Origin of the sequence: Sinorhizobium americanum, assembly GCF_001651855.1 — a bacterium.
Taxonomy (GTDB): Bacteria; Pseudomonadota; Alphaproteobacteria; order Rhizobiales; family Rhizobiaceae; genus Sinorhizobium; species Sinorhizobium americanum.
The window spans coordinates 1-57,671 of the sequence record NZ_LNQC01000068.1; the positions used below are offsets into that span (position 1 = coordinate 1).

General features: G+C 60.0%; 52 protein-coding genes and 3 pseudogenes (1 of these 55 running past the window's edge). 20 read left to right on the forward strand and 35 right to left on the reverse strand.

Annotation, left to right across the window (positions count from 1 at the left end; genetic code table 11):
* The 3 genes and pseudogenes from ATC00_RS20150 to ATC00_RS20160 all read left to right on the forward strand — a co-directional run.
* Positions 1-193 (forward strand): annotated as a pseudogene (locus ATC00_RS20150) (sugar ABC transporter permease); the annotation flags it as partial.
* Positions 190-1,005, forward strand: coding sequence for a carbohydrate ABC transporter permease (locus tag ATC00_RS20155; protein WP_064254110.1), 816 nt, complete (start codon positions 190-192; stop codon positions 1,003-1,005). The pseudogene ATC00_RS20150 and the gene ATC00_RS20155, both read left to right, overlap by 4 nt.
* A gap of 618 nt (positions 1,006-1,623) precedes the next feature.
* Positions 1,624-4,989 (forward strand): AAA family ATPase, encoded by a 3,366-nt coding sequence (locus tag ATC00_RS20160; protein ID WP_064254111.1) that lies wholly within the window; start codon positions 1,624-1,626, stop codon positions 4,987-4,989.
* Between the two features lie 587 nt (positions 4,990-5,576).
* On the opposite strand, the gene ATC00_RS20165 is transcribed toward ATC00_RS20160, so the two are convergent.
* The 9 genes from ATC00_RS20165 to ATC00_RS20205 all read right to left on the reverse strand — a co-directional run bounded on the left by ATC00_RS20165 (position 5,577) and on the right by ATC00_RS20205 (position 17,258).
* Positions 5,577-6,581, reverse strand: a complete 1,005-nt coding sequence (locus ATC00_RS20165; protein WP_064254112.1) for a glycoside hydrolase family 3 N-terminal domain-containing protein — start codon at positions 6,579-6,581, stop codon at positions 5,577-5,579.
* Complete coding sequence (locus ATC00_RS20170) at positions 6,581-8,263, reverse strand: GMC family oxidoreductase (protein WP_234782369.1); 1,683 nt, start codon at positions 8,261-8,263, stop codon at positions 6,581-6,583. The genes ATC00_RS20165 and ATC00_RS20170 overlap by 1 nt, the downstream gene beginning before the upstream one ends.
* Positions 8,260-9,759 carry a GMC family oxidoreductase gene (locus tag ATC00_RS20175; protein WP_064254113.1) on the reverse strand — a complete coding sequence of 500 codons (1,500 nt, stop codon included), beginning with the start codon at positions 9,757-9,759 and terminating at the stop codon, positions 8,260-8,262. The genes ATC00_RS20170 and ATC00_RS20175 overlap by 4 nt, the downstream gene beginning before the upstream one ends.
* A gap of 11 nt (positions 9,760-9,770) precedes the next feature.
* Complete coding sequence (locus tag ATC00_RS20180; RefSeq protein WP_064254114.1) at positions 9,771-10,871, reverse strand: ABC transporter ATP-binding protein; 1,101 nt, start codon at positions 10,869-10,871, stop codon at positions 9,771-9,773.
* Between the two features lie 4 nt (positions 10,872-10,875).
* A complete protein-coding gene (locus tag ATC00_RS20185; RefSeq protein ID WP_082912452.1) occupies positions 10,876-11,781 on the reverse strand; it encodes a carbohydrate ABC transporter permease in 906 nt (301 codons plus the stop codon).
* On the reverse strand, positions 11,774-12,667 hold the full coding sequence (locus tag ATC00_RS20190) for a carbohydrate ABC transporter permease (RefSeq protein ID WP_064254115.1): 894 nt from the start codon (positions 12,665-12,667) through the stop codon (positions 11,774-11,776). The genes ATC00_RS20185 and ATC00_RS20190 overlap by 8 nt, the downstream gene beginning before the upstream one ends.
* A gap of 62 nt (positions 12,668-12,729) precedes the next feature.
* Positions 12,730-13,977 (reverse strand): ABC transporter substrate-binding protein, encoded by a 1,248-nt coding sequence (locus ATC00_RS20195; RefSeq protein ID WP_064254116.1) that lies wholly within the window; start codon positions 13,975-13,977, stop codon positions 12,730-12,732.
* 63 nt (positions 13,978-14,040) lie between these two features.
* Positions 14,041-15,354, reverse strand: a complete 1,314-nt coding sequence (gene hisD / locus ATC00_RS20200) for a histidinol dehydrogenase (protein ID WP_064254117.1) — start codon at positions 15,352-15,354, stop codon at positions 14,041-14,043.
* Positions 15,355-15,455: 101 nt separating this feature from the next.
* Positions 15,456-17,258, reverse strand: a complete 1,803-nt coding sequence (locus tag ATC00_RS20205; RefSeq protein ID WP_064254118.1) for a thiamine pyrophosphate-binding protein — start codon at positions 17,256-17,258, stop codon at positions 15,456-15,458.
* A 371-nt stretch (positions 17,259-17,629) separates the two neighbouring features.
* Between ATC00_RS20205 and ATC00_RS20210 the strand changes: the two genes are divergently transcribed.
* Positions 17,630-18,319: a hypothetical protein gene (locus ATC00_RS20210; protein ID WP_064254158.1), complete on the forward strand. Its 690-nt coding sequence runs from the start codon at positions 17,630-17,632 to the stop codon at positions 18,317-18,319.
* Between the two features lie 30 nt (positions 18,320-18,349).
* Here the strand turns inward: ATC00_RS20210 and ATC00_RS20215 are convergent, their stop codons facing one another.
* Positions 18,350-19,210 carry a helix-turn-helix domain-containing protein gene (locus ATC00_RS20215; protein ID WP_234782370.1) on the reverse strand — a complete coding sequence of 287 codons (861 nt, stop codon included), beginning with the start codon at positions 19,208-19,210 and terminating at the stop codon, positions 18,350-18,352.
* A 97-nt stretch (positions 19,211-19,307) separates the two neighbouring features.
* Between ATC00_RS20215 and ATC00_RS20220 the strand changes: the two genes are divergently transcribed.
* From ATC00_RS20220 to hisN, 4 genes are all read left to right on the forward strand, one after another.
* Positions 19,308-20,324: a Gfo/Idh/MocA family protein gene (locus tag ATC00_RS20220; protein WP_082912453.1), complete on the forward strand. Its 1,017-nt coding sequence runs from the start codon at positions 19,308-19,310 to the stop codon at positions 20,322-20,324.
* An 87-nt stretch (positions 20,325-20,411) separates the two neighbouring features.
* Entirely contained in the window at positions 20,412-21,293 is an 882-nt protein-coding gene (locus ATC00_RS20225) for a sugar phosphate isomerase/epimerase family protein (RefSeq protein ID WP_064254160.1), read from the forward strand.
* Between the two features lie 143 nt (positions 21,294-21,436).
* Entirely contained in the window at positions 21,437-21,616 is a 180-nt protein-coding gene (locus tag ATC00_RS20230; RefSeq protein WP_234782371.1) for a hypothetical protein, read from the forward strand.
* 151 nt (positions 21,617-21,767) lie between these two features.
* On the forward strand, positions 21,768-22,550 hold the full coding sequence (gene hisN, locus ATC00_RS20235; RefSeq protein ID WP_064254120.1) for a histidinol-phosphatase: 783 nt from the start codon (positions 21,768-21,770) through the stop codon (positions 22,548-22,550).
* A gap of 156 nt (positions 22,551-22,706) precedes the next feature.
* On the opposite strand, the gene ATC00_RS20240 is transcribed toward hisN, so the two are convergent.
* Positions 22,707-23,939 carry an MFS transporter gene (locus ATC00_RS20240; protein ID WP_064254121.1) on the reverse strand — a complete coding sequence of 411 codons (1,233 nt, stop codon included), beginning with the start codon at positions 23,937-23,939 and terminating at the stop codon, positions 22,707-22,709.
* A gap of 720 nt (positions 23,940-24,659) precedes the next feature.
* On the opposite strand from ATC00_RS20240, the gene ATC00_RS20250 reads away from it, so the two are divergent.
* From ATC00_RS20250 to otnC, 3 genes are all read left to right on the forward strand, one after another.
* Positions 24,660-25,256: a tyrosine-type recombinase/integrase gene (locus ATC00_RS20250; protein WP_064254123.1), complete on the forward strand. Its 597-nt coding sequence runs from the start codon at positions 24,660-24,662 to the stop codon at positions 25,254-25,256.
* 151 nt (positions 25,257-25,407) lie between these two features.
* Positions 25,408-25,776, forward strand: coding sequence for a nucleotide-binding domain containing protein (locus tag ATC00_RS20255; RefSeq protein WP_064254124.1), 369 nt, complete (start codon positions 25,408-25,410; stop codon positions 25,774-25,776).
* Complete coding sequence (gene otnC, locus ATC00_RS20260; protein WP_064254125.1) at positions 25,776-26,417, forward strand: 3-oxo-tetronate 4-phosphate decarboxylase; 642 nt, start codon at positions 25,776-25,778, stop codon at positions 26,415-26,417. The genes ATC00_RS20255 and otnC overlap by 1 nt, the downstream gene beginning before the upstream one ends.
* A 148-nt stretch (positions 26,418-26,565) precedes the next feature.
* Here the strand turns inward: otnC and ATC00_RS20265 are convergent, their stop codons facing one another.
* From ATC00_RS20265 to ATC00_RS20295, 8 genes and pseudogenes are all read right to left on the reverse strand, one after another.
* Entirely contained in the window at positions 26,566-27,150 is a 585-nt protein-coding gene (locus tag ATC00_RS20265) for an adenylate kinase (protein ID WP_082912454.1), read from the reverse strand.
* Between the two features lie 2 nt (positions 27,151-27,152).
* Positions 27,153-27,281, reverse strand: a pseudogene (locus tag ATC00_RS31350) (aldehyde dehydrogenase family protein); the annotation flags it as partial.
* A 23-nt stretch (positions 27,282-27,304) separates the two neighbouring features.
* A complete protein-coding gene (locus ATC00_RS20270) occupies positions 27,305-27,748 on the reverse strand; it encodes an acyl-CoA thioesterase (RefSeq protein ID WP_064254126.1) in 444 nt (147 codons plus the stop codon).
* On the reverse strand, positions 27,748-28,908 hold the full coding sequence (locus tag ATC00_RS20275) for an iron-containing alcohol dehydrogenase (protein WP_064254127.1): 1,161 nt from the start codon (positions 28,906-28,908) through the stop codon (positions 27,748-27,750). The genes ATC00_RS20270 and ATC00_RS20275 overlap by 1 nt, the downstream gene beginning before the upstream one ends.
* Before the next feature lie 25 nt (positions 28,909-28,933).
* Complete coding sequence (locus ATC00_RS20280; protein WP_064254128.1) at positions 28,934-30,460, reverse strand: class I adenylate-forming enzyme family protein; 1,527 nt, start codon at positions 30,458-30,460, stop codon at positions 28,934-28,936.
* Positions 30,461-30,481: 21 nt separating this feature from the next.
* Positions 30,482-31,237 carry an SDR family NAD(P)-dependent oxidoreductase gene (locus ATC00_RS20285; protein ID WP_064254129.1) on the reverse strand — a complete coding sequence of 252 codons (756 nt, stop codon included), beginning with the start codon at positions 31,235-31,237 and terminating at the stop codon, positions 30,482-30,484.
* Between the two features lie 79 nt (positions 31,238-31,316).
* Positions 31,317-32,084: an enoyl-CoA hydratase-related protein gene (locus ATC00_RS20290; RefSeq protein ID WP_064254130.1), complete on the reverse strand. Its 768-nt coding sequence runs from the start codon at positions 32,082-32,084 to the stop codon at positions 31,317-31,319.
* 75 nt (positions 32,085-32,159) lie between these two features.
* A complete protein-coding gene (locus tag ATC00_RS20295) occupies positions 32,160-33,368 on the reverse strand; it encodes an ABC transporter substrate-binding protein (protein WP_037390715.1) in 1,209 nt (402 codons plus the stop codon).
* A 187-nt stretch (positions 33,369-33,555) separates the two neighbouring features.
* Between ATC00_RS20295 and ATC00_RS20300 the strand changes: the two genes are divergently transcribed.
* From ATC00_RS20300 to ATC00_RS20315, 4 genes are read left to right on the forward strand one after another with little or no spacing between them, the layout of a single operon-like run.
* Positions 33,556-34,395, forward strand: a complete 840-nt coding sequence (locus ATC00_RS20300; RefSeq protein WP_412458401.1) for an ABC transporter ATP-binding protein — start codon at positions 33,556-33,558, stop codon at positions 34,393-34,395.
* Complete coding sequence (locus ATC00_RS20305; RefSeq protein ID WP_064254131.1) at positions 34,388-35,095, forward strand: ABC transporter ATP-binding protein; 708 nt, start codon at positions 34,388-34,390, stop codon at positions 35,093-35,095. The genes ATC00_RS20300 and ATC00_RS20305 overlap by 8 nt, the downstream gene beginning before the upstream one ends.
* A gap of 34 nt (positions 35,096-35,129) precedes the next feature.
* A complete protein-coding gene (locus ATC00_RS20310) occupies positions 35,130-36,017 on the forward strand; it encodes a branched-chain amino acid ABC transporter permease (protein ID WP_064254132.1) in 888 nt (295 codons plus the stop codon).
* The gene (locus ATC00_RS20315) at positions 36,017-36,991 is read left to right on the forward strand and encodes a branched-chain amino acid ABC transporter permease (RefSeq protein WP_412458404.1); all 975 of its coding nucleotides are present in this window, start codon (positions 36,017-36,019) and stop codon (positions 36,989-36,991) included. Before ATC00_RS20310 ends, ATC00_RS20315 begins: the two co-directional genes overlap by 1 nt.
* 65 nt (positions 36,992-37,056) lie before the next feature.
* Here ATC00_RS20315 and ATC00_RS20320 read toward each other — a convergent pair whose 3' ends face one another.
* On the reverse strand, positions 37,057-37,857 hold the full coding sequence (locus tag ATC00_RS20320) for an SRPBCC family protein (RefSeq protein WP_064254134.1): 801 nt from the start codon (positions 37,855-37,857) through the stop codon (positions 37,057-37,059).
* A 194-nt stretch (positions 37,858-38,051) separates the two neighbouring features.
* Between ATC00_RS20320 and ATC00_RS20325 the strand changes: the two genes are divergently transcribed.
* Genes ATC00_RS20325 through ATC00_RS20340 form a run of 4 tightly spaced genes read left to right on the forward strand, consistent with a single transcriptional unit; the run spans position 38,052 to position 42,565 of the window.
* Entirely contained in the window at positions 38,052-38,939 is an 888-nt protein-coding gene (locus ATC00_RS20325) for an FAD binding domain-containing protein (RefSeq protein ID WP_064254163.1), read from the forward strand.
* Positions 38,932-39,417, forward strand: a complete 486-nt coding sequence (locus tag ATC00_RS20330) for a (2Fe-2S)-binding protein (protein ID WP_064254135.1) — start codon at positions 38,932-38,934, stop codon at positions 39,415-39,417. Before ATC00_RS20325 ends, ATC00_RS20330 begins: the two co-directional genes overlap by 8 nt.
* On the forward strand, positions 39,414-40,175 hold the full coding sequence (locus ATC00_RS20335; protein WP_064254136.1) for an N-acyl homoserine lactonase family protein: 762 nt from the start codon (positions 39,414-39,416) through the stop codon (positions 40,173-40,175). The genes ATC00_RS20330 and ATC00_RS20335 overlap by 4 nt, the downstream gene beginning before the upstream one ends.
* Positions 40,172-42,565, forward strand: coding sequence for a xanthine dehydrogenase family protein molybdopterin-binding subunit (locus ATC00_RS20340; RefSeq protein WP_064254137.1), 2,394 nt, complete (start codon positions 40,172-40,174; stop codon positions 42,563-42,565). The genes ATC00_RS20335 and ATC00_RS20340 overlap by 4 nt, the downstream gene beginning before the upstream one ends.
* Here the strand turns inward: ATC00_RS20340 and ATC00_RS20345 are convergent.
* The gene (locus tag ATC00_RS20345) at positions 42,555-43,445 is read right to left on the reverse strand and encodes a winged helix-turn-helix transcriptional regulator (RefSeq protein ID WP_161951933.1); all 891 of its coding nucleotides are present in this window, start codon (positions 43,443-43,445) and stop codon (positions 42,555-42,557) included. The genes ATC00_RS20340 and ATC00_RS20345 overlap by 11 nt on opposite strands.
* 640 nt (positions 43,446-44,085) lie before the next feature.
* On the opposite strand from ATC00_RS20345, the gene ATC00_RS33205 reads away from it, so the two are divergent.
* On the forward strand, positions 44,086-44,352 hold the full coding sequence (locus ATC00_RS33205) for a hypothetical protein (RefSeq protein WP_174556972.1): 267 nt from the start codon (positions 44,086-44,088) through the stop codon (positions 44,350-44,352).
* 206 nt (positions 44,353-44,558) lie between these two features.
* On the opposite strand, the gene ATC00_RS31360 is transcribed toward ATC00_RS33205, so the two are convergent.
* The 14 genes and pseudogenes from ATC00_RS31360 to ATC00_RS34100 all read right to left on the reverse strand — a co-directional run.
* Complete coding sequence (locus ATC00_RS31360) at positions 44,559-44,852, reverse strand: DUF982 domain-containing protein (RefSeq protein WP_072642928.1); 294 nt, start codon at positions 44,850-44,852, stop codon at positions 44,559-44,561.
* Between the two features lie 1,088 nt (positions 44,853-45,940).
* Positions 45,941-46,732, reverse strand: a complete 792-nt coding sequence (locus ATC00_RS20355; protein WP_037381142.1) for an SDR family NAD(P)-dependent oxidoreductase — start codon at positions 46,730-46,732, stop codon at positions 45,941-45,943.
* Between the two features lie 156 nt (positions 46,733-46,888).
* Complete coding sequence (locus ATC00_RS20360; protein ID WP_037381140.1) at positions 46,889-47,608, reverse strand: ABC transporter ATP-binding protein; 720 nt, start codon at positions 47,606-47,608, stop codon at positions 46,889-46,891.
* Positions 47,609-47,650: 42 nt separating this feature from the next.
* A complete protein-coding gene (locus tag ATC00_RS20365; protein WP_037381137.1) occupies positions 47,651-48,724 on the reverse strand; it encodes a branched-chain amino acid ABC transporter permease in 1,074 nt (357 codons plus the stop codon).
* Entirely contained in the window at positions 48,724-49,638 is a 915-nt protein-coding gene (locus tag ATC00_RS20370; protein ID WP_037381135.1) for a branched-chain amino acid ABC transporter permease, read from the reverse strand. The genes ATC00_RS20365 and ATC00_RS20370 overlap by 1 nt, the downstream gene beginning before the upstream one ends.
* 7 nt (positions 49,639-49,645) lie before the next feature.
* Positions 49,646-50,401, reverse strand: a complete 756-nt coding sequence (locus tag ATC00_RS20375; protein WP_037381132.1) for an ABC transporter ATP-binding protein — start codon at positions 50,399-50,401, stop codon at positions 49,646-49,648.
* 262 nt (positions 50,402-50,663) lie between these two features.
* Entirely contained in the window at positions 50,664-51,860 is a 1,197-nt protein-coding gene (locus tag ATC00_RS20380) for an ABC transporter substrate-binding protein (RefSeq protein ID WP_037381129.1), read from the reverse strand.
* Between the two features lie 693 nt (positions 51,861-52,553).
* A complete protein-coding gene (locus ATC00_RS20385) occupies positions 52,554-53,435 on the reverse strand; it encodes a sugar phosphate isomerase/epimerase family protein (RefSeq protein WP_082912455.1) in 882 nt (293 codons plus the stop codon).
* Positions 53,436-53,586: 151 nt separating this feature from the next.
* Positions 53,587-53,856, reverse strand: a complete 270-nt coding sequence (locus ATC00_RS33855; protein ID WP_064254140.1) for a GMC oxidoreductase — start codon at positions 53,854-53,856, stop codon at positions 53,587-53,589.
* Entirely contained in the window at positions 53,846-54,142 is a 297-nt protein-coding gene (locus ATC00_RS34095; protein ID WP_072642929.1) for a GMC oxidoreductase, read from the reverse strand. The genes ATC00_RS33855 and ATC00_RS34095 overlap by 11 nt, the downstream gene beginning before the upstream one ends.
* Positions 54,143-54,220: 78 nt before the next feature.
* Positions 54,221-54,793, reverse strand: a complete 573-nt coding sequence (locus tag ATC00_RS20395) for a GMC family oxidoreductase N-terminal domain-containing protein (RefSeq protein WP_268801739.1) — start codon at positions 54,791-54,793, stop codon at positions 54,221-54,223.
* Positions 54,794-54,841: 48 nt separating this feature from the next.
* Positions 54,842-55,981 carry a mandelate racemase/muconate lactonizing enzyme family protein gene (locus tag ATC00_RS20400; RefSeq protein ID WP_234782377.1) on the reverse strand — a complete coding sequence of 380 codons (1,140 nt, stop codon included), beginning with the start codon at positions 55,979-55,981 and terminating at the stop codon, positions 54,842-54,844.
* 68 nt (positions 55,982-56,049) lie between these two features.
* A complete protein-coding gene (locus tag ATC00_RS20405; RefSeq protein WP_064254143.1) occupies positions 56,050-57,525 on the reverse strand; it encodes an NAD-dependent succinate-semialdehyde dehydrogenase in 1,476 nt (491 codons plus the stop codon).
* A 53-nt stretch (positions 57,526-57,578) separates the two neighbouring features.
* Positions 57,579-57,671 (reverse strand): annotated as a pseudogene (locus ATC00_RS34100) (GMC family oxidoreductase N-terminal domain-containing protein) (its annotated part continues 42 nt past the right edge of the window); the annotation flags it as partial.

The window sequence follows — 57,671 nt, forward strand, 5'->3', positions numbered from 1 at the left end:
CGTCTACATTCTCACTTTCGGCGGGCCGGGTTTTGCGACGACATCTGCCGGCTTTTCAATCTACCGGCGGGCGATCGAGCAATTCGACGTCGGCCGTGCGGCGGCCGAGACGATCGTCTACGGCCTCGTCATAGGTCTGGCGACACTCCCGGTCGTTCGCCTGCATCAGCATTTCGAAAGGCGGGAATCATGAGGCTCGGCGTTCCACATCTCTGGCTGGCCGTGGCGGCGGCGCCGATAGTCGGCTTCTTCGCCCTCCCCATCCTTTATCTCGCCGCCGTTTCCCTCAAGACCAAGGACGATGTGCTGAGCGGCAATTTCTGGCCGACAGTGCGGACGTTCGCGAACTGGCCCGGCGCTTTCGAAGCGGCCGGCATTGCGGGTTTCATATTCAATTCCGTCGCGGTTTCCGTGCTTGGCGGCCTCCTCACCATCGCATTGGCGTTACCCTCGTCCTATGCGGTGTTGCGGCTCAAGATTGGCGGCAGGTGGCTGGCGGACGTGACGCTTTCGAGCTACATGGCGCCGCCCATCGTCGCCTTGATCCCTCTGTTCTTCCTGCTGAAGGCAACCGGGCTTCTCAACACGCGCGCCGGTCTCGTCCTCGTTTACGGCTTCGCCAACGTGCCCGTCGCATTCTGGCTTCTGACGCCCTTCCTGCGCCGGATGCCGATCGAGATCGAGCAGGCGGCCGCGATGGACGGTGCGGGACCGCTTCGCACGCTTCTTCAGATCGTCGCCCCAATCATCGCACCCGGTGTCGTGGCCACACTGATCATCGTAACCGTGCTGTCCTATAACGAATTCCTCTTCGCCTCCGCCTTCACCTTTTCCGACGCCACGCGAACGCTGCCAGTCGGCATCTCGCTCTTCCAGGGAGACAGGCTGGTTAATTTCGGCCAGATGGCAGCCGCCTCCCTCGCCGGCATCGCCCCGATCTACCTGATCGCGCTTTTCATGCAGCGCTATCTGATCAGCGGGCTCGCACATGGTGGGGTGAAATAGGGGAGAGGCCAAACGCGAGGGCTCGACTACAGCCGGCACCGCCCCGCATATTTCGTATTGGCCACGTCGGCCCTTTAGGCTTGAGAGTTGGGGAAGCTCGCACCACCACGTCGTCACTTCGGGAGTGCAGATCTTCATGCCGGTGTAGATGCATCGCGGGTCTCGTGGGTTGTGCATCCGCGGGAGAAACATTCTCCCGTTCAAGTTGCCCAGGTTTCGCTGCCAACGACCGCGGAACGTCACGCTCCTTCTAGCTCCTACATCAGCCGGTCGAGCTCGGCAGAACGATGCGGCAGCCAGGATTCTCGTAATATAAGTTCCCAATGTAACTGAAACGGCCGCAGTCTTATAATAAAGTAGCTATCAACACGGATCAGGCGGCAGGTGTGGACGCGTTTTCCGATGCTTTCCTCCCGCTTCGGTAATCTCGCTTCACGCGGGCAAATCGCGCACCCGGACGAGCCTTCAGGAAAGGCGGTGGTGGTCGACCGCTTATTGCTCGTGGGACTGAATTGACGAGGACTGATCAGGGCCACAGGTGTAAGCTTTTTATATTCGAGGCTCGTGGGAAAGCGCATCAGAACAAGCCAAATTCGACCATGTCAGAGGATGCTAGTCATGCCCGACATCGGAGACTGGCTCGCCAGCATCAGGCTTGAGCGGTATCGCCAAACCTTCTTGAAGAACGGCATCGATCTCGATGTCGTCGACGATCTCACCGATGCCGACCTCAAGGAGCTCGGGCTGTCCCTTGGTGACCGCAAGCGTTTTCTCAGGGCGGCCGCGACCCTGCCTCAGCCGCCGCCCTTACGCGTTGGGACCAAGCCGCCCGCGTCACCGATCCACACAGAAGCGGAACGGCGACAGCTTACGGTGATGTTCTGCGATCTCGTTGAATCGACAGCACTCTCCGCCCGCCTAGATCCAGAAGACCTACGGCAGTCGATCGTAGCGTACCGTGCCTGCGCCACCGAGATCGTCGGCCGGTACGACGGCTTTGTCGCCAAGTACATGGGCGACGGCGTCCTCGTGTACTTCGGCTATCCGCAGGCTCACGAGGAAGATGCCGAGCGGGCCGTCAGGGCCGGTCTCGCGGTCGTCGAGGCGGTCGACCGGCTGGACGCGGCAGGCGAACATCTGGCTGTTCGGATCGGAATCGCCACCGGCCTGGTGGTGGTGGGCGACATCATCGGCACCGGCGAGGCCGAGGAATGCAGCGTCGTAGGGGAAACTCCGAACCTGGCCGCCCGGCTACAGGCGCTGACCGGGCCCGGCACAGTAGTCATTGCCGAAGCGACCCGCGCATTGCTGCGTGGGCAGTTCAAGCTCGAAAGCATCGGGCTGCGGTCGATCAAGGGGTTTTCCGGGGCGGCTGAAGCGTTTCGGGTGCTCGGCGAAGTGCGCAGCGATGACCGCTTCGAGGTCGGTCACGCGACCGTGCTGCCGTTGGTCGGGCGCGACCAGGAACTCGCGCTGTTGGTCGATCGTTGGAATTTGGCCAAGACCGCCGAAGGCCAGGTCGTCCTGCTCGAAGGTGAGGCTGGGATCGGCAAGTCGCGCCTCGCCCTCGCCCTTCGCGAGCGTCTCTTTCGACAACCACACAGGTTGCGCCGCTACTTCGCCTCGCCCTACTACGTCAACAGCGCGCTTCGTCCGGTGATCGCCCAACTCGAACAGGAGGCGGGATTTGAACGCGAGGATTCAGCGGTCGAGAAGCTCGCCAAACTTGAGGCGCTGGTCGCAGAACAGGTCGGTGAGGTGACCGAAGCGCTCCCATTGTTGGCCGAGCTCCTCGGAATTCCAGGCACCAGCCGCTGTCCGATAATGGATCTTGCGCCCAAACAGCGTAAGAATCGAACCTTCGACGTGCTCATCGCCCAGCTTGCCATACTGGCTGCGAAGCAGCCGGTGCTCCTGGTGCTTGAGGACGCTCACTGGCTGGACGCGAGTAGCCTTGAGCTGTTCGACTTGTTCGTGGATCACATCCGGCAGCTCCCGGTGCTGCTGGTCATTACCCACAGGCCCGAATTCGTCCCACCTTGGCGCAACTACCCGCACGTGACAAAGGTGGTCCTGAAACGTCTCGACCGGGTGCACGCTCAATCGCTGATCGAAGGGCTGACCGGTGGAAAGGCTCTGCCTGCCGGAGTGCTCGATTACATCCTGACCAACACCGACGGCGTACCGCTGTACCTTGAGGAGTTGACCAAGACCATGCTCGAGTCTGGTCTCTTGGGAGTGGCCGGCAATCGGTTTGGATTGGCTGCACATATGCCGCCGCTGGCGGTCCCGGTGACGCTATACGACTCCCTGATGGCTCGCCTCGACCGCCTCGGCAAGGCCAAGGCGGTGGCCCAGATCGGTGCCTGCATTGGGCGTGAGTTCTCGTATGAGCTAATTGCAGCGTTAGCAGTGCTCGATGAGCATGAGTTGCAGAGGAGGCTTGATCAACTGGTTGCTACCGAGCTGGTCTTTCGGCGCGGAAGTCCCCCTAACGTTATCTACAGCTTCAAGCACGCGCTTGTCCGAGATACCGCATATCAGTCGCTGCTCAAGAGCCGCCGCCGGGAACTGCATCGCCGTATTGTCCAGGTCTTCGAAGAACTCGCCCCACATGTCGTGTCCGCTCAGCCGGAGCTCCTGGCCCATCATCTGACGGAGGCAGGAGAGCTTCCGCAAGCCGTCGTGTTCTGGCACCGGGCCGGCGAGCACGCAAACGAGCGGGCGGCGAATGCCGAGGCCGCCGGCCATTTGACCAAGGCACTCGACCTGCTCGCCCAGGTGCCGGAGAATCCGGAGCGCCTCGAGCTTGAGCTGACGTTGTTGATCACCATGGGACGAGTGCTTACCGCCGCGAAGGGCTATGGCCATCCGGAGGTCGAGCGCGTCTACAACCGTGCTCTCAGCCTGGCGGAGCGGATCGAGGAAACGCCCAGGCTGTTCCCGGTGCTCCTCGGTCTCACCATTCATCATGCGGTGCGTTCCGAGCTTTCCGCGGCGCGGGACCTTGGCGAACGGCTTCTGAGGTTGGCGCAGCAGATCTCGGATCCTGTGCTCGTAGTGGAAGCGTCCTATGCTCTGGGCATTACCTGCTCCTGGCGCGGCGAATTCGCCTCGGCATGGAAGCACTTCGAGCACGGGATCAGCCGGTACGACATCGCCCAGCACCGGGCCCATCTCGCGCTCTATGGACAGGATGGAGGACCGATCTGCCTGTGCCGTGGCGGCATGGCGCTGTGGTATCTCGGCCACGATGACCGGGCGCTGGAGCTGATGGACGAGGCGCTCGCCATGACCGCGAGGCTCGGACATCTGTTCAGCCGTGCCTATGTACTGACATGGGCGGCGATTTTGCACGTGCATCGACGCGACATCGCCAAGGCGCAAGAGGCGGCGGAGCTGGCTTTGAAGTTCGCGGCCGAGCACGAATTTCCATTTTGGCACACACAAGGGGTCTTTCTGCAGGGGTGGGTGCTGGCCGAAGAGGGCCACGTCGGGGAAGGCATCGAGCGGTTGCGAGAGGGGTTGGCTGGGATGCAGGCGATCGGTTCGGGAATGACGGCGCCTTGGGCGATGGGCCTGCTCGCGGAGGCGCATGGAAAGGACGATCGTTTTGCCGAGGGCAGCACCTTGATCGACCAGGCGCTCACCATTGTCGCGCGCACCGGCAACCGCTGGTGCGAGGCGGAGCTGCATCGGCTCAAGGGCGAACTCATATACTCGAGCTCAGAGTGCGACCCCGCCGAAATCGAGGCGTGCTTCCGCCGTGCGCTGAATGTCGCCCGCATGCAGGAAGCCAAGATGTGGGAACTGCGCTCGGCGGTGAGTCTGGCGCGGCTTTGGCGAACACAGGGTGATGGAGCACAGGCTTGCGAGCTGCTCGAGCCCGTTCTCGGCTGTTTCTCGGACGGCCATGGAACGCTCGATCTTCAGGACGCTCAAGCAGTCGTTGAGAGCTGCGGAGGTGGTAAATTGAGCACCTGATTGCTCCGCTGAAAACGTTTTGACGTAACACCCGACTGGCGCGATGGTTCTGAATTCGACAGGGGTATTGCGCGGGATTCAGGGACGACTTGGTATCCGCGGCGAACCAGACCTGAGCCGAGGAGCGTCTAACTTCGGTTTCCCACCCTGATGAGACCTACACGAACGCGCAGAGTCGACCCACTGCGGTCCTTCAGCATCATCCGGACTTGGGCGGCTTTGGCCTCAATAGCTGACCATCGTGAGCGGCTCGACAACTATCTCCTATCCCGTGTGATCGCAGAGAGATTGGTCGACCATGGCATAATGCGAACTTCTCGTGGAGTGGCCTGTGCAACACTGGTGGGACCCAATCACACCACCATGGACAGCTCGTTGCCAATGTCTTGGGTCCGTGCGCTCGCGTCGATCGGCTAACAAAGCCGCATAGGCGCTTGCGGCAGTTGGCGGCACCGCGCGGCAGTTGGCGGCACCGCGCTGCCGCAGGCGGCGTTGGCTGCAATCAACTGCGTTTTAACTCACGAATGTTCAGTTGGGCCTTTACGCAACCGCTGGAAAAGCCCCGCGGGCAATCCGATACCGTTCGTTCAACGTCCAGCGGCGTTTTCCCTCACGCGGCGCGCCGCATCTGCTAACCGCTCGGCAGAAAGACGCCCAGCCCGCACTGCGTCGGCGATGCCGTCGGACAAGGCGTGAAAGTGTGGCCCTCCTCCGACGAGCAGGAGGTCGACCCCCGCATTGAGGGAGGCTATAGCGGTGTCCAGAAGCGATGCGCCGCGCATAGTGGCAGGAGAGTCAAGGTCGTCGCTGACAACGAGGCCCTTGAAGCCGAAGTGCCCGCGCAGCAGCGCGATCACAGTCGCTGACGTGCTGGCAGCATTTTGTGCGTCGAACGCGGCGACGGGCGCGGGGCCTGTCATCACCGCTTTCGTCCCAGCCTCGATCGCAGCCCTGAACGGCAGGGCACTTCCGAGAATGCGGTCGAGTGTCGTTCCTAGCGAAACATCGACCAGCGCGGGGTCAGCTTCAAGATCGTTGAAGCCCGGAAAGTGCTTCGTCACTGCAGAGATCCCCGCCTTCTGGACGCCCTTGACGTATGCCGCGGCAAGCCTCGCGACGGTTTGCGCATCCGAGCCCATCGTCCGGTTGTGCAGCCATGGATTTCGGCCGTCGACGACGTCTGCGATCGGCCCCAGGAACATGGTGACGCCGAGTTCGCGAGCGGCTGCCGCGACTTGTTGGCAACGTTCGGCGAGCACGTTTTCAGACAACGCCTCCGCGTCTTGCAAGTCGGGGAGCGCACAGACAAGTCCTTCCAGCCTCTGGATGCCGCCCAACTCTTGGTCGACGGCGACTATGAGCTCGGGACATCCAGCCCGAAGCCTGTCGACAGCGGTTCGAAAGATATCCGGGGTCTCCGTGGCCAGTCTTTCTTTTGACATCTGTCGAGCCACGTACTCGGCCCGTGTTTCCCCGATCAGAACGGAACGGCCGCCCTTTTCCAAAAACGGTTCCATGACGTCCGCAAAATCCAGATTGTCGAACGCCGGCAGGAGTATTGCCCTCGCGTCCTGATCTAGTGTGAGGGTCATCAGCCGTGATCCTTTGAATGTCTCTGCGCAGTTTCGGAGCGCAGGAAATCGGCCGCCCGCTCGCCGATCATGATGCACACGGCGTTAGGGTTGCCCGAGATCAGCGTTGGCATGACCGAGGCATCAGCGACCCGCAGTCCGTCGATCCCTCTCACCCGAAGCTGCGGATCGACCACCGCCATTTCGTCCTGCCCCATGCGGCACGTCCCCGAAGGGTGCAAGGCGGCGTGGGCGTCCTTGAGACAAAATGCCTTGATATCCTCGCGCGTCTTGAGAGACGGCGACGGCGTGTGCCGGGCGGCGACGTATCGGGCGATTGCCGGCTGCGCCATGATGTCGAGCGCGGTCATTGTTCCGTCGGTGATGGCGTCGAGATCGTACGGGTTCGAGAAGTAACGCGGCGCTACGCGCGGATTTGCCGTCGGGTCAGCGCTGGCAAGCGTCACCTCACCTCTGGAGCGGGGTCGGATCTGCCCCAGATTGACCGTGCATCCGTTACCTCCGGGCACGGCATCGACCCCCTCCTCGATGCCCGCGCCAACGACCATGAAATATTGGATGTCAGGCGTCGTCTCGGCCTTGTCGCCCCACCAGAACGCGCCCCCTTCAATCAGGTTCGATGATGCCGGGCCATTACGGAAGAGAGCGTAGTTCAGCCCGGCCGCCGCTTTCCAGAGAGGCTTTTTATACTTGTCATAGCTGTGGGGTCCATTGAGCTGGTAGACTATCGAGATTTCGATATGATCCTGGAGGTTCTGGCCCACGCCAGGCAGGTCCGCCTGGAGGTCTATCCCCTGGCGTCTGATCTGGTCTTCGGGACCTATCCCGGACAGCATCAGGAGCTTAGGCGTGCCAATCGCGCCGGCGGAGAGGACGACTTCCTGCTCGGCCCTGTAAACCACGGTGCGTTTCCCCTTCACGCATTCGACCCCGACTGCGCGTCCCTTCTCAACTATCACGCGCGCAACCGTGGTCCCGGTCTCGATACGTAGATTGCTCCGTTTGCGGGCTGGGTTGAGATAGGCAACCGCGGCAGAGCTGCGGCGCCCGTTGCGGGCCGTTATCTGATACAGGCCGCAACCTGCCGGATTTCCTGAGTTGAAGTCGGGGTTGTAAGGAAGACCCGCCTGCTGGCAGGCCTGCAACCAGGCGCGGGTCAGGGGATGAATATAGTCGATATCCGAAACTCCAAGTGGCCCCCCGACACCATGGACTCCGTTGCAAAAGCGATTGTTGTCCTCGGCGCGCATGAAGAACGGCAGGACGTCGGCATAGCCCCAGCCTTCGGCACCCAGGTTGACCCACTGCTCATAGTCGGACGGCACGCCACGAATGTAGATCATCGCGTTGACGGAGCTGCCGCCGCCAAGCACCCTCGCCTGCACCATGGTCGGCTTTTCATCACGTGCCTGATCGGCCATCGGTTCCCAGGGAATGCGCTTCAACAAGTCACCCTGCGCCGTTTTGTAGTAGGCGCCGGGAATGTGAATGTAGGGATTGTGGTCGCGCGGCCCCTCCTCGATGAGCAATACGCTAACAGCGGGGTCCTCCGAGAGACGCGAGGCCACGACACACCCGGTCGAGCCTCCGCCGACGACGATGTAATCGTACGTGTTGACCTCGTCCGGCTGCCGCGAGCGAATTCCGAAAACCGGCGACCCAATGTCCCAGCGCGCCATCATCGCCCCCTTGCGATCGAATTGCCTGCCTTGATAGCGAGCGCAGCGACCGTCAGTGCCGGATTGACGGCGGCCGACGTCGGTAAGACGGACGCGTCCGTGACGTACAGGTTCTCCACGTCATGGCTGCGGCAATTAAGATTGACAACCGACGCTTGCGGGTCAGTTCCCATTCGGGCGGTACCGCATTGGTGAGAGGTCGTCTTCCGTCCGAACGTGCGCGTCAGGACTATCGGAAAGCCTGCCCTACGCATGACGTCGCGGGTTCTTTTGATCAGTGCTTCGTGGGCACGCATATTTGAGCGCACCCAATGCATCACGATCCTGCCGTCCTTCACCATTACTCGGCTGTCTGGATTGGGCAGGTCCTCGCTTGTGAGGAACCATCCATAGGCATAACGCGCCATGAGCCTTGCCATCCAGGCGGGCACCAACGACGTTTGCGCCTTGAGGATGTTGCCGGTGATATGGCCGAGCAGTTGAACATTGCCCAGCGGAAAGCCCGTGTCCGGGTCCTTGTTGTAGAAATCGTTGAAGGCCAGCGTCTTCTGATAGACGGCGGTGTTGGGTGAGCTTGGATCGATCGCCAGCATTGCCGTCGTGTTGTGATTCATGAAGTTGCGGCCAAGCTGGTCTGAGCTATTGGCAAGGCCCCGAGGATGCGCGCCATTGCCGGATCTCAGCAGTAGCGCGGCCGACTGAACCGCACCGGCAGCTACCGCAAAAATTTCGGCGGCGATCCGCTGTTCCACACCATCCTTGATGAATACGGCGGCCGTCACTTTCGTGCCAACCGGATCCGTTTCCAGCCGCACCACATTTGCGCCCGTAATTACGCTCACATTCGGGTGCGCCAGGGCACTGGCAAGCGGTCCGACCTCAGCGTCGATCTTACCGCGTCCGGTATTCGGGAACGCGTCCCACCCTGTTCTCGCCCGTCGAAGCCACTCCTCGATATCTATCGCCAGCGGCAGGCTTGCCGGGTGGACGCCGGCCTTGCGCAACCTTGCGCGCACCGCGGCAATGGCCGGTTCGTCGGGAACGGCGGGGAAGCGGTACGGGTGCGATCGGGGCGGCTCCGTCGGATCCTGTTCGGCCGCGCCACGCACGCCATAGATTTCCTCTGCCCGCTCATACCAGGGCTCCATATCGGCATAGCCTAACGGCCAGCCAGGCGAACGGCCTTCCATGTGGGGACGGGGCTCGAAGTCCTCGGCCCTGTAGCGGTACATCACCGCCCCGAAGAACTTGGAATTGCCACCGACATAGTAGTAGTTGCCCGGCAGGAACGTCTCTCCATCAGTACCCACCCATTCTTCGGTCGACCTGTAAAAGCCCTTCTGGAAAATCGCCACGTCGTCCCGAGCCTCGGGCGTGTCCTTCAGGTACTCCCCGCGTTCGAGAATGACGATGCGCTTTCCAGAGGTTGCAAGACTATAGGCGAGAGAGCTGCCCCCGACCCCCGACCCGATGATGACAATGTCCGCTGTCTGGTCCATGAGACATCCTGTCAATTGATCAGCTCTTCGCTGTCCTGATCGAAGAGGACGACTTTCGAAGTGTCGACGGCGAGCGTTGCCGAGCTGCGCGCATTGACCTGTTTGGGCGGCAATCGGGCCGTGACTTCCACGCCGCCAAGCTGAAACACGGCAAGCGTATCGGGGCCAGTGGGCTCCACCACGTCAACGTCCACCGAGATTGCACCTTGCGCCTGCCCATTTCCGACGCTGAATAATTCGGGGCGGATGCCAATGAGAACCTTGCGGTTCGCATATGTGGATGCGGCCTGGCTGGACAGACCTATGCCCGGGATCCGCGCGGCCGGCCGGTTAGCAACGTCGACGATTGCGGTCGCGGTCGTGCCTTCGACTTCGATCCTGCCGGGAATGATGTTCATGGACGGCGAGCCGACGAATTTTGCGACGTAGACGTTGCCCGGGCGGTCATAGACTGTCTGGGGGTCGTCTAGCTGCTGGACCACACCGCCCTTCATCACGGCAACGCGCGTCGCCAGCGTCATCGCTTCGATCTGGTCGTGCGTGACGTAGACGATCGTCGTGCCGAGCCGCGCGTGCAAGCGCTTTATCTCCGTGCGCATGTCGACCCTGAGCTTCGCGTCGAGGTTCGACAAAGGCTCATCAAACAGGAAGAGCTTGGGTTGGCGCACGATGGCGCGTCCCATCGCAACACGCTGGCGCTGACCGCCCGACAGTTGCGAGGGTTTGCGATCCAAGAGATGCGTGATCTGCAGAAGATCCGCGGCTGATCGAGCGGCCTTGTCGCGCTGAGCTGGCGGCACCCCGCGGATCTTCATGCCGAATTCGATATTCTGTCGAACCGTCATCGTCGGGTAGAGAGCGTAGGATTGAAAGACCATCGCGATGTCGCGATCTTTCGGCGACAGCTCGTTAACAACCTTTCCGGCAATCCGGACCTCGCCGTCCGAGATGTTTTCCAGCCCGGCAATCATGCTTAGAAGGGTAGACTTTCCACACCCAGAAGGACCAAGGAGGACGAGGAAATCGCCAGTACCAATGGAGATACTCACCTCCTTGAGGACTTCGAGATTGCCGTAAGTCTTGCGAACGCGATCGATTTCAAGAGTGGACATTGGATCAGCCTTTCACAGCACCGGCCGTCAGTCCGCGGACGAAATAGCGTCCTGCGACGATGTAGACCAAAAGAGTGGGAATAGCGGCGATCATGGCGGCGGCCATGTCGACGTTGTACTGTTTGCGCCCGGTGGTCACGTTGACGATGTTGTTGAGCGCGACCGTTATCGGGCTGTTGCCGCCGGAGGTGAACGAGACACCAAACAGGAAGTCGTTCCAGATCTGCGTGAACTGCCAGATACAGGAGACAACGATGATCGGAATCGACGTGGGCAGGATGACGCTCCAGAAGATTCTGAAGAAGCCTGCTCCATCCACCATGGCCGCTTTGGTAAGCTCGTCGGGCAACGAGACGAAATAGTTGCGGAAGAACAGCGTCGTGAAGCAGATGCCGTAGGCGACATGGACGAATACGAGGCCAGGAATGCTGCCGGCGAGGCCGAGCAGGCCGAGCGTTCGCGCCATCGGGATCAGGATCGCCTGATATGGCAGGAAGCATCCGAAGAGCAGCAAGCCGAATACAAAGTTCGCGCCCGGAAATCGCCACTTCGTCAGAATGTAGCCGTTGATGGCGCCGATACCAGTCGAAAGGACGACGGCCGGAATGACCATGAGCAGCGAGTTCACGAAATAGGGTCTCAGGCCGGTGCACTCGGTACCGATACAGGCCTGCGACCAGGCGGAACGCCAGGCATCGAGGGTGACGGTCTGCGGCAGTCCTATGAAGGAGCCGCCATAGATTTCATCGAGCGGCTTGAGCGATGTCACGACCATCACCCACAGAGGCATCAGATAGAGCACTGCCATAACAGCGAGTGGGCCATAGATGAACAGCCGCCCTATACGGATCCGATTTTGCCGCGAGATGGATTCCACCGTTGGCTTTTGTTGCGAGAGGGCGTTAGCCATTGTTGCGCTCCCGAAGTTCGGAGTAGAGGTAGGGGATGATGATTGCCGCGACGGTCATGAGCATCATGATCGCGCTCGCCGCGCCTACCCCCATCTGGTTCCTGCGGAACGTGGCTGAGAACATGAAGGTTGAGGGAAGCTCAGTCGCCGAGCCGGGGCCACCGTTCGTGAGCGCCAGCACCAGGTCGAAGCTCTTGATCGCTATGTAGCTCAGAAGGACGATCACGCTCAGCATCGCTGGCCGCAGCATCGGGATGATGATCTGCCGATATATAAGCGGGAGACTGGCACCTTCGATCTGCGCCGCCTTGATGACCGAGTTGTCGATCCCTCTGAGGCCGGCCAGGAAAATCGCCATGGCAAAACCCGAGGATTGCCAGACGCCAGCAATCACGACCGTGTAGATCGCCATCTTGGGGTCGGTGATCCAGTCGAACGTGAAGCTCGTCCAGCCGAGTTCGTTGACAACCTTCTGGATGCCGAGGCCGGGATTCATGATCCACTTCCATGCCGTCCCAGTGACGATGAACGACAGGGCCATCGGATACAGGTAGACCGCCCTCAAGAATCCTTCCGCCCGGATGTTCTGGTCGAGCAGAATTGCCATGAGCAGGCCAATGCCCGTCGAGAGCATCAGGAACAGAGCGGAGAAGATAAAGAGGTTCGCGACGGCGGTGTGCCAGCGAGGCGTCGCCCACAGCCGAATAAATTGCTCAAGACCCGCGAAGTCGTAGACCGGTACGAACTTCGATGAGGTGAACGAGATCACGCCTGTCCAAAGGATGAACAGGTAGACCGTGACGATGACGATCAGCAGGCTGGGAGCGACGACAATGCGTGGAAGCCAGCCTGCCAATCGTGATGAAAAACTCTTAGCGGCGTTCATGAGCTAGCTCCGATGACCGGATCCATTGAGATGGGCCGGGTGCCAGGCACCCGGCCGCTGTGTCAGCGGGCGTTGTCGATGCCTTCGACAAGCATCTTCACTGCGTCTTCCGAAGACATCTTGCCGACAAAGAACTGGGCAGCCACATCGCCAAAGACCGATGCGAATTCCGGCTTGGCGGCAAAGCCGTGCGTCATCGCGCCCAGCATGCTGCCCGCCTTGATGGCCTCGGCACGTTCGTTGAAGCCGAGCTTTGCACACTCGTCGAAGTCGTCCACGGAAACGTCCGTTCGAGCCGGGATGGAACCCTTGATCAGGTTGAAGCCCTTCTGAACCTTGGGATCCATAATCGTTTCGGCGAGAGCCACCTGGGCTTTCTGGACAGTCTCGTCCTTCACGGTGAACATGCCGAAGCTGTCGATGACGTACTGGAACGAGGTCACCTTGGCTGGCGTGGCGAAGCAGTAGAAGTCTGCGTTCGGCTTCAGGCCCTTGGCGAGGAACTCGCCTTTTGCCCAGTCTCCCATGAACTGCATCGCGGCTTCGCCGTTGATGACCATGCCGGTCGCGACTGCCCAGTCTCGGCCGACGAAGTTGTCGTCGACGAGGCCACGGACCTCGCGCAGCGTGTCGAAGACCTTGGTCATTTCCGGACTGTTCAGCGCCGCCGGATCGAGGTCGATTGCTGCCTTCTTGTAGAATTCGGGGCCGTTCAAGTCCGACAGCAGCGCATCGAAGATGATGCCGATCTGCCAGGGCTCGTCGCCCATCGCGACCGGCGTGACGCCTTTCTCCTTGAGCTTCTTACCGGCAGCGATCAGTTCCTCCCATGTCTTGGGGGGCGCGATGCCGGCCTCGTCGAAGATCTTCTTGTTTGCCCACACCCAGTTCTGACGGTGCATGTTGATCGGTGCCGCGATGAACGCGTCGCCGGAGGTTACGAAAGTAAGCAATTGCGGGGGAAGCGCCTCTCGCCATCCGCCTTCCTTGGCAAGGTCGTTCAGATCACGAACGACGCCCTGTTCGGCCCACTGGGGACCTTCCCAGCCCAGGAATTGCATCGCGCCCGGTGGGTCGCCCGAAGTCAGACGCGACCTCAGAGCCTGCTGCGCGTTAGCGCCGCTCATGCCGCCGACGGCGGAATCCTTCCACTGGAAGCCCTTCGTTTCCAGGTCCTTGCGGATGACGTTCAAGGCGTCGACTTCGCTTTGGGAAACCCAGTGGTGGAGAACCTCGATCGTGCCTTCCGCACGCGCGGCCGCCGGCACCAGCATGGTGGCGGCGACAAGACTTGCAAGAAACTTCGACATCTATGTATTCCTCTCTGGTTGCGGTTGATCGCAGGCCCTTGGCGGGCTCTTTGCGCGAAGTTGTTAGCTGGGGTCCGCCGGCATGGCATAGCCGACGTTCTTGCGGCCGTAGCGACGAACGCGGATGTTCGACTGCTCTGCGTGGCCGGCAAATCCTTCCATGAGGCAAAGTCGCGAGCCGTATTGCCCGATCAGAGCGGATGCCTCGTCCGTCTCGATGCGTTGGTAGGTGCAGGTCTTGAGGAACTTGCCGACCCAGAGACCGCCCGTGTAGCGGGCAGCCCTGTTCGTCGGCAGCGTATGATTGGTGCCGATGACCTTGTCGCCGAAGGAGACGTTCGTGCGGGCGCCCAGGAACAGCGCGCCGTAGTTCCTCATGCTGTTAAGGAAGTAGTCGGGATCGCGCGTCAGGATCTGGACGTGCTCGGAAGCAAGCCGGTCACCTTCGGCGACCATCTCGTCGATCGTGTCACACAGGATGATTTCCCCGAAGTCCTCCCATGCCTTTGCGGCAATCGCCGCCGTCGGCAGGATCTTCAGGAGGCGATCGATCTCGGTCAGGGTGTCACGTGCGAGTTTTTCCGAGTTCGTGATGAGAACCGCGGGCGAGTTTACGCCGTGCTCGGCCTGTCCCAGAAGATCCGTCGCCACCAGTTCGCCATCGGCACTGTCGTCAGCGATGACAAGTGTTTCGGTCGGGCCGGCGAAGAGATCGATGCCGACTTTCCCGAAGAGCAAGCGCTTCGCCTCGGCAACATAGGCGTTGCCGGGACCCGCAAGCATGTCGACCGGTGCAATCGTTTCCGTCCCGTAGGCCATCGCCGCGATCGCCTGAACACCACCAAGGCAATAGATCTCGTCGGCGCCTGCAAGTGCCTGGGCAGCGACGATCTTCTCGGAAATCCAGCCCTGGAAAGGCGGTGCGCAGGTGATGACACGTTCGCAGCCGGCAACGCGGGCGGTCAGGACCGTCATATGCGCCGAGGCCAGCAGCGGATACTTGCCGCCCGGCACATAGCAGCCGACATTCTGGATCGGGACGTTGCGATGACCCAGAATCACTCCAGGAAGCGTCTCGACTTCGAGGTCGGTCAGCGTTGCCTTCTGAGCTTCGGCAAACTTTCGGACTTGGTCCTGGGCGAAGTCGAGGTCTTCGCGCTCGCGCCTCGTGAGGGAGTTGATGGATCGGTCGATTTCTTCCTTCGAAAGACGATAGGATTCTCGATCGAGCTTATCGAACTGGATCGACAGTTCGCGTACTGCCTTGTCACCACCGTTTTTGACCTTTGCGAGAAGCCCCTCGACTGCTTTGGTCACCGCGCTGTCGGTACCGCCTTCTTCTATAGAGGCCTGCGCTGATTTGATGTGCCGTATCATGACAAAGACTCTTCGTTTGCGGTCGCCGCAAGCGCCGCACTCTCAAACGTGATGGATGGTGAGTGGCGAGGGCGGCCTACCGCCACCCCCGCGAGATCTGCTTAGAGATGCTGTTCGCGGGCACGCATCTCAGCGTAAGCAGCCTGTTCCTTCTCGTAGTAGGCCGGCGACGGGAAGTCCCACCAGCCGGTTGCGAACGGGCCTGCCGCATCGCGAGATACGATGACTTCAACCAGGGCCGGACCGCCGCATTCCAGCGCCGCCTTCAGGCTGCTTTCGAGGTCCTCGTCCTTCTCCACCTTCCAGGCCTCCAGGCCGAAGGCGCGCGCCGCGGCCGCAATGTCGGCCGAGTAGGGCTGACCATTGCCGGCGTGACGGTTGAACTCCGATGCAATGTGACGCCCCATGAACTTGCGCTGGCCGCCGCGGATCGACATGTAGCCCTGGTTGTTCAGCACGAGGAACACCACGTTGATGCCGTTCATTGCCGCCGTGCCCATTTCCGGCAGGGACATCATGAAGTCGCCGTCGCCGACGATCGCCACGACCTGACGGTCGGGGCAAGCGAGCTTCGCGCCAAGTGCGGCCGGGACTGCCCAGCCCATCGGGGAATAGGAACCCGAAGTGAGGTGAGTGCGCGGTTCATAGACCGGGAAGCTCTGCTTGACGGACCCTTGCGTGTTGCCGGACCCGACAACGACGATGCCATTGCGGTCCAGAACCCTGCGAAGGGCCATGAGCGGACGTTGGGAGGTGAAGGGCGTTTCGCGGCTGTTTTCACGCGGCTCAACTTGGGCGCGCCAGTCGTCCTTGGCCTTTTGAACGTCGGCAAGGAACGTCTCGCGACGCGACAGCATCTTCGTCGAGTCTGCGTCGGAGATCATGGCCAGCATCGCTTCCAAAGCGACTTTGGCATCGGAAACGATACCGACTTCGGTCTCATAGTTCTTGCCGATTTCGCGCGGATCAAGGTCGATGTGGATCAGTTTGGCCGACGGTATCGAGAAGGACACGCCCCTGGCGTAGGATGAGGCGGACCAGTCGGTGAAACGGCAACCGACCGAGACGACTACGTCAGCGGAAGCGGTGATGGTGTTGCCGCAGGTCGTGCCGGTCTGCCCGACGGCTCCGATGAACAATGCGTGATCTTCCGAGATCGCGCCTTTGCCGTTCCAGGTGATCGATACCGCCGCGCCGAGCTTTTCGGCAAGGCGCGTCAGTTCGGCCGAAGCATTGGCGGTGATCGCCCCGCCGCCTGCGACGATGACCGGACGCTCGGCGTTCAGCAGAACCTTGATGGCCGCCTCAATTGCCTTCGGGTCCGGATAGGCCACGCCGATCGGCAGGCGCTTTTCCAGCGGGTGAATTGCGACGTCCGCCGCCTCGACCTGCACATCCATCGGCACCTCGACATGGACGGGACCGGGACGGCCCGTCATCATCGCGCTGAAGGCACGATGCATGATGCTCGGCAGGACCTGAACCGAGTTCGCTTGCCAGGCGCGCTTCGTCACCTGCTCGGTAATGCGCGGGAACGCATTGTCCTGCTGACGCTCCAGTTCCTGCATGGTGCCATGACCATGCATGTAGGTCTGCGGCGAGCCGGAAACATAGAAAAGCGAAGTGGAGTCACAATAGGCCGTTGCCAGACCGATGATCGTGTTCGCCGCACCCGGACCCACCGAGGTCGAACAGGCCATCGGGCGTCCCGACGCCCGGAAATAGCCATCCGCCATATGCACGGCGCTTTGCTCGTGCATGACCTGGATAAAAGGAAGCTGCGAACCTTCTTCAAGAAATGCGTCGAAGAGCGACCAGATGCCGTGGCCCGGAACACCGGCGACATACTCCACTCCGTATTCCTTTAGTGCCTTCGCGACGACTTGACCGCCCGTGAGCTTCATCTGATCAACCCTCCTCGGTAGTGTTCTTGCCAGCGAGCCTTCGGATGCCGGCTCTTTCGATCATGGGATGAACAGTCCGCGTTTCGTGCAAACCTTACAAGTTCGCAGGGCACGATTAGCTGACGCAGACTGACGCAAGACCTGCTGAGCTTTGCATCGCCCTTTTGGGACCTTCCGCTCGAGAGGCTGGCTCTTCGCGCGGCTCTGTTCCCAGACGATCTCCATGCCGCTTGGTGGCCGCCTCAAGAGGATTCGCAACTAGACGCACGCTGCGCGTATACTTGCGCGGTAAATCAGAATCCCGCGCAATAGGCATTTCGCTCTTGTCGTGGCTTCCTGTGAAGAAAATAGTCTTGCAGGAGGAGTTCGCCGTGGAGAACAAAATTAGAGATCTCGCGTTTGCCGACGAGTTCATTTACGCGAAGCTCGTCGATAACGTGGTTGACCACGAGGTCGAGGATGCAATCGTCGTCAACCTGAGCCCGCGGCCGCTTGTAACCGGGGATGAGCATCCGGCGATCGTTCCCGCCTGGAAATCCACCTGGCTGCGCGGCGGGCGCATCAAGAGCGCCGAACGGGTCGCGCTGGTGAAGGTGCAGCGTGCGACCAATCTTGGAGGAGCCATGTTCCGGGGCTGGGATTGGCTCGGCAACCGGATACGCAGTTTCCCGAGGGACACGCCCCTCTTTATCTCGAAGCAAGACGAGGTCGGCACGGTTACGACTGACCCCCGCGTTTTCACGAACGAGCGCTCGGAACACGAGGCGCCGCAGGCCTTCACGCTGAAGCTAAATCTCTGGTGGGCACCCGGCGACACGGACTGCTTCATTCATCACGAGCATCCGTTTTTGGAGACGCACACTCAGATCCATGGTTCGGGCAGGATGCAGAAGTTCAGAGAACGCGACCCATCCACCTTATACGAAGACGTGGTGATGCCCGTCGGCTATTCGCATGATCCATTCTGCAGGGTGACCGGAAAGAACCAGTGGACCTACCCTTGGCACCGGTACTATGCGGACACCGACTCCGTCTGGTTGGCTGTGGAATTGCATCCCTGACGAATACGAGCCGGCCATTTCAGTCGGGCTTCACCCCATCTGGATCATGTCAGACCCATCACCCAGATATTGCAAGGCTTCGCGGGGTATCGACGGATCGTTCCGGTCCATCACGGTCAGGTTGTTGAGGTGCTCACGTTTCAAAAGGCCTGGCCCGCGGTAGTGGAGAGCTACTTTGGTGGAGTATGGCTGTCTGAACATGTTTGCGGCGATGCCGCTGGCTATGCCGAACATGAACTTCTTCGCATTACGCTTTACCTGAGCATAAACTCCAAAGGTCAATTCGTTGCGTTGGATTCCCTCAAAGTCGGCCGTGAAGATGCGGTCAGCCACGGGAAAACAGAAGCCGTAGTACTTGAAAACATATTCAGTTTTCTTTGGGTCATCGAAGCTCGGGAACCGTTCGACATAATAGTGCTGAAGGAACTCCTTGTTGCGGTAGATGCAAAAGGCGGAACGCAGCACGAAACCTTTGTAGATGGAGGAGAATTGATACCTGTCATAGACACCGAGGATATCGTCATCCAGAGAATTGTTCTCTACGATCATGTTTGACACGAAGCGCGAGAACTCCGGTAGCTGGCGAGCGGTAGACATGGCGTGGAAGAAATTTCCGTCGACAAGTGTGCGAAACTCGTCTGGATCCGAAAACAGGATTGGAACGCTGAGTCCGAAATAGTTTGCGATCATCCTTAGATTGGATGCAGATGGCACGTGAGCGCCCGAAAGATACTTGTTGAACTGCTGCCGGTTGACATTGATCTTTCGACAGACCGCCGCAATCGAACCGTGGCCCTCGCACAGGGTTCTAAGATTGGCCGCCAGAGCAGCGGCATTTCCCCCGAAATGATCCAATCTCGCAGCCTTTCGAACTGAAGCAATGAGAAGCATATACTACTTCTTTTCGCGAAGGACATCAACTGGGTGCGAAGTTGCTCCACGCGAGGTCCTACCGCACTGTGCTCGAAAGCCGATCCGCGAGGCACCCATGGAATTGCGACAGAGCGCCGTCGAAGGTTGGGCCGTTATGGGCACCGGAACAATCGCGACCGAGCAGATGGTTACGGCTATCCGTGCGATCGGGCATTCGCCGCTTTGGGTGGTGAGCAAAAGCAAGACCGATGCTCTGCATTTCGCAAATGACCTGGGCATTCCGCAGGCCACTACGGATATGGAGCGGGTCTGGTCCGACCCGGCCGTCAAGTTCGTCTACATCAGCGCCACTCTCAAGCGCCGGCAGTATTACGTCCTCGCAGCCGCGGATGCAGGAAAACACATTCTTTGCGATGGACCGCTATCGGAAGACAGCAAAACCGCAAGACGACTGATTCAGAACTGCTCAGACAATGGAGTCGTGCTCGCCGTCAACCAGCCCCTTCGTGCCTCCGCGATTCACCAGACTATGCGCCGCCTCATTCTTGATGGGGAAATTGGTACGATCCAGTCGGTCTCGATCCTGCGCGGTGGCCCCTTTCAACCTCCTCCAAATCGGAGGGGGGAGATATCCCGTGATGGTGGCAGCGTATTTCTTGACATTTGCGCCGAGGACATCGATCTCGCGCGCTTTCTCACCGGTGGCGAGCCCATCGAGGCGATTGCCTTTGCCAAGGAATCGAACGGCTCGCCTTACCATCTGGCATATACGATCCGCATGGAGGATGGCAGCTTTCTCCAGGCGCATGAGAGTTTTGGCACAGCCGACATGGAAAGCATGGTGGTGGCGGCTGGCACTGATGGCGTGCTGATTGCCAGCGGAACCTTGAGCTCGCGCGGTTCCGGCGTCCTGGTGCGCAGGCTCGCGGGCCGGAACGAACTCGTTCCAGTGCGTGACCGCGATCTGCATACCGCCACCCTGGAGGAATTCGTGGCAGCGGCAAGACACCAAGGGTCCCCACTAGCGACTGGCATGGACAGTTGCGCAGCGCTCGTCGCTACCGAAGCGGTGGCTTCAGCGGCCAAAAGAAGCCGGGCGACGGTGATCCGGCCATTTGACGAGAGCGCCTGAACACATCGCGCTTATCGGATGCTCGTATTCCGCCGCACCTACGAAGCTGTCGGCGAGCTGAAACGTGAAATAGAAAAGGCTAGGATCATGACCAAAAAGCACCAGCTCCTGCTGCACTCTCTCGTCGCGAAACATTCTACGCTCGCGATCGATCTGGACATCGCCGAAGAGGTCGGTTTCGACGGCATAGAAGCATCCGCAGCCAAGCTGAGGGCATTTCTGGGGTCTGGCTTTTCCGAAGCCGAGCTGGCGGCGCTGCTGCGGGATGTGAACGTACCGGGTATGGGCTTCCTGGTCGATATAGAGCGGCAGGGCGAGGCGAGGAAACAGCTCATGCGAGAAGCGGAGGAGCTCTTTCGTCTCGCTTCCGTAGCCGGTGCCAAAGGCGTCCAGGTGCTGACTGGTCCCGTCGACGTGGAGGCAGTGCAGCGCCATCGGGAAGGCCTTCCAACGAACCTTTACAGCGGATTGCTCGGTCGAACCATTGAGGAGCAAATCGCCCTTACCGCAACGAACCTTGCGGAGATCGCTGACCTCGCTGCCAATGATGGGCTTCTCATATACCTCGAAGCGCTTTCCTGGACGCCCCTGAACACGATTGAAAAGCAACTGATGATAATCGATCGCGCCGGGCGCGATAACGTCCGGATGGTGATCGATTTCTGGCATTGCTATACGTCTGGAAACACCCCCGACGATATCGCACGGCTCCCCAAGAACATCATTTACGGCGTCCATGTGTGCGACTCGTTGGCATTTTCCAGCGGAGTTCCCGATGAAGTGGTCTTGAGGGACGTGCCTACAGGCGCAGGTGTGATCGACCTGAAGCTGTGGGCCGATGCAATCAAGGCGACTGGCTACGAGGGGTGGTGGAGTTGCGAGCTGTTCTGCAGGAAACAACAACAGCAGAACAGCTACGATGTCGCCCGCGAACTGCACGCGCTGATGTCGACCCTGGTCGCTGGCTGATCTCCATTTGCAATGGTTGCAGTCACCATGCGCAAGAGACGCAGGCATTTGCGTCACTTTGCTTCAGGTATTTTAGGGATGAGAAATCCACCTGCGAGCCGCTGTGACTTATCCTGCTTGCATATTTGGCGACGGAGGCGACCTTGACATTTTACAGAATTAGCGTTCGAGGCACTCCGATTGCTGTCGCCATCCTGACTGCGCTCTGCCTCTGGTGGGGCGGCCCTCTCATCGGCAACTTCTCCGCCCAGGTTGCTTCCCTCTACGAGCTTCAGGCCACCCTGAAGAGAGATGCGGTGATCACCATCTTTCGAGGCAATTAGCTAATGCGCTCGCCACCTGCTGTACGTTACCAACATCGCAAAAGGTGGCAGGCGGCGGTGGTTCTCCCCATCGCCGCCACTTTTTCCGGCCTGCCATTTAGAAGCAGCCAGGTGCGGTCTTACACATAAACGGACCAGTTTGGACAAGGCCATGGACACGTTCCCTCCCGTTACATTTCTCCATCGCTTGGCGGACGCGGCTTCCATGGAGACGTTGCCTCGATTCCGCACCACTCTCGAAGTCGAAGAAAAGTTCAAGCCTGGCTATCGTTTTGATCCCGTGACCTTGGCGGACAAGGAAGCCGAAAGAGTCCTGCGTGAACTGATTTCGTCTGAGTATCCGGAGCACGCAATCCTCGGTGAAGAGTTCGGCGAGACCGGGACTGGACCATGGAAGTGGGTCATTGACCCGGTCGATGGCACGAGGCCTTTCATATGCGGCATTCCTGTATGGGGTACGTTGATCGGTCTGACACTGGAAGGTCGCAGTGTGATGGGGATGATGAGCCAACCCTTCACGCAGGAGCGCTTCTGGGCGGATCAGGAAGCGGCTTGGGCGAAAAACGTGTCGGGCACCCACCGCATGAGGACCAGATCGACCACGGATCTGCCGCACGCAATCCTGCATACGAACTCTCCCGAACGATATGGGGAATTCCCGGAAGTCCGCTTCGAACGCTTGCGGGACACCGTTCAGATGACGCGCTATGGGGGCGAATGCTATGCATTCGCCATGCTCGCAGCCGGACAGATCGATCTTTGTCTGGAATTGTCCCTGCAGCCATACGACATCGTCGCTCTGATTCCGATCATCGAGCGAGCGGGCGGTGTTGTGACCGGATTAACCGGGCAGCGCCCGGAAGCTGGTGGCCACGTTTTGGCATCTGCCAATGAAGCGCTGCACGAGCGTGCACTAAGAACGCTGACCTCTTAAAGATTTCGGGGGATGCGAGAACTCCGTCGGCGATCGCACAGACGTGACAACTTAATCGGCTGGCGCAATCTCCGATGACGAGCCGCCCCGCGACCCTGTTCGCGCACACGTCGGGCTATCGCTCACATCTTTCCGAACGCCTCTTGTTTTCCGGAATCACGCGAAGCTTTCGCTGGTTTGAGTTTGCTTGTGGAACTGCGACAAGCGGCGTTTCAAGTAAAGGGTGCCGAGTGAAATCAACGCAAACGCAAGCGTCACCAGGCCCAAGCTGACTGTGAGACTCGAAACCTGCGCGACGAAACCCAACAGCGCTGGTCCAAGTAGCAGTCCGCTATATCCCATCGTGGTCACAATCGACATTGCTCTTCCGGCTGCATGAGAACCAATTCGTCCCGCCGACGCGAAGACCGCAGGTATCATGTTCGCGACGCCGAAACCGGACAACGCAAGAACCGCCATACTGATTTCAACGCTGTTTCCAATCAACATCGTTGAAAGGGACAATGCGCAAATGAGTCCGCCGAATCTCAGCACGTTCACGTGCCCAATTCGTTTCGTCACGCCGTCGCCAAGCAGACGGCCGATTGCCATGGCTGCGGCGAAGATGGCGAAAGCGTAGGCCCCCACACTTTCCGAAGAACCGAGTGTGTCAACCATGTAAACGGCCGACCAATCCATGATCCCGCCCTCGGCCAGGAAAGCCAGAAAGGCAATAACGCCGAACAAGAGGACGAGCATTGTCTGTGACCTGTTCAACGTAGCTTGGCTATCAGTAGCGACAGGATCGGTGGTGCGTGCTTGTTGTTTGGCGTCGTTACGAGCGACAAATCGTGTCGACAAAGCTGAAAGAAGCACGAGAATTCCGGCGCCTCCCAGACATTCTCGCAACCCACCACCGTAGGAAGCAAGAAATCCGACCAACGAAGCCCCAACGATGTTCCCGATGCTAAACAGGGCATGAAAGGACGACATTAAGTGCCTTTCCGTTGCTCGCTCGATATCCGATGCCTCGATGTTCATCGATACGTCGAGCGTTCCAAAGGCGGCGCCCGCCAGAAGCACAAGCGCTCCGACCATGACCAGGCCATCAACGAATGGAATCATGAGGATTGCGAGGCTGAACACCAAGCTCCCCCCCAGGCTCAAGACGTAGCTCCCGCTAAAGCGATCACTAATACGCCCGACATTCACCATCAGAACGATCGCCCCGAGGGCGAAACACAACAGCAAAGTCCCAAGCTGCCCTTTGTCCAAGCCCAGCTTCGCTGCAAGCAACGGCAGACTGGAAGCCCATGCCCCAATTCCGACACCGCCCGCGAGAAAGAAGAGGCTGCACCGCACGCGCTTCGAACTGCGGAGGGTTTTGACCGAAAATGGAAGCCTATTCATTAAGAATGCCCAGATTTAACAATGAGGGAATTGTAGAGGCCGCGCGGCGAGGAAGCCTAGTCACGACAGTTCTAGTTGGTGTTTCCAGGGACGCAAGCTCGCACTGTACACTTTCCTGACGCAAGCTGACGCACTCCGCTGTACGGCCCACGGGGCTCCCTAGCCTGCATCAGTGAGCGTCAATCATTTCTCCCGGTGGGAAATTGTCGGGGTTTCGGCGGTGAATTCAGTCTGCTTACCATCAAGGAGAAGCGGATACGTCGCCGGTGACATGTAAGCGGGCCACTTGCGCTCACAGCGTTTCCGCGCCCTTGCCGCGGCTTCTACGCCGATGTCGCAAGCTACGACCGCACGAAAACTGGCCCTGGGGGACGTCGCCAGAACGAGAACGCTGGGCTGGAACTTTTCGGCGCTTCTCGTGAAACCGCTGGACGTTTCAGTGCGGACGGGAGGAGCATTTTTCCTGGTCGCCAACGAACGAAGAGCCGAACAGGAGAACCTCGACATTCTCCTTGAGTGGTTTCTTTCGCAGACTGCGGACCTACGCTGAAACGGCACATGCCTGAGTCCAATTTCCGGTGTTGGCACCTGTGAAGCCGTTCGGATGAACCGCGCCGAATGGCTGTTTTCCACCCGGAAATCATTTCCAGGAGGATTACCATTAAGCGGCTTGAAGGTTGAGCGCTGCGGCAGTGGAGGGTGGCTCTTAGGAGCAAGGCTATGTCTAGCTGGAACTCGGGCCGCATCATCGGTCAGAAGCCTCCATTGAAGCCGAAGGAAGTCTGGGCCATCCGAACTCGCCTCCAGATGTCGGGTGCGATACGCGACCTGGCGCTATTCAATCTCGCGATCGACAGCAAATTGCGAGCTTGTGATCTCGTCGCGATCTCAGTTGCCGATGTTGCAATCTCCGGAAGGGTTCGCGACCGGGCGATCGTCATCCAACGGAAAACAGGTCGACCAGTAAAATTCGAACTGACCGATCAAACGCGGGAGGCTGTTGGTGCCTGGATTGGACGTCACGGGCTCGGTGAACGGGATTACCTGTTTCCCAGCCGCGTGCACGCAAAGCCGCACCTGTCGACGCGGCAGTACGGCAGAATCGTCGAACGGTGGGTGTCGAGCATCGGGCTCGATCCGAAGCGCTACGGCACGCATTCGATGAGGAGGACGAAGGCGGCTCACATTTATAAGAAGACAGGCAACCTGCGCGCCGTCCAGCTCTTGCTCGGGCACAAGAAACTGGAGAGCACCGTGCAATACCTCGGAATAGAGGTGGATGACGCCTTAGCTATCTCTGATCAAGTGGAGCTGTAGCGCTCAAGGCCTGCGCGGCGACAATCAAGATGAGACTATCATCCTGATCGCCATGCTATACAAGGCCGTCGCTTCGGTTCGAAGCGCCGGCCGCCGCTGAGGCGAAAGACGACCCAAAGCTGCCGCTCATCCATAGCGCCCGCAATTGCCGGTGCTGGCCAAGGGCCGACTTGGACAAAAGCCCGTCCTATTCTACGCCACGGCTGCGCCCGACCAGGTGAAGGCAAACCAGGCGAAATTCGGGGTGGCTGAGGCAGGGACCATGGTCGAAGGTGCACTGTCCAAGATCGCCAAGCAACTCGTCGACAGGGGCGTCTCCGAGTTGATCGTCGCGGGTGGCGAAACGTCGGGTGCCGTCGTGAAATCTATTGGGATCAACCAACTGGACATTGGAAACGAGATCGCACCCGGAGTCCCCTGGGTCAGCTCACCGACGGCGGCAGGCCGAATTTCGCTTGCGCTGAAGTCAGGGAACTTCGGCGCTCCCGACTTCTTCGTCCAAGCCTGGGACAAGCTCTGATGGCTGCACTGTCCGAGGAAACCAGGACCCGCGACGACATCGTGGGGGCCGGAAAATCGATTTTCGACCGCGGCCTGACATTCGGTTCGACTGGCAACATAAGCGTGAAGATGTCGGATGGGCGGATGTTGATGACGCCCACGAATGCTTCGCTCGGAAGCCTCGTGCCTGAACGACTTTCGCTCTTCTCCGCGGAGGGCGTTCACCTCGGCGGAGACAAGCCCACCAAAGAGGCCTTCCTTCACCGCTGCATGTATTGCGCGCGGCCGCACGGCAAGGCCGTTGTCCACCTCCACTCAACATACTCGGTGGCGGTCAGCATACTGAAAGACGTCGATGAAAAGGATGCGCTGCCTCCCCTGACCGCCTATTACGTGATGCGGGTCGGCACCCTGCCATTGGTGCCCTACTTCCGTCCCGGAGACGAGAAGCTGGCCACGGCGGTACAGGAGGCCGCCGCGACAAGCAACGCCGTCCTCATGGCGAACCACGGACCTGTCGTGGCTGGGAGGTCGCTTGAGGAGGCGCAGTACGCGACTGAGGAGCTGGAGGAGACCGCGAAACTGTTCCTGATGCTTTATGGCCGGGAACTGAGACCATTGACTCCGGCTCAGCGCGAAGAACTCACCAAGTCCATTTAGATACTTGGGCGTTGAGGGCGGCTCATCGGCGCGTTGAGGACATTTCCTTTTGGGAAGGCGGCGCACACCTGTAGGGTCCGGATTTATTGAAAACTGATTTTCATCTCAATCGGCTTAGCGTTCTGAATTGACCATGGTTGCGCCTTGACTACTGCTGCAAAAAGTCGCGGATCTGAGTCGCAACGCGTTCGATGTCTTCCGATGCATCGACGCGACGAAGAAGTCCGTTTTGCTCGTAGAATGGTGACAATGCCGCCGTCGCATGCGCAAACTCTTCAATTCGTTTCTTCAGGACCTCTGGGCTGTCATCCGTACGTGGCTGCGCGCCTGCGGAGCGCGTCTGTTCGGCTCTTTTTGCAATTCGCTCCTCGAGAAGGCGTATAGGAATATCGAACAGGATAACGTGATCGAGCGGAACCTGCATGCTCTCGAGCAGCCGTTCTAAAGCACCTGCCTGTGCAATTGTTCGGGGAAATCCGTCCAGAATGAACCCTTGGCCAGGCTCCTTATCGGTTAGCCGCTGCTCCACCAAGCCGACAACTACTTCGTCTGGAACAAGTTTTCCCTCATCGACCGCCATTTTCGCTGTCCGGCCAAGCGGGCTTTGGGCTTTGATCGCATCGCGCAGGAGATCACCAGTGGAGATGTGCACGAGATCATAATCCCGCACGAGTCGCTCGGCCTGCGTACCTTTACCCGCACCTGGAGGCCCTAGAAGAACGAGGTTCACCATTCTCAAATCCCCATGCACATGTATTTGATTTCTAAGTAATCATCCATGCCGTACTTCGACCCTTCGCGGCCGTTGCCGCTTTCTTTCATACCTCCGAACGGCGCGACTTCCGTTGAAATGAGACCCTCGCTCGGCATCGTCATCAGGAATCCTCCTAGCTCGTGACCAACAGCGGCTCGAGCAGACGCCTTACGGCATGCCCGAAAGGCACCGCGCGCCTCGACAGGCGGTCGATATTCACATGGATGAAAAAGCCCTCGGCCGCGGCGGTCTCGTCGTCGTTGCGAAAGAGCCCGATCTCATACCGGACGGACGAATTTCCGAGTTTCGCAACGCGGATTCCAGCCGTGACCACGTCCGGGAAGGTCATTTCCGCGTGATAGCGGCACTCTGTTTCGACAACGAGGAAGATCTCCGCTCCACCCTTGATGTCCAGCACGCCGCTTTCGATGAGGAAGCCATTCACCGCCGTATCAAACAGGCTGTAGTGGATGACATTGTTCATATGCCCGTAGGTGTCGTTGTCCGACCAGCGCGTTCCAATACTCCGAAACACCTTGTAGTCGGAGCGCTTTCCGGGTCCCTCGCGTTCCATCATCACCAAGCCGCCTTGTAGATAGAGAGGGCGTCCGCCTCGTTCACATCCCGGGGATTGTTCACGAGGAGCCTGGTCTGCTTCATCGCGTCCCCCGCCATTCCGGCCAGGTGCTCTTCGCCGATGCCCACGTCCCGCAACCGGGGCTGCAGCCCAAGCCTCATCGACAGTTCGGCTAGACGCTCGACAAAGGCCGCGCAACGCTGCCCCGCGTCCTGTTCGCACGCGAGATACGGAAAGGCATCAGCGGCGATTTCGGCGTAGACGGAGGCAGCCACTGGCGCATTGAAGCGCAAGACATGCGGAAGTACGAGCGCGTTGGAAAGCCCGTGCGGAATATGGAAGGTCCCGCCGATCGGATAGGCGAGCGCATGCACGGCGGCGACCGGCGAATTGGCGAAGGCCTGGCCCGCCAGCATGGAGCCGAGGAGCATCGCGCCCCGCGCCGCCCGATCCTCCCCTTCAAACACAGCCTTCTCAATATTCGCGCCCAGCAACTGGAGCGCTTGCCGAGCCAGCATCCTGGAGAGCGGATTGTTGTTCGCGCTTCTGGAAGCATAAGCTTCGATGGCATGCACCATCGCGTCGATGCCGGTGGCGGCCGTGGTCGACGGCGGAAGGCCGAGGGTCAGGTCCGCATCGAGGATCGCAACGTCAGGCAGGATGATCGGCGATGAAACGCCGCGTTTCTCATCACCACCCACCGTAATGATCGAGACCGGCGTCACCTCCGAACCCGTTCCCGCCGTCGTGGGCACGAGCGCCAACGGCAGCCGAGGTCCCTTGGCGTTGCCGACGCCCCATGCGCCATCGATATCTTCGCCCGAACCGCATAGGAGCGCCACGACCTTCGCCACATCCAGCGACGAACCGCCGCCGAAGCCGATCACGCCTGTCACGCCTGCGGCTTTCGCCACCTCGACCGCGGCCTCGACCGTCGTCAGCGACGGGTCGGCCTCGACCGCATCGAATACGGTGACCGCAATTCCCGATCCCGAGAGGGAGGCGAGCGCAGGGTCGCACAGGCCAAGCTTTCTGAGACCGCCATCGGTGACGAACAGGATGCGCTCGCCCAACTTGGTGCCGAGCAGTCCGCCAATATGGGCCGAGCCGCCGGGACGGAAGACGATCTGACTTGTCGTACTGAACACAAAGGGATTCATGGTTCTCTCCTGTGCCTTGGCTGCGTCACGCCGCAGGCAGGCTTTCGCGAAGTTTGACCCGCAAGATTTTTCCCGATCCCGTGCGCGGGATCTCGGCCACGACGTAGACGCGGTCGGGAACTTTGTAAGGAGAGAGACGCGCCTTGCAGTGCCGCATCAGATCCTCCTGATCGAAGGCCTGCCCTTCCTTGACGACGACGCAGGCAACGGGGACCTCTCCCAGCATGGTGTGAGGCATCCCGATCACTGCGCAGTCCATGACCGTGTCGTGCAGCAGGAGGATCGTCTCCTCGACCTCGGCCGGCGCGATGTTCTGACCGCCGCGAATTATCAGTTCCTTGAGGCGGCCGGTGATCGTGAGGAAACCGTTCAGATCGGACTTCGCGAGATCGCCGGTATGATACCATCCGTTGACGACGGCTTTTTCCGTCTCCAGCGACTTGTTGTGGTAGCCCTGCATCAGGTTCGGGCCTTTGCAGATCAGTTCGCCCTCTACGCCCGCCGGCACATCAAGACCCGTTTTCGGGTCGACCAGACGGACCGTGAGGCCCGGGACCGGCAGCCCGCAGGAACCAGGAACACGCCATTTCCCGGGCCAGTTCATGGTCACCATCGTCGATGTTTCGGTGATGCCGTAACCATCCAGAAGCGGAACGTCGAAAAACGCTTCAAAGTCGCTGTTCAGCGTTCCCGGCATGATCGCCCCCGCGGAGACGCAAAGGCGGACGGATGAAAGCAGCCTTTCTCCGCTGGCCTGGCAGGCCGACAGGAAATAGTGGAAGACCGTCGGGACCCCCGGCATGAACGTAAAGCGACCCGTCCTAAGCAGTTCCGTCGCCTGAGAGGTCGAGAACTTCTCCATAATATATTCGCTCGCGCCCGTCGCGATGATGGACAGAACCGCGATATTCAGAGCATAGGAGTGGTAGAGCGGCAGGGTGTTGAGCACGACGTCGTTCTCGTTCAACCCTGCGATCGGCGCCCAGCATGCCGCCGCCACCCAGAGCATGGAACGCACCGACAGCAGGACCCCCTTGGGCTGGCCCGTTGTGCCGGATGTATAAACAATGAACGCCGCGCGATCGATGTCCTGGTCATCCTCGAATGCAGCCGCCCGCCCCGCTGCGCCAAAACCGATCTCCTCGTTCGCGGCAATCACGACGGGCGGTTTGTCAGAGCGCTGCAGCAGCGCGTCCACCATAGGCTGCTTTTCCGGCGGCATGATCAGGAACACGCATCCCGCATCGCCGATGCGGTAGGCGATTTCGGCCTCGGTCGCCTCGATGCTCACCGGAACGGCGGTCCCTCCCGCCCGCACGACGGCAAGGCAAGCGACGACCCAGTTCACTGAATTCGGCAGAAAGATCGCGACGGCCTGGCCCTTCCTGAGACCCAGCGCAACCAGGCGGGACGCGAGGTCCTCGGTCTCACGATCTAGGGCGTGATAGGAAACCGACCGCCTCCTGTCCTCGAAGGCCGTTTTCCCGGGGTACAAGTGCGCATTCCGTCGAAGGATTGCTCCAACCGGCGCGATAAGCTCGAAGTGTATCATGTTATCCTCCCGCTCCTCCGGTTAGACCATGCAAAAACCGCCGTTGACACTGATCACCTGGCCGGTCACCCAGGACGATGCCTCGGACGCGAGGAAGGTCACCATCGGCGCCACGTCATCGGGCCTGCCGATGCGGCGCAAAGGATAGGCCTTCACGATCTTCTCGCGGTTCTTTTCGAGAAACTCCGGATCGGAATGGGACGTCTCGATCAGGCCGAGTGAAACCGTGTTAACCGTGATGTTGTTTCGGCCGAATTCGCGGGCCAGCGATTTGCCGAGCGCGATCGTGCCACCACGCGCGGCCGCGGCGAGCGCGAGATTGGCTTCCCCAATGCGGGAACTGTCGCCGACGAGATTGATGATACGGCCGGAATTCTGGCCGATCATCAGCGGCGCAATGGCGTGGCAGCAATTGATCGCGCCGTAGAGGCACACATCGATCTGCTTCTTCCATTCTTCAGGGGTCGAGTCTACAAACCGCTGATATTTGACATATCCGGCATTGTTGACCAGCACATCGACGGTGCCGAAGTCGTCCTTGACGGCGGCGACCATCGCCTTGACCTGATCGTTATCGCTGATATCGGCTTTGTACGCCCTCGCCTTTCCGCCGGCGGCTTTAATCGAAGCAACCACCGTCTCCGCCTCGGCCTGCGACCGGCTATAGTTCACGGCAACGATGGCGCCTTCCGCGGCGAAAGACCGGGCGATGTCTCCGCCGACATCCCTGCCGCCGCCGGTCACCAGCGCCACCTTGCCATTCAGATTGGTCTGCATTTCACGATCTCCTTGATAGGTCTGGCGGCTGCAGCGCAGCGCGATCTGTTGCGCCCCGTTCACGGGGGGCGATGTCGAGTCATTTTCCGAGAAACAATGGCGGACGCTTGTCCTTGAAGGCCTGCCGCCCTTCGCTGTAGTCGTGGCTCGCGCTTGCCTCGTCAATCAACCTGTCGGCCGCTGCTTGATCCAGCGTCCCGTGCGCGCAACCGTTGAGAATGAACTTGGCGCCCGCAATCGTGAGGGGGGCGTTTTCCGCCAGCTCTGCGGCCCGGTCATGGGCGGCAACCAAAGCGCTATCCGCAACCTGATCGATGAAGCCGATATCGAGAGCGTGCCCGGCATCGAAGCGCCGGGCCGAGAAGAGGATGCGCTTTGCTTCCGTCACCCCGACGAGCGAATAGAGTTTGCGAGTTGCGGAGACCCCGTAGACGATCGACAAGCGGGCCGCTGGAATTCCGAAGACCGAATTTTTCTCGGCGATCCGGAAATCGCAGGACATGGCGAGATGCGCTGCGCCGCCGAGGCAGTATCCCCGTAGGGCGGCGATCGTCGGCTTGGACACCTGGTAGATCGCGTCCCCTGCGGCATCGACTGCAACCTCGTAGGATTTGCTGTCCTCGAGCCCGTTGCGCACCGCGTCAAACTCGCTGATGTCGGCGCCAGCGGAGAAATCGGCGCCGGCACCTGTCAGGATGATCGACCGCACCGACGGTTCCCGGTCGAAGGCGCTGAACTGGTCCGCGAGCTGCCGCCACATTGCATAGGTAACGGCATTTCTATGCCCGGGGCGGCTCAAGGTGACCACCGCAACCCCGCCCTTGCTTTCAACGAGAATATCGCTCATTCGCCTGCCCTCGGACTGCCGTTGGGATGCCTTGCACGGAGATGCGCCCGGCGCCGTAGCCGGGCGCTGTTTGCGTCAGTTCTTCACGAGCGGGCACTGGCTTTCCGAAAGCGGCCGGAAAGCATCGTCGCCGGAAATGGTGGTGACAAGCTTCAGGATGTCCCACTCACCCGTGGATTCGGCCGGCGTCTTGACCTGATAGACGTACATATCGTGCACCATCCGGCCATCCTCGCGGATTTTGCCGTTCGTTGCGAAGAAGTCGTTGATCGGCGTCTCGCGCATCTTCGCCATGACCTTCTGGGCATCCGTCGTGCCGGCGGCCTCGACGGCCTTCAGGTAGTGCATGGTCGAAGAGTAATCTCCTGCATCGCCCATATGCGGCGGGCGGCCGACGCGCTCTTCGAAACGCTTGGAAAACGCCCGCGTCGCATCATCGCGATCCCAGTAGAAGGCGTTCGTCAGGATCATGCCCTGCGCGGTCTCGAGGCCGAGCGAATGAACGTCGGTATCCCAGACGAGCAAGCCGGCAACCGTCTTGCCGGATGCCGCAAGACCGAACTCGGCCGCGGACTTCACCGCATTGACAAAGGTCGTACCGGATCCCGCCATGGCGACGACCTGCGCCGGCGAAGCCTGTGCCTGCAGCATGAAGGCGCTGTGATCGGAGGTCTCGATCGGATATCGCACGGAGCCGGAGACCTCGCCGCCATTGCCCTTGACGATCTGCGTCGCATCGGCCTCCAGCGCATGGCCGAACGCATAGTCGGCCGTCAGGAAGAACCAGTTCTTCATGCCCTGCAAGATCAGCTGGTTGGCGGTTCCGTTCGCAAGCGCGTAGGTGTCGTAGGAATAATGGATGCTGTTGGGCGTGCAACCGTCGTTCGTCAGGCGGGACGAGCCGGAGCCATTGACGATCGCGATCCTGTCCTCATCCTTCGCGACCTGCGTGACTGCCAGCGCGATGCCGGAATTGATCAGGTTGTTGATCATTGTCACGCCTTGCGATTCATACCATTCGCGCGCCGTGGACACCGCCACTTCTGGCTTGTTCTGATGGTCCGCGACAACGACTTCAAGCGGCCGGTCGAGAACTTTGCCACCAAAATCCTCGACCGCCATCTTCACGGCGGTGATCGCCCCCTCGCCCGCCTCATGCGAGAACTGGCCGCTGACATCGGTCAGCACGCCAATGCGAACAGGCGCGCCATCCTGCGCCCCGGCGGATATGGTCATGGCTCCGACAGCCGCGACGCACGACATCAGCAAAAGTCTATTGTTCATTGCTCTGCCTCCCGATCTCGGCGCGCCGAGCTCCTCCCAGAACGCCATTGAAACTTGCGTTATCATACTATAGTTGCGCTGAGCCTCTTCAAGAGTTTGCGACACAACAGGCTTTAGGCGGCAAGATAAGCAGACTTTTTCGCAAAGCGCAAGCTTGCATTATTAGACTTTGTGTGTTTTCCTGATCATGCCGACACTGGACAGTGGGAAGGCGGGCGGCCCATTCGGCGCCTGCCCGGAGAATGAGAAAGTCGGCATTGGAGGAATCGTGCTGAACACCGCACCCATCATCGAGGCGAGCGCTTTGACGCGCTCCTTCGGCGGCTTCGTCGCCGTCAAGAATGTCGACCTGAAGATCCGCGCGGGCACGATCCATGCGCTGATCGGACCGAACGGCGCCGGCAAGAGCACCTTATTCAATCTCTTGACCAAGTTCCTGTCGCCGAGCGGTGGGCAGATCCTGTTCAAGGATCGCGACATAACGCAAATGGCGCCCGCCGACATCGCACGCATGGGTCTCGTGCGGTCGTTTCAGATTTCATCCGTCTTCCCGCACCTCAGCGCCCATGAGAATGTCCGGGTCGCACTGCAGGCCCGCGCAAAAGAAACATTCGCGTTCTGGCGTTCAAACGCGACACTCCGCCGTTTCGACGAGGAGGCGGCAAGATTACTCGACAGCGTCGGCCTTGCCGACCGGGCGCAGACAAAAGCCGCCGAACTGTCCTACGGGCGAAAACGCGCCCTCGAACTGGCAACCACATTGGCGCTCGACCCCGAGGTCCTGCTTCTCGACGAGCCGATGGCCGGCATGGGCACGGAGGACATCGGCCGGACGGCCGCCCTGATCCGCAGCGTCGGAAAGGGGCGAACGGTACTGATGGTCGAACACAATCTCGGCGTCGTCTCCGACCTTTCGGACCGCATCACCGTATTGCGCCGTGGAGAGGTGATTGCGGAAGGGAGTTACTCGGAGGTCTCCGCCGACAGCGAAGTCCGCAAGGCGTATATGGGAGGCAGTCATGGCTGAGGCTCCCCTCCTCAACGTCAAGGGCCTGGAGGCCTGGTATGGCGAAAGCCATGTGCTGCATGGCATCGACTTCGATGTGCGAAAGGGCGAAGTCGTGACGCTCATCGGCCGCAACGGCGCCGGCAAGACGACGACGTTGCGCAGCCTCATCGGCGTCGTTGGAAAGAGACGCGGCGCCTGCCTCTATAAGGGCGCCGACCTCCTGAAGATCGCGCCGCACAAGGTTGCGCGCCTCGGCATCGGCTATGTGCCGGAAGAACGCGGCATATTCTCCTCGCTCAACGTTCTGGAAAACCTCTTGTTTCCGCCGGCATGGCAGGCAGGCGGTATGGCGAACGACGAGATTTACGCGCTCTTTCCGAATCTGAAAGGGCGGGACAGCACATCGGGAACCCGCCTTTCCGGTGGCGAACAGCAGATGCTGGCCATTGGCCGGATTCTCCGGACGGGGGCCGATTTTATCCTGCTCGACGAGCCGACCGAAGGCATCGCCCCCGTGATCATCGAAGAGATCGGCGCTGCCCTGCGCATCCTCAAGGAGCGCGGCATGACGATCATCCTGGTCGAGCAGAACCTCCGGTTTGCAGCCTCCATCGCGGATCGCCATTACGTCCTCGATCAGGGCAAGGTCGTCGACGAAATTCCAAACAACGCACTCGACGCCAACATGGACCGGCTGAACAGATATCTCGGAGTCTGATCCATGATGCGCACCTTTCAGATAGGTAGAACCGATGACTGATATCTTCGGGGTTCCAATTGCCGTTCTGCTCGGGCAACTGCTGCTCGGCTTGATCAACGGCTCCTTCTACGCTCTCCTGAGCCTCGGCCTCGCCATCATCTTCGGCATGCTGAACGTGATCAACTTCGCCCATGGCGCCTTCTACATGCTCGGCGGCTTCGCCGCCTGGCTGCTGCTGTCGGCCCTCGGCCTCGGCTATTGGGAAACACTCATGGCCGCTCCCCTGATGGTCGGGGCGCTGGGTGCCGTCGTGGAGCGGTTGTTTCTCAAGCGCCTCTACAGGGTCGACCACCTCTACAGCCTCCTTCTCACATTCGGCATCGCCCTGATGCTCGAAGGGCTCTTTCGGCATATCTTCGGCGCCGCGGGGAAGCCGTATCCGATACCGCCGTCACTGACAGGCGGCATCAATCTCGGCTTCATGTTCCTGCCGATGTACCGCGCCTGGGTGATCGCCGCCTCTCTCGCAGTCTGCATCGCCACGTGGCTGGCGATCGAACGAACCAAGCTCGGCGCCTACTTGCGGGCGGCGACAGAGAATCCAGGCCTGGTCCAGGCCTTCGGCATCAACGTTCCGCTCATGTTGACCTTGACCTACGCGTTCTGCGTCGGCCTTGCAGGCTTTGCCGGAGCGCTGGCGGCGCCGCTCTATCAGGTCAGCCCCGGCATGGGATCCAGCGTCATCATCGTCGTCTTCGCGGTGGTCGTTATCGGCGGCATGGGATCGATCGGCGGCGCAATCGTCACCGCCCTGGCGCTTGGCGTTATCGAGGGGCTGACCAAAACATTCTATCCTGCGGCATCCTCCATTGCGGTGTTTGTGGTGATGGTCCTTGTCATTCTCATCCGGCCGTCCGGCCTGTTCTCCCGCGAGGCTTGATCATGAACAGCACAACCATGATTTCTTCCCTTGAGGCCCCACGCCGGCTACGGACGACCGGAGGCTTCCTTCTCGCCCTCGCGGTCCTGCTGATGATAGGTGCGCCGCTGGCGATCTATCCGCTGTTCCTCATCAAGATCCTCTGTTTTGCGCTGTTCGCGGCTGCGTTCAATCTGGTTCTCGGATATGTGGGGCTTCTGTCGTTCGGACACGCCGCCTTCTTCGGCGGCGCGGCTTACATCACCGCCCACGCCGCCAAGGTCTGGCAGCTTCCCCTTGAACTCGCCGTGCTCGCGGGAACTGCCTTTGCGGCGCTTCTCGGCCTTGCGTTCGGCATGCTGGCCATTCGCCGCCACGGCATCTACTTCGCGATGATCACACTCGCCCTCGCGCAGATGATCTATTTCATGGCGGTGCAGATGCCCTTCACCGGCGGCGAGGACGGTATCCAGGCCGTGCCGCGAGGTTATCTTCTCGGGATCGTCGATCTCCGCAACATCACCGCGATGTATTATACCGTCCTGGGCGGAACTGTCCTGGGGCTCGTGATCATCTGGCGGACGGTGAACTCGCCCTTTGGCCATATCCTCTCGGCCATTCGCGAGAACGAAACGCGCGTCACCTCTCTTGGCCTCAAGCCCGAACGCTACAAGCTGATCGCCTTCACGCTTTCCGCCGCGCTCTCCGGCTTCGCCGGCGCGCTGAAGGCGATCGCCTTCCAGCTCGCCTCCCTCGTGGACGTCACCTGGCACATGTCCGGCGAAGTCATTCTGATGACCCTTCTCGGCGGCATGGGCACCCTGATCGGCCCGATCGTCGGCGCCAGCATTGTTGTCGGGCTGGAGCACTTTCTTTCGACGAGCGGCCTGCCGATCACCTTCATCATCGGTCTGTTCTTCGTCGTGTGCGTGATGATGTTCAGGCGGGGAGTATTCGGCGAGCTGAAGGTGCTAATCGAGCGTTCGAAGCCTTAAAGGAAGTCTTCTTATGCAAGCTATTTTTACCGGGGCCGATTTTTTGCCCCGGTTTATTATAGGCTTCAGCTTGCGCGCCTTGCGCGGGACCCGAACAGGTATCCGATGGCTGCGGCCATGACGAGCTGAACAACGCTCGCCATGTCCGGGGAGATACGCCCGGGACCGTCCGCCGGCGGTGCGATGCTCGGAAGCAATCCCCCATGGATCGCCCACATAGCCACCACAACTGCGGCGAAAACGACGGCTGCGAGAACCGGCAGGCTAAGGGAATTGCCGGCGGCTGGCGCTGGCGTGGGCGCGGCACGCATGCGCGAGGCGCCGGCAGCGTTCTCCCCGGCCGATGCGACGGCGGTCGCTTGCGTTCCAGGGGAGGTTCGCGCAACGGCATCAGCCGCGGTCTCCAGCGATTGGCCGGCACCCTGGCGGGCAAGAATCTCTTGGGCAAACCGCTTGAAAAACTGCCCCGACATTTGTTTTGCGGTAGCGTCGATCAGTCGGCCACCAAGCTGTGACAGCTTCCCGCCGATCTGGGCATCCACGGTATAGTGCAGGACGGTTCCGTCCTCGACCAATTCCAGACGAACAACCGCCACTCCCTTTGCAAATCCTGCGACACCGCCCTGCCCTTCGCCGGTGATGCGATAACCGTTCGGCGGATCGAGGTCGGAAAGCGTTACCGCGCCCTGGAACCTGGCCTTCACCGGACCCACCTTAATGACGGCAACGGCCGACATTTCTGTCTCGGACGACTTCGTCAGCTCCTGGCATCCGGGGATGCAGACTTTTAGCACGTCGACATCGTTCAGAGCACTCCACACGTCCTCTTTGCTTGCGGGAATGTGTTGCTGGCCAGTCATGTCCATGGAATTTCCTCCTTATTCCCATCAAAAATCCGTCTTGCGCCCTGGCGGCTGGATTTCCTTGACAATCCTATTTTAAGTCTAATAATGCAAGTAAAATTTGGATGCGCCATGGGAGTGGCAAGGCTGGGAGGAGCAGCAATGACAAGGCTTTCCGTGCAATACCTTTTTGCATCAGCCCTATGGGTGATGACGAAATGAAACCGGCACCTTTCGAGTATTTCGCTGCAAGGTCTGCGGCTGAGGCGGCTGAGGCGCTTGCCGCTGCGAATGGCGACGGCAAGATCATCGCGGGCGGCCAGAGCCTCATGCCGATGATCAACGTCCGTCTGGTGAAGCCCACGATCCTCATCGACATCAACCGAATTGCCGGCCTCGATCGCATCGAAAAGCACGGTGAACGGCTGGGCATCGGGGCGACGGTGCGGCACCGCATGACCGCGACGGATGCGCTCGTGCACCGGCACATCCCCATCCTTCACGATGCCATGCATCACGTGGCGCACCTGACGGTCCGCAATCGCGGCACGTTCTGCGGCAGCGTCTGCCACGCGGACCCGGCCGCCGAAATGCCGATGATGACGCTCCTCCTTAACGGCATGGTGACCGCCCTCTCGATCAGAGGCGAGCGTCGGATCGCGGCCTCGGAGTTCTTCGTCGGCTCGCTGATGACAGCGCTTGAACAGGACGAGTTCGTCACATCGATCGAAATCGACACGCTGCCGCCCGAAACGGGATGGGGGTTTGAAGAGTTCTCGCGGCGCCACGGCGATTTTGCCCTCGCCTCCGTTGCGACCACATTGCGGATCATCGATGGCGTCGCACGTGACGTCCGGTTCGGCATGATGGGGGTCGGGGAGACGCCGCTACGCCTGCCGGACATCGAAACGCTGATCGAAGGCCAGACGATCTCGGAGACATTGTTGCAGGACGTTACGGAAGCCCTTAAGGAGCTCCTGCATCCCAATACCGATATCCATGCATCCGCCGACTATCGCAGGCACCTGGCCGGCGCGCTTGCACGGCGTGCGCTGCGCGACGCCTGGGCGCGGGCAACCCTTCGCAAGGACGGTGCAAATGCCTGAAAAGAAGATCACTCTGAGCGTCAGCGTGAACGGCGTGGTCCACACCGCGACGGTTGAACCACGCATGCTGCTTAGCGATTTCCTGCGTCACGAGCTTGGCCTCACGGGAACGCATGTCGGCTGTGAGCACGGCGTCTGCGGCGCGTGCACCGTCCTTCTCGACGGCCGGAGCGCGCGGTCGTGCCTGACGCTCGCCGTCCAGGCCGACGGCGTAGAGATCGAGACGGTCGAGGGACAGGGAAGCATCGACCGGCTCGGCCGTATCCAGGAAGCGTTCCGGCAACACCACGCCCTGCAATGCGGCTTCTGCACGCCCGGCTTCATCATGGCGATCACCGACATGCTGCGCCACCATCCCCTCGAAAGCGACGATCAGATCCGCGAGGCGCTCTCCGGCAACATCTGTCGCTGCACGGGCTATGAACACATCGTCAACGCCGTGCGGGAGCTGGCGAAAGAAAGAGGGCCTTTGACATGAAGATGCATTTTCTCGCCGGCGGCCGGCTGCGCATGCGCCGCTCCATCTTCGTGCCCGGCGTGGCGAAGGAAGAGACGATCCAGCTGCCCGTCCATGCGACCCTGATAAGGCACCCGAAGGGAAACGTGCTTTTCGATACCGGCTGCAACCCTGACGCTGCCACGGATCCGCAAGCCCGCTGGGGCGGGCTGGCCAAGGTAATGACGCCGATATTCGATCAGGAGCAGACGGTCGTCCGGCAACTCGCAACCCTCGGTCTTGAGGCCGATGACATCGACGTCGTGATCTGCTCGCACCTGCATCCCGACCATTGCGGTTGCAACCAGCATTTCGGCCGCGCGACGATCCTGTGCCATGAGGCCGAGGTCGCCGCTGCAAAAGCCGACGGCGCCGAGAACCAGGGCTATCTGAGACCTGAATGGGACCAACCGCAAGGCTTTCAGACCGTCAGCGCGGAGCACGACGTCTTCGGCGACGGGCGCATTGTTCTCCTTCCCATGCCAGGTCATACTCCCGGCATGACCGTCGCGCACGTATCGCTTCAGGAAAGCGGTACCTTCGTCCTCGCCTCTGACGCCGCGCCCCTTCAGGCCAATATCGATGCGGGCGTCGCGCCGCGAAACACGTGGAACATGGAGCTCGCCGCGGCGGCGCTCGCGCGCTTGAAGGCCCTGCGGGACAAGGGCGCGACCATCATCTGCGGACATGACGATGCGCAGTGGCAGGCCCTGCGGAAGGGCGGGGAGTTTTACGAATGAGCCTCAGCGACCATTCCGTCGAACTCCGCCCCAAGCTTGTCGGCCAACGGGTGAAGCGCACCGAAGACCCGCGGCTGCTTGCAGGCGTAGGCCAATATGTCGACGACATGGCGCCGGCCGGAATGCTGCATGTCGCGCTGCGCCGCTCCGACCAGCCACATGCCCGTATCCTCAACATCGATGTCGGCGGGGCATTCTCCGTTCCCGGGGTGATCGCCATCTACGATGCGAGCGATCTGGATAACGACGTCACGCCGGCGATCCCCACTTCCCGCATGCCCGACTATTACGCCACGCCCATCTGGCCGCTGGCGCGTGGCAAGGTGCGCTATGTTGGCGAACCCGTCGTCGCCGTCGTCGCGGAAAGTCGATACGCCGCCGAGGACGCGCTGGAGCACATAACCATCGACTACGAGCCTTTGCCTTTCGCGATCCGGCAAATCGACGCGGTGAAGGACGACGCCCCGCTGCTCCACGAGGAGGCCGGCACGAACACGATCATCCGCCGGGAATTCAAGCGCGGAGACGTCGATGCCGCATTCGAGAGCGCCGCGGTGACCGTCAAGGGCCGGTTCCGAATGACGCGCAAGACGGCCGTCGCCATGGAGAACCGATCCTACCTTGCCGAATGGGATCCGCGAAAGCAGGCGCTGACGCTTTATACTTCGTCGAACATCCCCGGCGTCATCCGGGATGTCCTGTCCGGATGCCTCGACTTGCCCGGCACGCGCCTGCGGGTCGCCGCGCCGGATGTCGGCGGCAGTTTTGGCGGGAAAGGGTCATTATATGGAGAGGAGCTCCTTGTCTGCGCCCTTGCTCGCAAGCTTAAGCGCCCGATCAAGTTCATCAGCGATCGCCTGGAAGACCTGTCCGCGACCAGCCAGGCTTTCGATGAACTGATAGGAGCCGAGCTCGCCGTCACGCAGGACGGGATGCTGATCGGGCTCAGGGCCGACGTCATCGGCGATGTCGGCGCCTATTCGATCTATCCCTGGACCGCTGCCCTCGAAACCGTGCAGGTGGTGAGTTTTCTGCCCGGTCCTTACAGGATGGAGCATTACCGCGGCCGTATCCGAGGTGTTCTCACCCCCAAGCCGCCGACCGGACCCTATCGCGGCGTCGGCCGGCCATCCTCCACATTCGCGATGGAACGCCTGATCGACATGGCAGCGCGCAAGCTTTGCATGGATCCAGTCGAATTTCGCCGCAAGAACCTCGTCAACGCCGAAGAGTTCCCCTATCGGACCGCCTCCGGCATTATCTGGGACAAGTCGGCGTTTCAGGAGTGCCTGGCAGGCGCTTGCGCGCATGTCGATTATCCCAACCTCCTGCTCGAAAGGGATGAGGCACGGCGGAATGGACGCTGGGTCGGTATTGGCCTTGCAAGCTATGCGGAACTGACCGGCATCGGCTCGCGCATCTCCGTCGCTCCCGGCATGCCCATCAACACCGGCACAGAAACCTCGAAAATCGAGATCGATGCGACGGGTGCGATCACCGCCGCCTTCGGCATCGCCTCGCACGGACAAGGTCTTGAGACCACTCTTGCTCAGGTGATCGTCGACGAACTCGGCTGCAAGCTCGAGGATATCGAGGTCAAGCATGGCGACAGCGCGCTGGTGCCGATGTCCAGCGGCACCTATGCCAGCCGCTCGGCGGTTCTCGGCGGCGGTGCGGCAACCCTCGCCGCGCGTGTCGTCAAGGGCAAGGTGTTGCGCGCGGCCGCCTATCTTATGGAGCAGAGCATCGACGACCTCGACATCCATGCCGGCATCGTCACCAGTCGAAACTCGAATCGCTCGATGACGCTCAAGGAAATCGCATCGGCCGTCTATTCGCAGATGGGGCGTATTCCACGCAATCAGCGCGAGGACCTTGCCGCATCGGAGACCTATGATCCCTATCTCGGCACCGCCTGTTCATCCACCCACCTCGCCATGGTGGAGGTCGACCCTGAAACCTATGGCGTCAAGGTCCTGCGTTATGTGGTGGCTGAGGATTGCGGCAAAATCATCAATCCAATGATCGTCGATGGCCAGGTGCAGGGCGCGGTGGCGCAGGGCATCGGCGCGGCTCTTCTCGAGGAGATCGTGCACGACGACCAGGGCCAGGCCGTAGCGGCAAGCCTTGCGGACTACCTCGTTCCGGTGGCGACCAATGTGCCTGATATCGGCATTGTGCATATTGAGGCGGATTTGCCCAACAATATCGGCGGGTTCCGCGGCATGGGCGAAGGAGGCACGATCGGCGCGCCGGCGACGATCGCAAACGCCGTATCCGACGCGCTTTCCCACCTCGACATCTCGGTGGAAACACTTCCCGTTACACCGGAGCGGATATTCCAGATGTTGCAGGCGCGCCGTGATCCCGCTGCTGCCGTCACAGATTGAACGGATACCGCAGAATGTAGTCCGTATCCTTCACCGTGATCTGCTTCTTACATTCGGAGCAAACGACGATTGCCGAAAAGTCCTGCCCGCAGGTCTTGTGGCGCAGGCGCATCGGAGGTTTGCCCTCCGCAAGCCAGCGGTCTCCCCAAGCCATCATCACCAGCATCGGCTTATAGAGATCGAGCCCCATTTCGGTAAAGCGATACTCGAACCGTTCGCTTGAACCATAGGGAACCTTGCGAAACACCTCGGCCTGCACGAGGCGTGCAAGGCGGTCGGCAAGGATGTTCGTGGCTATGCCAAGGTTCTCCCGCATCTCCTCGAAGCGGCGGACACCAAACCAGCCCTCCCGCAAGATCAGGAAGCTCCATCTGTCGCCGATGATCCCCAGCGTCCGCGCGACAGAACAGGGCCGCACCCGTTCCAGAAGCGTGGGATCGGAACTGCGGCGCGAAGTCGGGCGCGTATCAACGGGAGCGTAACCCGCGCCAGGCCCATCGCGGGGAGCGACATCTCGCGCCGTGAACGGCTCCAGGCACTCGCCGCAAACAGTGACCGGACGGCAGGCGCAGCCGCAACTCTTGTGAATCAACTGCAGGGGCGGCTCGCTGCCGCCCGCCAACCATTTGTCGCCGAACTCCATCAGAGACAGCATGGTCGGGAAGAGATCCTTTCCTCGCTCCGTCAGGAAATATTGCTGCCCGGGCTCGTTGGGCCGCCGTCCCACGCTCATGATCTCGTTTGCGACCAGGGCGGACAAGCGCGAGGATAAGGTCTGCCGCGGAATGCCCAGTCTCTGCTGGAACTTATCGAACCGACGGACCCCGAAATACGCTTCGCGAAGAATGAGGAAGTTCCACGTATCGAGGACGATCTCCATCGTACGCCGGACGGATGACTGCCGCTGCAGCGGCACCGGCTTCGACCCATTGGAGGGCTCAGGGATCAGCGTGTCTTTATTCAACATTCAGAGAGTACCCGGTCGCATCATCAGACAGCAGTCATGCATCCGGCTATAAGTTAGGTCAAGAAGTCTAATAATGAAAGTACCGAGATGGAGGATTGGCCAAACCGAATTGTACCGAGCCCAGCAAACAACAAGTCCAAGGTGCCCTTAAAGGTTCAGGTTTCCAAGGCCAATGAGAACCGGCTTCAGCGTGCGGACTTCGCTAATCAGAATGGCCGAATCCCGAGCCGGAAGCTGCTATGACCGAGCCTGCAGGTGCTCCTCAATGAGTGAGGTCGCAACATAGCACAAGCGGTGGCACTTCACGTTTCAGAACTCCCGCTAAGCTGACTGAAGCGCGCGCGGAACATCGCGACGTTGCAGCGATTGGGTGTACAAACCGGGAGGCTGTCGAATGTTAGCCATTGCGCGAGGTCCTGTTGCAAATTGCACCCTGCCCTCCGACCAGCGGATCCGTGCGGCAGGCCTTGAATTTCGGTCGCTGCACGGCCGGAGCAGCCCGTTCACATCAGCCATCGCCAGCTGAACGATTGCGAGTCTGACGACGACGGCGGTGCTCTCCGTATTGGCCAGATTGGAGGGACGAAGCATTTTCCAGCCAGCCAATGCCACGAGCCAATGGCTTCATGGCGAGAATGCCGGCCACGTCAGGGTCGCGGACGCGAAGCACACGTTGCTCGGCTACTGCACTCATCACCTGTCGGCGATCTTTTGGGCTCTGCCCTTCGAAGCATGGCTTTCGGCCGACCGCTCCGGGAAAGCGACCTTCACACTGCGCAAGGCGGCGATAACTGCCGCGATTGCCTACCTGGTCGACTAACTGGTTCCGAAGCGGCTGACCCCCGGTTGGGAGACCGTTCTCTCGAAGAGATCGATTGGACTGACCTACGTCGCACTGGCGCTCGGTCTGGCGGCGGGAGCCATGGTGACACGGAAATCGCAACACCCGAACCAAGCCCCAAATGAAACGTCCTGCCTGACCGGCGCCGAGGCGGCATTGCGGTATCCCCAGTCGAGACAGGCCAGTCAGCGATACCTGCCCATCAGCTTCGATCCGGCGCGAGATTGCAGATTTCCAGCTTCGGTGCATAGAAAAGATGCCTCGACGCATGCCGCCATAAAGCAGTTCCTTGCGGAACTCACATATTCCGCGTGACGCAATGCTTCGCGACAGGCTCGAACGGCACGTGCGTGCAGCGGTCCATGGCTCGGCCATTCGTTCTCCAGGAAATCGAGGGCATCATACGGCCCGCAGAATTGACGTCTCATGCCGTTTTGCAGCGTTACCCACAGGGGTCCACGCCAACGCGCTTCCTTCATTTTCGGACCTCCTCAAAGGTCGTACTCAGAACCGCCAACCCATCCTGTTCGTTCCCTACACTATAATGATTCTTCGCCGGTGGTTACCGTTCCGGCGCGACAGCGCGCCAGGTCCGGTTTAAGCCAGCCGTTTTGTTTCGCAAATGGCAGATATGCATAAGGGAGCGGTGTTTTAAACGCCCTCAAAAGAATGCCGCTCCCGCCGCTATCACAGCGGCTTCCCAGTTCATGGCTTGTAAAATAGGCAGTGTCCGTTTCACGCGCGGGCACTGCTTAGCCGCGGCAGTTCCGCCGAAGCAAGCGAGACTCGAAGCATGATGATATTCGATGACACGTGGAGGCGGCGCTAGCTCGTGCCTGCGAAGAACTCCAGATGACGCGGGAAGAGCTGATGCGCGTGCTCGTTCGCGAGTGGCTGGAGTCCTATGCTTACCTGCCCCTCAACGAGGACGAGGGCAGCGAGACTGCGGGAGGCGCGTAGGTTACCACGGCTGAAGCCAGAGTCACACAGCTCCTTTTGTGCGCCAAGCTGTCACCTTTTCAGGCGAAGACGGCGGGTGCTATCATCCTTCTTCATGATGGATGAACTGGCCCTCATAGAAGATCACCTGGCGATGGCTCGCAGGCACGTAGCCGCCGGCGCTCGCCATGTGGTGCTTCAGCGCGAAATCGTAGCCGGATACCGGAGACCTAGAAGCTTCCTACAATGCTCTAGACCTCGCGATATCGGTGCCACAGTATGGAAGCATAATCGACGGGAAAGACAGCGCGGCCGTCGAGATAACAAAGAAAAAGAAGCAGCACCCGAGGGACGAGGTCACTCCGAGACGACAGGTGGCCGCCCTGCCGTGTCGCGTCTCTCATCATACCGAAAGGGTGGCGAAAGGGAGGCCAGAAGCAATAGGACTCCGCCGCGAGGGAGCCCCTCGAGGAGGTTGGCGTTGTCGGCGAAGTCTCAAGTAAAGCGGCAGGCAGCTACACGTATTGGAAGCGCGGCGACGGCGAATTTGACGTCAAGAGACGGCTGGGAAGAGTACCAATGTTCTTGAAGGAGTGGACCTGATGGGGTAACAGTGCGGTCCGCGGCGTTACAGGCTGTCCACAATGCCCCCTTCAACGCGCAGCGCGGCACCCGTGGTGGCCGAAGCCTGGCGAGAGCAGACATAGACCACCATGTTGGCGACTTCGTCCACGGTCGCCGCTCGCCTAATAATGGAGGACGGCCTAGTCGACAGCACGAAATCGGCTGCCGCAGCCTCCAATTTTTCACCTGTCTCGTCGCCTTCTACGTGCAGCATCCTCGCGACGCCCTCGGACAGCGTTGGCCCCGGCAAAACCGAGTTTACAGTGACGCCCGTTCCGGCCATGCGCTTGGCCAGACCTCGCCCGATTGCCAACTGCGCCGTCTTAGTGAATGCATAGTGAATGGAGTCCGCCGGGATATTGAGCGCCGCCTCAGAGGAAATGAACACAACCCTGCCCCAGCCCCTATCCTCCATTGCCGGCAGATACGCCCGACATAGTCTAACACCGGAGAGAATGTTGACTTTAAATAGCTCTTCCCAGCGCGCATCGTCGGTTTCGAAGAAATCCCGGGGCCCATAGATTCCGAGATTGTTGACGAGGATATCACAGTCCGGGCAGGCCGCGACGAGTTCTGTACAACCTTCGACGGTGCCGAGATCCCCTACGAATCCCTGAACCAATGCTCCGGGCGCCGCCGTCTGAACGGCAGCTCTAGCGCGATCAATGGCGGATTGCGTTCGGCCATTGATCACGACATTTGCCCCGGCGCCGGCCAACCCTCGCGCGATCGCCAGCCCGATGCCCGACGTGGAACCGGTCACGACGGCTTTCTTCCCGGATAGATCGATCTTCATGCCAACACGCTCCTTGCCGGAATCCGCGCAACTGAATTTTTCAAATTGCTCTGATGGTTGTTCTGCCTCGGCCCAATGCCGCACGGCGAAATCGCCCTGGGCGGCACTCCAAGATGCGAGTCTATCGGCTTCACGTTGCGGTTCAATCGTCAACGCTCAGGCGGCGTCCGACGAGAAGCCGAAATAGGCGGCATCCAGCGCCGACGTGTCTGTCAGCTCCTCGCGATCACCTTCGAGCACCACCTTGCCGTTGCGCAAAACATAGATCCGCGAGGCGAGTTCCATTACTCGCCCCGTCGACTGCTCCACGATCAGCAGTGTCAGGCCTGTCTCGTTCAGCTTTCTCAAGCTGTCATACACCTGATCGATCACCAACGGTGCCAGGCCGAGCGACGGTTCGTCAATCATGAGGAGCGCCGGCCGCTGCAGAATCGAACGCGCGATCGCTAACTGCTGCTGCTCTCCTCCAGATAAGTACCCCGCAACTCCCTTGAATCTCTCCCGCAGGATGGGGAACGTATCGAGCACCATCTCCATATCGGAGCGCACGTCTGCAGAATCCTTCCGGATCATCGCGCCGACTTGGAGGTTCTCCTGTACGGTCAGCGTCTTGAAGATATGCCGGCCTTCAGGGATCAGCGCTAGGCCGCGGCGACACAATGTCTCCGGGCCCCGCCCGTCGATGCGGTCGCCTTGAAAGCGGATTTCCCCCGCCGTAGGTGTCATCAGACCCGAAATCGTCTTCAGCAACGTCGATTTGCCGGCGCCATTCGGGCCCACAACGAACACCACTTCGCCCTCTTTCACTGTGATGTCGACGCCCTTTAGGGCGGTCAATCGGCCATACCCGGCGACCATTTGCTTTACTTCGAGCATAACTCTCTCCACCTACCGAAACTTGCGTCAAAGGTTGTTTCGTCACCGATGACAGTTTGCGGAGCGCGCCAATCGAACTTGGCCGACGCCGGCGACGGTTCCGTCGTCGCGAACAGACCACGGCCACCGGAGCTCTTTTCCGCCCATTATACCAGCCTTTCGGAATATCAGGATCAGCAGCATGATGCCGGCTAGGATCAACTCCTGAGAACCGGCCGGGATCGACATCTGCATCGACCCCACCGAGAAGCCGACCTCCGCACGCCGGAATAGCTCAATGACGACGCTGATGAACGTGACGCCAACCACCGCGCCTGCGAGGCTTTGCATGCCGCCGATCACCAGCATAGCCACGATCAGGAATGTATGGTTCAAGAAGAAGTTCGCGATGGATACTGTCCCCATGAAGTGGGCGAACAGCACACCTGCCAACCCGGCCACGAAACCGGACAGCGTAAAGGCTATTAGGCGCGACCAATAGAGCGAAGTGCCGGAAGCCTGCGCCGCGACCTCATCTTCCCGCGTGGCGCGAAGCATCAAACCCCAGCGCGACACTTGATACAGATATGCGATGACAATCACCAGAGCGGCGCATCCAAGCGCTATCCAGATCGTGACATAGACAGGCAGTCCGACGATCGTGGAGCTTCCCATCGTCACCGTCGTCCAGTTCGAGTAGATGACGTTCAAGATGAACATCAGAGCCAAGGTTGAGATCGAGGCGCTAAGGCTCGAGAGGCGCATCAGAATCAGACCGGAGGTGAAGGCGACAACGCCTGCCAATCCGATTGAGGTGAGCGCCGCCGGCAATAGAGGAAACGTGTTATCCCGAATGAAGGCCGGCAATCCGGACATGGTTATGGGCTTGAGCATCGCGCAGCACGTTTGCCAGGCCGTCGCATAGGCGGCGATCGCGCAGAACGTCATGTGCCCGAAGGAGACGATCCCAGAGTTTCCGGCGAAGATGTAGAGGCCGATGGCGAATACAAGACGTATCAGCGCTTCGGTGGAGACGCGTTCCACGCCGGCCGATCCGAACTGATCGATCGTCCAAACCACTCCGGCAAGCGGGACGACCAGCGCGAGGACTGGGAACAGGCGTTCAAAAATCCGCATTAGACTCTCTCCTTCGCAGCGCTGGTCACGATCAGCCCCTGCGGACGCACAAGCAGAATGAGAATGACGATGGTGAATACGCCGGCATCGCGGAACGGCCGCATCTCTTCAGGCAGATAGGCCTGCAGGAAAACGCTAAGGATCCCGACAATGTAACCGCCCAACACGGCCCCCGGCAGAGATCCGATGCCGCCGATGACGGTAGCAAAAAACGCATAGACCGTGGGCATAATACCCATCCGGATGTCAAGCGTTCCAGTCTGAATAACGAACAGCAGGGAGATCACGCCACCGAGAATACCGCTGATCGCGAATGCGATAGCGATGACCCTGTTGGCTGCAACCCCGAGGAGACGCGCCATCGAGAAGTCTTCAGCGGCGGCGCGCAGTTGAATCCCGATAGAGGTTCGCTTCAAAAACAACACCAGCACGATCAGCAGCAGCAAGGCGACCGTCATGGTGAGGAATTGCACACCGCCGACCCGAAGTCCAAAAATATCAATGGGCCGAGTCAGGGCGGCGCCGATACTGACCGACTTCGGACGGCCGCCGTGGAACATGATGATGAGGCTCTGCAAAAAGTAGCTAACCGCGAACGATGAAATGAGAAGAGTGGTTGGATCGGTATTGCGCAGCGGCCGGAATGCAACCCGTTCGGTGATAAGCGCGAGCACAGTAACGCTTAGGACGACGCAGAAAATCATCAGCGCCCAAGGCAAGCCGCCGAACATCATGCTTGGGGTCGCAGCGGCGGTTGGGATCACCAGCGAGTAGGCTCCTACCGTAAGATAGTCCGCCTGCGCAAAATTGATCAGCTTCATCACCCCGAAGACTAGGCCGATGGCGAGGGCCACGAGCGCATAGAGGCTACCAAGCGCGACTGCGTCGATAAGAACCTGGATAAAGTAAGCCATGATGAACCTATATCACTGCATTTTTTTGGGAAGCGCGATCGCCCAGATAAGCGCGCAAGACATTGGGGTCATTCCTGACCTCTTCCGGAGAGCCCTCAGCAAGGCTTCGGCCGCCATCGAGAACGTGAATCCGATGACATACGCCCATAATGACCTGCATGTTATGCTCGATCAGCATGACGCCGCAGCCAAAATTCTTCGGTATGCCTGTGATCGTCTCCATGAGGAGCTCACATTCCTGCTCGTTCATTCCGGATGCAGGCTCATCCAGAAGGGTGAAGGACGGCTGCAACGCAAGCGCCCTAGCGATGCTGATGCGGCGCTCGTCGCTGTAGGGCAATGAATCGCATTGACGGTCGTGACCGTGCCGATAGCCGATCCAGTCGAGAATGTCCCGCGCCTGGGAGGTCGCAGCCTTGCGGGACAGACCGATGCCAAGGCCAGCTACCGTCAGGTTCTCCAGGACCGTGAGCTTTCGGAAAAGCCGCGCCGCCTGGAAGCTTCGGCCGATTCCGGCCTGCGCCATCTTGCGGGGGCTCAGGTCGGACACGTCCCGGCCATCCAACTCGATCGTTCCGGGCTTCGGCTTCTGAAATCCGCTGAGGACATTCACCAGTGTGGTTTTTCCGGCGCCATTTGGCCCGATCAGACCCAAGATGTCGCCGGCGTTCAGCGTCAGTGTTACGCCGGTAAGAGCCTTGATGCCCCCGAAAACGACATGGACGTTCTTCGCCTGGAGCTTTTGCTTAGGGGATTTCGCCATAACGATTCTTTGTTCTTCCTAATACACGATGACCAAGCTTGTCGCAGCTGTCGCTACGGATGCAAGTCCTTGGTGGAAATCCTGCAACCAGCCCGCTCCAATAAGCCCACGAGCAAGGCGAGGAGGCTTCGCCGTTTCGGGAAGACAGGCGTTCGACCGAAGCATGCGTCGGATGCCTGTCCGAACACCCGATCAAGTCACGGACAACGGACAGTTGGATTGCGCGACGAAAACCGCGCAATCTAATCAGGCACAAGGCGGCTTACTGGCTGACCCGGAAAAGCAGTTTGAAATCGGGAGCAAAGCTGTTGCGGAAGATTTCCACCGCCTCAAAGCTTCCGTCTACGACCTTCGAGACCAGCAGCGGACGATCGACCTGAATGTGCATTTCAGGGGTATACGAGGTCGGTCCGCAGGTTGTCGGCTGATCTTTGAACTGGTTCATTACCGCAAGGACAGCTTCCGTATCGGTGGACTGAGCCTTCTCCACGGCCGCCGTCCACTGCTCGATTGTGCAGTATCCGAGAACCGAGAATTCGCTCACCGGCAGAGTACCCCATCGCGCCTTGTAGGCCGCTAGGAACTTCTGGATCTCTGGACGAGGATCTCCCTTGATGGACATGATCGCGGGAACATAGAAGTCCTTGAGACCAGGTACACCGCCCAGCCAGAAATCGCCTCCCATGCCGGTGTCGGCGAATATCGGCATGTCGATGTTCGCGGCGCGGAGCTGGCGAACAGCCGCCGGACCTTGGGGCATCGTAGCGCACAGGAACATCATGTCAGGCGGGGTCTCGAGCCCCTTGATCCGCGTGACCTGAGCGGCGATTGACGCATCCTCCTTCTGAAAGGTGTCACGTCCGAGGAGCTTGCCGCCCTTCTTTTCCCATGCCGCTATGAAGCCCGCGCATGCGGCCTTCGTTGCTTCAATGGAAACATCTTCCAACATGTAAGCTGTTCTCGCGCCCATCTTGTCATAGGCATATTCGGCAGAGGTGATGCCGGAGATCTGCGAAGCCGAATGGGCTGTAAACACGTTAGGTCCGACGCCTTGGGCCCCCATCTTGGGATCGCTAGCGCCCGTCGAGATGGCAATCAGGCCAGCGTTTTGGGCGACCAGCGCCGCAGGCGAGCCGTAGTCATAGTCGGGTGGCACGACGAGCATGTTCGCGCCCCAGTCGACGAGTTCGGAGGCTACAGACCCCGTCAGCGTGAGGTCGGTCTTGGTGTCGAGAACCTTATATTCAATTGGGCGACCCAGAACTCCGCCAGCCTTGTTAATCTCCTCGATCTTCATCACCGCAGCCTTGTGCGGCTCCTCGTCGTAAGCAGCCAGCCAGCCCGACAGAGCCGTGGCGAATCCTACCTTGATTGGCTCCTTGGCGTCCTGCGAGAGAGCCGACGAGCTCGAAAGTGCGAAAGCCAAGCCTGCACAAATAAGATGCCGTAAAGTCTTCATCGTAAGTCTCCCATTTTTGCCTCATCTCATGCTTCGCTCAGGCATGGTGAAAGGCGCGTTCCCAGGACGGTCGATGAACTGAAATCACATCCATCGACTTAGTTGATCCCCGCCGCGTTGGTTTCTTGGCGACTATTAGCGCACGGACATGTTAGTCATATCGCGGGAGCTGTTCTAAGAAAGGTCCAATATCTTACAAAAGCATGGGTCCAGTTGAACTGGCGCGACGACCCACCGAAAACAGGAACCATCCGTGGACCGCGTGATGATGTCTCGAGGAGTTCTCTAATCGCCGTTGTCAAGCCGGGCTCGGCTGGATCGACGATCAAGCTCATGGTTCTCTTCGAGGTCGGCATTTCGACCGCCTCATCAAGGCTTGCCGGAGAGCCGCCGCCCAGTAGTCACCAGTGTTTTGCTTGAGCAAATTGATGAGCGGGCTGCTCAGCGCTCCCGCAACATGACCTTGAGACCATCACAACGATGAGCGATGATCCACTCATCAGCCTAACGCTGCGACAAGCTGATCCTTTTCTGCCTCACTAGGAGGTACGAGGTCGCGCGACGGCAGTAGACCTCTTTTCGCTACGCTGGATTGCCGTCTGGAGGGGGAATATTCGCGCAGTCGTAGAGGTCACATTCAGGCAGAAGCCAGAAACTAACGGATTTCCGCATCCCTCTTGGAAAGGCCAAGAACTATGCGTTCTGAAATTCCGCGACCGTGGTTCGAAATGCGCGATTGACAGCCTCTCGCATAGGCATTTCGCGCACCGACGCGGATATGATCTCCACGCCCCATAGACGATCGTATTCCAAAGCCTGCATGGTTCTGATGAAACCGCGCAGGTCGAAATCGCCTTCACCGCAGAATCGGCGATTGTTGGCGCTGTCTTCCGCAAGCGTCCCCGCCACTTCCGAAGCAGCGTCATTCAGCTCGACGGCAAATATCTTGTCGATTGGGATGTCTCGCAACGATTCAAGCGATGCGCCGCTTCGCTCGACGTGCCAGATATCGATGATTATGCCGCCGGCGTCGTGGCCGGCCGCATCGACAAGCCGGAACGCGTCGAACGGCGTCGAAAGCGGGGACATCGGCTGGGGTTCGAACGCGACCTTCGTGTTTACGTCCGCCGCGTGATAACACAGGGTTCTGAATTCACGCACGATGTCCTCGAACGGACGGCCCAGGGGGCTATAGTCGCAGCGTGCTTTCACGTGAATGGCGTCGAGCGAAGCGGCGGCCATGAAAATCTCCTTGCAAGCCTGATCTGCCCTTTCGCGCGCCGATCCCTGCTCGTACCACCCTCGCAGCATCTCCAGTTCGATATGCCTGAGTCCGAACTGGTCCATGATCGCCTTTGCTTCCTGAAAGCCGATACTATCCCTTACCGCGACCAGATCATCGTAATTCAAGCCAATGCCCACAAAACCTGCGTCGGCGGCAGCCTTGACGCGATCGCTGAAAGCTTCCGGACTTCTTTTGTTGGTGGAGAGCGGTCCAACCGCGCCGGCCGTCGTCCAGCAAGAAGCGAGCAAGCTAGGTGATGCCATCTCAGTCTCCCGATTTCGCAGCCCCATGCACTCACCGCCCGGACTACACTGCTGCTTGTGGACCTTCTGGAAAGCCCACGGAATTTCTTGGAGATACTACGCGACGCGGCTGGCGCTAGGTCCAAGAAACGCAAAAAGGGAAGGGCCAATTAAGCGGCCGCATCTCGGCGACGGTCGACTATTCATTCCAATTTGGCCGATGCGGTACGACAAGCCGGTCGAGGACCGGGCCGAACTGGCCGCGACGGGATAGTGCGAAAGCTTTCGTTCGAGCTGCCTGGCGAACGTCTTCCAGGATCATGTCCGAGCCCTTCTCGCCGATCGCCATCGAAATGGCGCTGTTTGCACTGGGCACCTGTGGGATTATCGATGAACCGACGACCCTCAGATTATCGACTCCGATTACGCGAAGGCGAGGATCGACCACGGCTTCCGGGTCAATGCCCATTTGCACGTGCCGCACGCGTGCGAGATGCGGCTGGCGTTTTCGCGGACGAACGCCGCCCACTCGTCGTCACTTTGCACGCGTCTGCCCCGGCTGTACTCATCCACGACATAGGGGCAAACGCTTCGGCGTGACGCGGAAGCGCCAACTTCGCTCCGGCCATCAGGGTGTCTAGATCGTGACGATCGCTGAACAGGTTCATCGCGATGTTCGGGTGATCGAGCGGGTCGGCGGAGCGGAGGGTTACATCGCCCCGGCTTCGGGAGCGATTGACATTGGGCTGCAGCATGACTGCTAGGCGTGTAGTCGAAACCGAAGGCGCAGAACTGGAACATGATGTCCGGATCGACGAGATCCGTTCGTGTCTTCACGAACGCAAGGGCCGAATGGACATAGCTTGCCGGTCCGCCGAAGTTAAGGCAAAACGCAAGCCATGCTTGATCTGGCCGAGCAGATTGTCGTCCATGTTGGCGGTGCGCGTGTTCACGAAGACCTTTCCTCCTACTGCCGGATGGTGGTGAAGGTTGCGCCCAACTCCCGGACTGTTCTGCAGCACCTCGATGCCGTTGTCGCGCAGGTGGTCGCCTGGACCGATGCCGGAATGCATAAGAAGCTTAGGCGAGTTGAAGACGCTTGCGCTGATGATCACCTGGTTCGCGTTTTCAGTGAGTAGGCGACCGTCGACTTCAAACTCGACGCCGCGCGCCGCGCGGCCTTCGAACAGGAGGCGCCTGACGAGCGCCCCGGTCACGATCTTGAGATTTTGCCGGTTGCGAACTGGATGAAGATAGCCCCGCGCGGCGCTGAACCGAAACCCCATTTTCTGGGTTGCGTAAACGATCGAAGTGCCAATGGGATTCTCCCCATTATATGCCTTGTTGTACGGGACCCCCATCTCCTCCATGGCCTTTACAAACGCGTTCGAAAGGTGTGGGGACAATTTGCGGGCTGGCTGGCGGCCACATCAACGCGAGGCCGCCATCACGGCTCATTCAAACACGAAGGACGCCGAAGCCGACTTCTCGACCGCCTCCCAATGCAGGTCGCATCCTACCCCTGGCTGGTCGGTCATCTGGAAATTACCGTTCTTGATCGTCGGGAAGTCCCGCAAAAGGCTACGCACCGGATCGGTGCCAGTGTGTTCGGGAATATATTCAACGCCCATGATCGTCGGATGCGCGCATGCGATATGCACATGAAGATAGGGAAAGACGTGCGGCAGCGCCTGGCGGCCGTGCGCCGAAGCGAGAGCTAGCGCATTCATTGCCGCCGTAATGCCTCCGCTGGCGGTGGCGTCCACCCGCAGAATGTCGACGTTCTGAACCAGGTCCGCATATCCATAGGGGTCGAGGATGTCCTCACCGACGGCGATCTGAGTCCTCAATTTCGATCTCAGCTCCCCGACAAGGCGCCACTGCTGAGGCAGGAACGGGTCCTCGATGAATGCGAGGCCGCAATCATCGATCCGACGGCAGGTTTCCAGCGCCTCAGATATTGTCCTCCACGACCAATGGGCATCTACCGCGAACGACACCAGATCACCGAGGTCAGAGCTGAGCACTTGCAGATATTTGCTGTTTGCGACCGCATCCGTGCCTTTAATCATGACCTTGATCAGGCTTTCGCCTTGGTCCCGGTGCTGCCTGATCTCTTCCTCGATCTGCTCCAGAGGCCGATTGCTGTAGGAGAAGCCCAAGATCGGAATGGAACGCACTTCTCGACGGAACCCGCCGAGCAGGACATAAAGCGGCAGCCCGGCCGTCTTGGCCGTGAGATCCCACAGAGCTATGTCGACCAGACTCGAGCTTCGCACGTAGGAAGCCTTGGCCGGAACACGCAACGACTCGCTCTCGACGTTGAATTCTTGGCGCATGAGGGCATTTCGGCCAAGCAAGCGCGGAGCGAGCGCCTGCAGGCTCTCGAAGACCTGGCTGCCGCTCTTGTAGCCGATGGCAAATCCCTCCAGTCCGGATTCGGTCACCACCCGTAAGCAGACATAATCGCGCGTGGTCACCGGAACGGTCCCCAAATAAACAGGCCGTTCCAGGGGCAGACTGCAGCTCGCAATCTCGACCCGCCTTATGATAGCGCCTCTATCCATCACGATTTGCACTCCACAAACTTGCATCTGGTTCAAAAAATTGGCGTGACATTGCTGCGGTAAAGACTGACAGAATGTGCGGTTTGCTAAGTGGCTTATATTCCGCCCATGCAGACATATTTCATCTCCAGATAATCCTCGAGCCCGTGGCGGGATCCCTCGCGGCCGATGCCGGATTGTTTGATGCCGCCAAAGGGAGCCGCCTCGGAAGACATCCGGCCAGTATTGATGCCGACCATGCCGTATTCGAGCGCCTCCGCTACACGCCAGATGCGCTTGAGATTCGAGGAGTAGAAGTACGCAGCAAGCCCATAGATCGTATCATTGGCTTCGCGCACGACCTGTTCGGCATTCTCGAAACGAAAGATGGGCGCGACGTGGCCGAAGGTTTCCTCCTGCGCAATACGCATGGCGGCAGACATGGAGGTGAGAACCGTCGGCACGAAGAATGTCCCCCCAATGCGAGACCTTCGGCCGCCGCACCGGATCCTGCCGCCCTTTTCAACTGAACCGGCAATATGCGCATCGATCTTTGCAAGCTCATGCGTGTCGATGAGCGGGCCGACAGCAACCTCCGGATTGAACCCGTTGCCGGCGGAGAGGCCGCGCACGCGCTCGGTAAATTTCTCCGCGAATTCGTCGTGAACACCCGCCTGCACATAGAGCCGGTTCGTTGAAACACAGGTCTGGCCAGCATTGCGGAACTTGGCCTGGATGGCGCCGTCGACAGCCGCGTCGACATCAGCGTCGTCAAAAACGATGAAAGGCGCATTGCCACCCAGCTCCAAGCTTACCTTTTTCACCTGATCCGAACATTGCCGCATCACGAGCCGTCCCACTTCCGTGGAGCCGGTGAAGCTAATCTTACGCACCTTCAGATTTGAGCAGAGCTCGCTTCCGACGGCACCGCCCTCCGAGGCGTAGATCAAGTTCACAACGCCTTCGGGAAAACCTGCTTCTTGGGCAAGCGCAAACATCGCGCCGGCGACGAGCGGCGTCTGTTCTCCTGGCTTGAGCACGATCACGCAACCCGCGGCAAGCGCCGGCGATATCTTGCGTGCCACCATTGACGCCGGAAAGTTCCAGGGCGTGATTGCGCCGATAACACCGATCGGCTGCTTGATTACCAGCATTCGCCGGTCTGTCGACGGGGCCGAAATGGTTTCGCCGTAGTTTCGGTTGGCTTCCTCGGCGTACCATTGCAGATAAGCGGCGGCGTGAGACACTTCCGACCTCGCCTCGCCGAGGGGCTTGCCCATTTCCGCGGTAAGGATGGACGCCAAGTCATCTGTGTGCGTAACGATCAATTGGTGCCAGCGCCAAAGCATGTCGCTTCGGTCGCGTGCCGTCATGGCGCTCCACCCCGCTTGCGCCGCATAAGCTCGGTCGATGGCCGCCCGCGTCTCCGCCGGGCCCATATCCGGCAGCGTGGCGAGAAGCTCTCCCGTCGAAGGATTGAAGACGTCAAAACTGCGATCGGTAGAGAGATGTCCGAGATAGGAACACTTGTCCAGGCTCGCAAACTTCTCACGGGCCTTCAAGTGACGTTTAAGGGCATGCGTTATTGGCATGTTCGCTCCCCATTCGGTGCCCGTCGCATTAGAGCCGGGAGGAGTGGTCGTCAGCTTCGGGGATTGCCGGCGTGCTGATCGCTTCCGCCCGCTTCCAGCAACACTACACGATTGCGGCTATCGGCGCTCAGCCGGTTCGCTAACAC

Coding starts and splice junctions, on each gene's coding strand:
- ATC00_RS20205 (WP_064254118.1), bottom strand. CDS start 17,258: ATGAAGCTCACGGGCGGTCAAGTCGTCGCGAAGGCACTAAAGGAATAC.
- ATC00_RS20310 (WP_064254132.1), top strand. CDS start 35,130: ATGACTGATATCTTCGGGGTTCCAATTGCCGTTCTGCTCGGGCAACTG.
- ATC00_RS20270 (WP_064254126.1), bottom strand. CDS start 27,748: ATGATGGAACGCGAGGGACCCGGAAAGCGCTCCGACTACAAGGTGTTT.
- ATC00_RS20170 (WP_234782369.1), bottom strand. CDS start 8,263: ATGATGGCGCGCTGGGACATTGGGTCGCCGGTTTTCGGAATTCGCTCG.
- ATC00_RS20280 (WP_064254128.1), bottom strand. CDS start 30,460: ATGATACACTTCGAGCTTATCGCGCCGGTTGGAGCAATCCTTCGACGG.
- ATC00_RS20325 (WP_064254163.1), top strand. CDS start 38,052: ATGAAACCGGCACCTTTCGAGTATTTCGCTGCAAGGTCTGCGGCTGAG.
- ATC00_RS20225 (WP_064254160.1), top strand. CDS start 20,412: ATGACCAAAAAGCACCAGCTCCTGCTGCACTCTCTCGTCGCGAAACAT.
- ATC00_RS33855 (WP_064254140.1), bottom strand. CDS start 53,856: ATGGGCATTGACCCGGAAGCCGTGGTCGATCCTCGCCTTCGCGTAATC.
- ATC00_RS20265 (WP_082912454.1), bottom strand. CDS start 27,150: ATGGTGAACCTCGTTCTTCTAGGGCCTCCAGGTGCGGGTAAAGGTACG.
- ATC00_RS20195 (WP_064254116.1), bottom strand. CDS start 13,977: ATGTCGAAGTTTCTTGCAAGTCTTGTCGCCGCCACCATGCTGGTGCCG.
- ATC00_RS20190 (WP_064254115.1), bottom strand. CDS start 12,667: ATGAACGCCGCTAAGAGTTTTTCATCACGATTGGCAGGCTGGCTTCCA.
- ATC00_RS20175 (WP_064254113.1), bottom strand. CDS start 9,759: ATGGACCAGACAGCGGACATTGTCATCATCGGGTCGGGGGTCGGGGGC.
- ATC00_RS20185 (WP_082912452.1), bottom strand. CDS start 11,781: ATGGCTAACGCCCTCTCGCAACAAAAGCCAACGGTGGAATCCATCTCG.
- ATC00_RS20295 (WP_037390715.1), bottom strand. CDS start 33,368: ATGAACAATAGACTTTTGCTGATGTCGTGCGTCGCGGCTGTCGGAGCC.
- otnC (WP_064254125.1), top strand. CDS start 25,776: ATGGCTGCACTGTCCGAGGAAACCAGGACCCGCGACGACATCGTGGGG.
- ATC00_RS20360 (WP_037381140.1), bottom strand. CDS start 47,608: ATGCTCGAAGTAAAGCAAATGGTCGCCGGGTATGGCCGATTGACCGCC.
- ATC00_RS20220 (WP_082912453.1), top strand. CDS start 19,308: ATGGAATTGCGACAGAGCGCCGTCGAAGGTTGGGCCGTTATGGGCACC.
- ATC00_RS20160 (WP_064254111.1), top strand. CDS start 1,624: ATGCCCGACATCGGAGACTGGCTCGCCAGCATCAGGCTTGAGCGGTAT.
- ATC00_RS20300 (WP_412458401.1), top strand. CDS start 33,556: ATGCCGACACTGGACAGTGGGAAGGCGGGCGGCCCATTCGGCGCCTGC.
- ATC00_RS20335 (WP_064254136.1), top strand. CDS start 39,414: ATGAAGATGCATTTTCTCGCCGGCGGCCGGCTGCGCATGCGCCGCTCC.
- ATC00_RS20355 (WP_037381142.1), bottom strand. CDS start 46,732: ATGAAGATCGATCTATCCGGGAAGAAAGCCGTCGTGACCGGTTCCACG.
- ATC00_RS20165 (WP_064254112.1), bottom strand. CDS start 6,581: ATGACCCTCACACTAGATCAGGACGCGAGGGCAATACTCCTGCCGGCG.
- ATC00_RS20285 (WP_064254129.1), bottom strand. CDS start 31,237: ATGCAGACCAATCTGAATGGCAAGGTGGCGCTGGTGACCGGCGGCGGC.
- ATC00_RS20345 (WP_161951933.1), bottom strand. CDS start 43,445: ATGGAGATCGTCCTCGATACGTGGAACTTCCTCATTCTTCGCGAAGCG.
- ATC00_RS20385 (WP_082912455.1), bottom strand. CDS start 53,435: ATGGGGCTGCGAAATCGGGAGACTGAGATGGCATCACCTAGCTTGCTC.
- ATC00_RS20370 (WP_037381135.1), bottom strand. CDS start 49,638: ATGGCTTACTTTATCCAGGTTCTTATCGACGCAGTCGCGCTTGGTAGC.
- ATC00_RS20365 (WP_037381137.1), bottom strand. CDS start 48,724: ATGCGGATTTTTGAACGCCTGTTCCCAGTCCTCGCGCTGGTCGTCCCG.
- ATC00_RS34095 (WP_072642929.1), bottom strand. CDS start 54,142: ATGCTGCAGCCCAATGTCAATCGCTCCCGAAGCCGGGGCGATGTAACC.
- ATC00_RS20400 (WP_234782377.1), bottom strand. CDS start 55,981: ATGCAAGTTTGTGGAGTGCAAATCGTGATGGATAGAGGCGCTATCATA.
- ATC00_RS31360 (WP_072642928.1), bottom strand. CDS start 44,852: ATGAAGGAAGCGCGTTGGCGTGGACCCCTGTGGGTAACGCTGCAAAAC.
- ATC00_RS20305 (WP_064254131.1), top strand. CDS start 34,388: ATGGCTGAGGCTCCCCTCCTCAACGTCAAGGGCCTGGAGGCCTGGTAT.
- ATC00_RS20275 (WP_064254127.1), bottom strand. CDS start 28,908: ATGAATCCCTTTGTGTTCAGTACGACAAGTCAGATCGTCTTCCGTCCC.
- ATC00_RS20340 (WP_064254137.1), top strand. CDS start 40,172: ATGAGCCTCAGCGACCATTCCGTCGAACTCCGCCCCAAGCTTGTCGGC.
- ATC00_RS20290 (WP_064254130.1), bottom strand. CDS start 32,084: ATGAGCGATATTCTCGTTGAAAGCAAGGGCGGGGTTGCGGTGGTCACC.
- hisN (WP_064254120.1), top strand. CDS start 21,768: ATGGACACGTTCCCTCCCGTTACATTTCTCCATCGCTTGGCGGACGCG.
- ATC00_RS20155 (WP_064254110.1), top strand. CDS start 190: ATGAGGCTCGGCGTTCCACATCTCTGGCTGGCCGTGGCGGCGGCGCCG.
- ATC00_RS20180 (WP_064254114.1), bottom strand. CDS start 10,871: ATGTCCACTCTTGAAATCGATCGCGTTCGCAAGACTTACGGCAATCTC.
- ATC00_RS20380 (WP_037381129.1), bottom strand. CDS start 51,860: ATGAAGACTTTACGGCATCTTATTTGTGCAGGCTTGGCTTTCGCACTT.
- ATC00_RS20405 (WP_064254143.1), bottom strand. CDS start 57,525: ATGCCAATAACGCATGCCCTTAAACGTCACTTGAAGGCCCGTGAGAAG.
- ATC00_RS20250 (WP_064254123.1), top strand. CDS start 24,660: ATGTCTAGCTGGAACTCGGGCCGCATCATCGGTCAGAAGCCTCCATTG.
- ATC00_RS20330 (WP_064254135.1), top strand. CDS start 38,932: ATGCCTGAAAAGAAGATCACTCTGAGCGTCAGCGTGAACGGCGTGGTC.
- hisD (WP_064254117.1), bottom strand. CDS start 15,354: ATGATACGGCACATCAAATCAGCGCAGGCCTCTATAGAAGAAGGCGGT.
- ATC00_RS20240 (WP_064254121.1), bottom strand. CDS start 23,939: ATGAATAGGCTTCCATTTTCGGTCAAAACCCTCCGCAGTTCGAAGCGC.
- ATC00_RS20215 (WP_234782370.1), bottom strand. CDS start 19,210: ATGCTTCTCATTGCTTCAGTTCGAAAGGCTGCGAGATTGGATCATTTC.
- ATC00_RS20375 (WP_037381132.1), bottom strand. CDS start 50,401: ATGGCGAAATCCCCTAAGCAAAAGCTCCAGGCGAAGAACGTCCATGTC.
- ATC00_RS20320 (WP_064254134.1), bottom strand. CDS start 37,857: ATGGACATGACTGGCCAGCAACACATTCCCGCAAGCAAAGAGGACGTG.